The 57671-nt window shown below is 50.0% G+C and carries 53 protein-coding genes (2 of these 53 running past the window's edge); 24 read left to right on the plus strand and 29 right to left on the minus strand.

Features of this window, described 5'->3' with window-relative positions:
* The 4 genes from BLQ88_RS02975 to BLQ88_RS02990 form a co-directional block, all read left to right on the plus strand.
* Positions 1–226, plus strand: partial view of a putative colanic acid biosynthesis acetyltransferase gene (locus BLQ88_RS02975; protein ID WP_090146574.1) — the 3' portion only. The gene continues 341 nt to the left of window position 1, outside the view; only the last 226 of its 567 coding nucleotides appear in the window; its start codon lies beyond the left edge, outside the window; the stop codon is at positions 224–226.
* The gene (locus tag BLQ88_RS02980) at positions 223–966 is read left to right on the plus strand and encodes a glycosyltransferase family 2 protein (protein ID WP_090146576.1); all 744 of its coding nucleotides are present in this window, start codon (positions 223–225) and stop codon (positions 964–966) included. The genes BLQ88_RS02975 and BLQ88_RS02980 overlap by 4 nt, the downstream gene beginning before the upstream one ends.
* 150 nt (positions 967–1116) lie before the next feature.
* Entirely contained in the window at positions 1117–2307 is a 1191-nt protein-coding gene (locus BLQ88_RS02985; protein WP_090146578.1) for an MraY family glycosyltransferase, read from the plus strand.
* Positions 2308–2421: 114 nt separating this feature from the next.
* Positions 2422–4695, plus strand: a complete 2274-nt coding sequence (locus BLQ88_RS02990; protein ID WP_090146580.1) for an NADP-dependent malic enzyme — start codon at positions 2422–2424, stop codon at positions 4693–4695.
* A gap of 115 nt (positions 4696–4810) precedes the next feature.
* Here BLQ88_RS02990 and BLQ88_RS02995 read toward each other — a convergent pair whose 3' ends face one another.
* Positions 4811–6676 (minus strand): glycoside hydrolase family 2 protein, encoded by a 1866-nt coding sequence (locus BLQ88_RS02995; protein ID WP_090146582.1) that lies wholly within the window; start codon positions 6674–6676, stop codon positions 4811–4813.
* Between the two features lie 183 nt (positions 6677–6859).
* Here BLQ88_RS02995 and BLQ88_RS03000 point away from each other — a divergent pair, with 183 nt between their 5' ends.
* Positions 6860–8029 carry an isoaspartyl peptidase/L-asparaginase family protein gene (locus BLQ88_RS03000; protein WP_090146584.1) on the plus strand — a complete coding sequence of 390 codons (1170 nt, stop codon included), beginning with the start codon at positions 6860–6862 and terminating at the stop codon, positions 8027–8029.
* 91 nt (positions 8030–8120) lie between these two features.
* Positions 8121–9221, plus strand: a complete 1101-nt coding sequence (locus BLQ88_RS03005) for a T9SS type A sorting domain-containing protein (protein WP_090146586.1) — start codon at positions 8121–8123, stop codon at positions 9219–9221.
* Positions 9222–9381: 160 nt separating this feature from the next.
* On the opposite strand, the gene BLQ88_RS03010 is transcribed toward BLQ88_RS03005, so the two are convergent.
* Positions 9382–10293 (minus strand): alpha/beta fold hydrolase, encoded by a 912-nt coding sequence (locus BLQ88_RS03010; RefSeq protein ID WP_090146588.1) that lies wholly within the window; start codon positions 10291–10293, stop codon positions 9382–9384.
* Positions 10294–10488: 195 nt separating this feature from the next.
* Here BLQ88_RS03010 and epsC point away from each other — a divergent pair, with 195 nt between their 5' ends.
* On the plus strand, positions 10489–11322 hold the full coding sequence (epsC, locus tag BLQ88_RS03015; protein ID WP_090146590.1) for a serine O-acetyltransferase EpsC: 834 nt from the start codon (positions 10489–10491) through the stop codon (positions 11320–11322).
* Here epsC and BLQ88_RS03020 read toward each other — a convergent pair.
* Entirely contained in the window at positions 11315–11908 is a 594-nt protein-coding gene (locus BLQ88_RS03020) for a TetR/AcrR family transcriptional regulator (protein WP_090146601.1), read from the minus strand. The two genes, epsC and BLQ88_RS03020, sit on opposite strands and share 8 nt — an antisense overlap.
* A gap of 206 nt (positions 11909–12114) precedes the next feature.
* Positions 12115–14214 (minus strand): polyphosphate kinase 1, encoded by a 2100-nt coding sequence (gene ppk1, locus BLQ88_RS03025; RefSeq protein ID WP_090146603.1) that lies wholly within the window; start codon positions 14212–14214, stop codon positions 12115–12117.
* Positions 14215–14356: 142 nt separating this feature from the next.
* Here ppk1 and BLQ88_RS03030 point away from each other — a divergent pair, with 142 nt between their 5' ends.
* Complete coding sequence (locus BLQ88_RS03030; RefSeq protein ID WP_090146605.1) at positions 14357–15379, plus strand: aldo/keto reductase; 1023 nt, start codon at positions 14357–14359, stop codon at positions 15377–15379.
* A 72-nt stretch (positions 15380–15451) separates the two neighbouring features.
* Here BLQ88_RS03030 and pyrE read toward each other — a convergent pair whose 3' ends face one another.
* Both pyrE and BLQ88_RS03040 read right to left on the minus strand, forming a co-directional pair.
* Positions 15452–16093, minus strand: coding sequence for an orotate phosphoribosyltransferase (gene pyrE, locus BLQ88_RS03035; RefSeq protein ID WP_090146607.1), 642 nt, complete (start codon positions 16091–16093; stop codon positions 15452–15454).
* A gap of 2 nt (positions 16094–16095) precedes the next feature.
* Entirely contained in the window at positions 16096–17400 is a 1305-nt protein-coding gene (locus BLQ88_RS03040; protein WP_090146609.1) for a hemolysin family protein, read from the minus strand.
* Between the two features lie 101 nt (positions 17401–17501).
* Between BLQ88_RS03040 and BLQ88_RS03045 the strand changes: the two genes are divergently transcribed.
* On the plus strand, positions 17502–18191 hold the full coding sequence (locus BLQ88_RS03045) for an NUDIX hydrolase (protein ID WP_090146611.1): 690 nt from the start codon (positions 17502–17504) through the stop codon (positions 18189–18191).
* Positions 18192–18202: 11 nt separating this feature from the next.
* Here BLQ88_RS03045 and coaD read toward each other — a convergent pair whose 3' ends face one another.
* From coaD to BLQ88_RS03065, 4 genes are all read right to left on the minus strand, one after another.
* Complete coding sequence (gene coaD, locus BLQ88_RS03050) at positions 18203–18685, minus strand: pantetheine-phosphate adenylyltransferase (protein ID WP_090146612.1); 483 nt, start codon at positions 18683–18685, stop codon at positions 18203–18205.
* Positions 18686–18695: 10 nt separating this feature from the next.
* Positions 18696–19601, minus strand: coding sequence for a DUF3822 family protein (locus tag BLQ88_RS03055; protein ID WP_090147103.1), 906 nt, complete (start codon positions 19599–19601; stop codon positions 18696–18698).
* A 37-nt stretch (positions 19602–19638) separates the two neighbouring features.
* Positions 19639–20127 (minus strand): NUDIX domain-containing protein, encoded by a 489-nt coding sequence (locus BLQ88_RS03060; protein WP_090147104.1) that lies wholly within the window; start codon positions 20125–20127, stop codon positions 19639–19641.
* Positions 20128–20273: 146 nt separating this feature from the next.
* Entirely contained in the window at positions 20274–20696 is a 423-nt protein-coding gene (locus BLQ88_RS03065) for a CBS domain-containing protein (protein WP_090147106.1), read from the minus strand.
* A 157-nt stretch (positions 20697–20853) separates the two neighbouring features.
* On the opposite strand from BLQ88_RS03065, the gene BLQ88_RS03070 reads away from it, so the two are divergent.
* Positions 20854–22281: an ATP-dependent DNA helicase gene (locus tag BLQ88_RS03070; protein ID WP_090146614.1), complete on the plus strand. Its 1428-nt coding sequence runs from the start codon at positions 20854–20856 to the stop codon at positions 22279–22281.
* A 22-nt stretch (positions 22282–22303) separates the two neighbouring features.
* On the opposite strand, the gene BLQ88_RS03075 is transcribed toward BLQ88_RS03070, so the two are convergent.
* Positions 22304–23257, minus strand: a complete 954-nt coding sequence (locus BLQ88_RS03075; protein ID WP_090146616.1) for an L-threonylcarbamoyladenylate synthase — start codon at positions 23255–23257, stop codon at positions 22304–22306.
* 169 nt (positions 23258–23426) lie between these two features.
* Here BLQ88_RS03075 and BLQ88_RS03080 point away from each other — a divergent pair, with 169 nt between their 5' ends.
* From BLQ88_RS03080 to BLQ88_RS03090, 3 genes are all read left to right on the plus strand, one after another.
* Positions 23427–25166: a GMC family oxidoreductase gene (locus tag BLQ88_RS03080; protein WP_090146618.1), complete on the plus strand. Its 1740-nt coding sequence runs from the start codon at positions 23427–23429 to the stop codon at positions 25164–25166.
* Between the two features lie 29 nt (positions 25167–25195).
* A complete protein-coding gene (locus BLQ88_RS03085) occupies positions 25196–25831 on the plus strand; it encodes a gluconate 2-dehydrogenase subunit 3 family protein (RefSeq protein WP_090146620.1) in 636 nt (211 codons plus the stop codon).
* A 105-nt stretch (positions 25832–25936) separates the two neighbouring features.
* A complete protein-coding gene (locus BLQ88_RS03090) occupies positions 25937–26668 on the plus strand; it encodes a class I SAM-dependent methyltransferase (RefSeq protein WP_090146622.1) in 732 nt (243 codons plus the stop codon).
* 81 nt (positions 26669–26749) lie between these two features.
* Here the strand turns inward: BLQ88_RS03090 and BLQ88_RS03095 are convergent, their stop codons facing one another.
* A complete protein-coding gene (locus BLQ88_RS03095) occupies positions 26750–28363 on the minus strand; it encodes an ABC-F family ATP-binding cassette domain-containing protein (protein WP_090146624.1) in 1614 nt (537 codons plus the stop codon).
* 285 nt (positions 28364–28648) lie between these two features.
* Between BLQ88_RS03095 and BLQ88_RS03100 the strand changes: the two genes are divergently transcribed.
* Positions 28649–29392 carry a methyltransferase domain-containing protein gene (locus BLQ88_RS03100; protein ID WP_090146626.1) on the plus strand — a complete coding sequence of 248 codons (744 nt, stop codon included), beginning with the start codon at positions 28649–28651 and terminating at the stop codon, positions 29390–29392.
* Complete coding sequence (locus BLQ88_RS03105; protein WP_229212555.1) at positions 29278–30654, plus strand: glycosyltransferase; 1377 nt, start codon at positions 29278–29280, stop codon at positions 30652–30654. The genes BLQ88_RS03100 and BLQ88_RS03105 overlap by 115 nt, the downstream gene beginning before the upstream one ends.
* Positions 30655–30716: 62 nt before the next feature.
* On the opposite strand, the gene BLQ88_RS03110 is transcribed toward BLQ88_RS03105, so the two are convergent.
* From BLQ88_RS03110 to folP, 4 genes are all read right to left on the minus strand, one after another.
* Positions 30717–31991, minus strand: a complete 1275-nt coding sequence (locus BLQ88_RS03110) for a beta-propeller fold lactonase family protein (RefSeq protein WP_090146630.1) — start codon at positions 31989–31991, stop codon at positions 30717–30719.
* A 167-nt stretch (positions 31992–32158) separates the two neighbouring features.
* Positions 32159–32422, minus strand: a complete 264-nt coding sequence (gene rpsT, locus BLQ88_RS03115) for a 30S ribosomal protein S20 (protein ID WP_090146632.1) — start codon at positions 32420–32422, stop codon at positions 32159–32161.
* A 103-nt stretch (positions 32423–32525) separates the two neighbouring features.
* Positions 32526–33329 (minus strand): diadenylate cyclase CdaA, encoded by an 804-nt coding sequence (cdaA, locus tag BLQ88_RS03120; protein WP_090146634.1) that lies wholly within the window; start codon positions 33327–33329, stop codon positions 32526–32528.
* A 37-nt stretch (positions 33330–33366) separates the two neighbouring features.
* Positions 33367–34218 carry a dihydropteroate synthase gene (gene folP / locus BLQ88_RS03125; RefSeq protein ID WP_090146636.1) on the minus strand — a complete coding sequence of 284 codons (852 nt, stop codon included), beginning with the start codon at positions 34216–34218 and terminating at the stop codon, positions 33367–33369.
* Between the two features lie 84 nt (positions 34219–34302).
* On the opposite strand from folP, the gene BLQ88_RS03130 reads away from it, so the two are divergent.
* From BLQ88_RS03130 to BLQ88_RS03140, 3 genes are read left to right on the plus strand one after another with little or no spacing between them, the layout of a single operon-like run.
* On the plus strand, positions 34303–34848 hold the full coding sequence (locus BLQ88_RS03130; RefSeq protein WP_176884887.1) for a DUF1599 domain-containing protein: 546 nt from the start codon (positions 34303–34305) through the stop codon (positions 34846–34848).
* A gap of 30 nt (positions 34849–34878) precedes the next feature.
* Positions 34879–35970 (plus strand): BT_3928 family protein, encoded by a 1092-nt coding sequence (locus BLQ88_RS03135; RefSeq protein WP_090146639.1) that lies wholly within the window; start codon positions 34879–34881, stop codon positions 35968–35970.
* 22 nt (positions 35971–35992) lie between these two features.
* Positions 35993–36496: a shikimate kinase gene (locus BLQ88_RS03140; protein ID WP_090146641.1), complete on the plus strand. Its 504-nt coding sequence runs from the start codon at positions 35993–35995 to the stop codon at positions 36494–36496.
* Positions 36497–36548: 52 nt separating this feature from the next.
* Here the strand turns inward: BLQ88_RS03140 and BLQ88_RS03145 are convergent, their stop codons facing one another.
* Positions 36549–38108 carry a porin family protein gene (locus BLQ88_RS03145; protein WP_090146643.1) on the minus strand — a complete coding sequence of 520 codons (1560 nt, stop codon included), beginning with the start codon at positions 38106–38108 and terminating at the stop codon, positions 36549–36551.
* 106 nt (positions 38109–38214) lie between these two features.
* Positions 38215–39498, minus strand: coding sequence for a hypothetical protein (locus tag BLQ88_RS03150; protein WP_229212556.1), 1284 nt, complete (start codon positions 39496–39498; stop codon positions 38215–38217).
* Positions 39499–39688: 190 nt separating this feature from the next.
* On the opposite strand from BLQ88_RS03150, the gene proS reads away from it, so the two are divergent.
* The gene (proS, locus tag BLQ88_RS03155) at positions 39689–41164 is read left to right on the plus strand and encodes a proline--tRNA ligase (RefSeq protein ID WP_090146646.1); all 1476 of its coding nucleotides are present in this window, start codon (positions 39689–39691) and stop codon (positions 41162–41164) included.
* A gap of 93 nt (positions 41165–41257) precedes the next feature.
* Complete coding sequence (locus BLQ88_RS03160; RefSeq protein ID WP_090146648.1) at positions 41258–41686, plus strand: FKBP-type peptidyl-prolyl cis-trans isomerase; 429 nt, start codon at positions 41258–41260, stop codon at positions 41684–41686.
* A gap of 60 nt (positions 41687–41746) precedes the next feature.
* Here BLQ88_RS03160 and BLQ88_RS03165 read toward each other — a convergent pair whose 3' ends face one another.
* The gene (locus tag BLQ88_RS03165) at positions 41747–42376 is read right to left on the minus strand and encodes an AlbA family DNA-binding domain-containing protein (protein ID WP_090146650.1); all 630 of its coding nucleotides are present in this window, start codon (positions 42374–42376) and stop codon (positions 41747–41749) included.
* A 4-nt stretch (positions 42377–42380) separates the two neighbouring features.
* A complete protein-coding gene (dprA, locus tag BLQ88_RS03170) occupies positions 42381–43508 on the minus strand; it encodes a DNA-processing protein DprA (protein ID WP_090146652.1) in 1128 nt (375 codons plus the stop codon).
* Positions 43509–43616: 108 nt separating this feature from the next.
* Here dprA and BLQ88_RS03175 point away from each other — a divergent pair, with 108 nt between their 5' ends.
* Complete coding sequence (locus tag BLQ88_RS03175; RefSeq protein WP_090146654.1) at positions 43617–45440, plus strand: alpha-amylase family glycosyl hydrolase; 1824 nt, start codon at positions 43617–43619, stop codon at positions 45438–45440.
* Positions 45441–45798: 358 nt separating this feature from the next.
* Here the strand turns inward: BLQ88_RS03175 and lepB (BLQ88_RS03180) are convergent, their stop codons facing one another.
* The 8 genes from lepB (BLQ88_RS03180) to BLQ88_RS03215 all read right to left on the minus strand — a co-directional run bounded on the left by lepB (BLQ88_RS03180) (position 45799) and on the right by BLQ88_RS03215 (position 53178).
* On the minus strand, positions 45799–46971 hold the full coding sequence (lepB, locus tag BLQ88_RS03180; RefSeq protein WP_090146656.1) for a signal peptidase I: 1173 nt from the start codon (positions 46969–46971) through the stop codon (positions 45799–45801).
* 167 nt (positions 46972–47138) lie between these two features.
* A complete protein-coding gene (gene lepB / locus BLQ88_RS03185; RefSeq protein ID WP_090146658.1) occupies positions 47139–48275 on the minus strand; it encodes a signal peptidase I in 1137 nt (378 codons plus the stop codon).
* Positions 48276–48296: 21 nt separating this feature from the next.
* The gene (dapB, locus tag BLQ88_RS03190) at positions 48297–49010 is read right to left on the minus strand and encodes a 4-hydroxy-tetrahydrodipicolinate reductase (protein ID WP_090146659.1); all 714 of its coding nucleotides are present in this window, start codon (positions 49008–49010) and stop codon (positions 48297–48299) included.
* A gap of 34 nt (positions 49011–49044) precedes the next feature.
* A complete protein-coding gene (locus tag BLQ88_RS03195) occupies positions 49045–49737 on the minus strand; it encodes a DUF5683 domain-containing protein (protein WP_090146661.1) in 693 nt (230 codons plus the stop codon).
* 3 nt (positions 49738–49740) lie between these two features.
* Positions 49741–50652, minus strand: a complete 912-nt coding sequence (locus BLQ88_RS03200; RefSeq protein ID WP_090146663.1) for a ParB/RepB/Spo0J family partition protein — start codon at positions 50650–50652, stop codon at positions 49741–49743.
* A 21-nt stretch (positions 50653–50673) separates the two neighbouring features.
* The gene (locus BLQ88_RS03205; protein ID WP_012779825.1) at positions 50674–51462 is read right to left on the minus strand and encodes a ParA family protein; all 789 of its coding nucleotides are present in this window, start codon (positions 51460–51462) and stop codon (positions 50674–50676) included.
* 165 nt (positions 51463–51627) lie between these two features.
* Entirely contained in the window at positions 51628–52650 is a 1023-nt protein-coding gene (locus tag BLQ88_RS03210; RefSeq protein WP_090146665.1) for an SPASM domain-containing protein, read from the minus strand.
* A gap of 66 nt (positions 52651–52716) precedes the next feature.
* Complete coding sequence (locus BLQ88_RS03215; RefSeq protein ID WP_012779823.1) at positions 52717–53178, minus strand: Lrp/AsnC family transcriptional regulator; 462 nt, start codon at positions 53176–53178, stop codon at positions 52717–52719.
* A 174-nt stretch (positions 53179–53352) separates the two neighbouring features.
* Here BLQ88_RS03215 and ald point away from each other — a divergent pair, with 174 nt between their 5' ends.
* The 3 genes from ald to BLQ88_RS03230 all read left to right on the plus strand — a co-directional run bounded on the left by ald (position 53353) and on the right by BLQ88_RS03230 (position 57290).
* Entirely contained in the window at positions 53353–54465 is a 1113-nt protein-coding gene (gene ald, locus BLQ88_RS03220) for an alanine dehydrogenase (protein ID WP_090146667.1), read from the plus strand.
* Between the two features lie 446 nt (positions 54466–54911).
* Positions 54912–56699 carry a DEAD/DEAH box helicase gene (locus tag BLQ88_RS03225; RefSeq protein WP_090147107.1) on the plus strand — a complete coding sequence of 596 codons (1788 nt, stop codon included), beginning with the start codon at positions 54912–54914 and terminating at the stop codon, positions 56697–56699.
* Positions 56700–56768: 69 nt separating this feature from the next.
* Entirely contained in the window at positions 56769–57290 is a 522-nt protein-coding gene (locus BLQ88_RS03230) for a DinB family protein (protein ID WP_090146668.1), read from the plus strand.
* 33 nt (positions 57291–57323) lie between these two features.
* Here BLQ88_RS03230 and BLQ88_RS03235 read toward each other — a convergent pair whose 3' ends face one another.
* Positions 57324–57671 carry the 3' portion of a zinc dependent phospholipase C family protein gene (locus tag BLQ88_RS03235; RefSeq protein ID WP_229212557.1) on the minus strand. It continues 603 nt past the right edge of the window, so only the last 348 of its 951 coding nucleotides appear in the window; its start codon lies beyond the right edge, outside the window; its stop codon occupies positions 57324–57326.

Below are 57671 nucleotides of genomic sequence, written 5' to 3' on the forward strand. Positions count from 1 at the left end.
CGGCAACCATAATTACAGAAAAAGCACTTTTGACCTGATCGTGAAGCCCATAACGCTGGGTCCAGGCTCGTGGATCGGCGCCCAGGCAACGGTTTGTCCGGGCGTAAATGTCGGCTCTCACGCGCTGTTGACCGTTGGATCAGTCGCGACTAGCCATTTGGAAGCTTATGGAATTTATCAGGGAAATCCTGCGAAATATATCAAAACAAGAACTATAACCAGTTGAAAGTAAGCATTCTTACTGTTGTATATAACGGCGCCGCTACGATCGGCCATTGCATCGAGTCCGTTCTCGGGCAGGATTATCCTGATATCGAATACATTATCGTGGACGGAAATTCGAAGGATGGTACCCAGGAAATCGTGCGGTCATACGGTGACAAAATCGCCCGTTTTCTGAGCGAACCGGACGGCGGAATTTACGATGCCATGAACAAAGGCATACAATTGGCAACCGGTGATGTTATAGGGATATTGAATGCCGATGACTTTTACGCTTATCCATCGGTTGTCAGCGAGGTGGCCGGGGTACTGGCTTCGAGCGACTTCGATGCTTCCTACGGCGATCTTGAATATATCGATGCGAACGATGCAACGGTGGTGCGCCGGAAATGGGTCTCTGGTGCTTACAAAGTAGGCGCGTTTCTGAATGGATGGATGCCGCCACACCCTACTTTTTTTGTCAAAAAGGAGGTCTACAACACACACGGGCACTTTCGCCTCGATCTGGGAAGCGCAGCAGATTACGAACTGATGCTGCGGTTTGTACATCGTGAAAACATCAAGCTCGCTTACGTACCCAAAGTCCTCGTGAAAATGCGGGCGGGCGGCGTGAGCAACAGCACATTCAAGAACCGCGTCGCAGCGAACCGCAACGACCGGCTGGCCTGGAAAATCAACAATCTGAAACCCCGGTTTTATACTTTATGGTTAAAACCTTTAAGAAAAATAATACAATTTATCTAAGGCCGCGAAGTCAACTAAAGTACCCTAAACCACACAGTAAATATTTTGATATTCAGGCATTTGCATATTTCAATTATTGGTTTATATTTCGACATTTGATTTTGGATTTTCGAATCCGCACCGCTACGCACTTCCCAATTTGACAAGCTCATGGAACTACAACTACCTCTGCAAATTCTGACCGAAGGAAACGTCAATACGCTTGTCCATCACGACATCTATCAATGCCTTCTCTCGTTTCTGATAGGCTGCTTTCTTTCGATCATTTCAATACCCATCATCATCAACCTCTCGAACCTGTTGCATTTGACCGCAAAGCCGGGTTTCAGAAGTTCACATGAGACAGAAACCCCTACTTTGGGCGGTATTGCCATATTTGCAGCAACCTTAATAGCCTATTTCCTCTGGCCGCATTCGGAAAATATTCTCGATTCAAACCTGATCAGCCTCGCCATGACCGGCGTGATCATCCTGTTTTTCCTGGGGATTAAGGACGATATTCTTGCGGTAGACCCTACTAAAAAGCTCATTATCCAGATTTTCGCTTCGCTGATCCTCGTGGCTATGGGCAACTTCAAGGTCGATAACTTCTACGGCATCTTCGGCATTCACGGCGTTTCGGACTTCATCAGCATTCCGCTCACCGTTTTCATATTCATCGCGATCATCAATGCGATCAACCTCATCGACGGGATCGACGGTCTGGCCGGCGGTATCAGCCTCATTGCCGGGCTCGGGTTCGGGATATGGTTCATTGCCAACGATCACTTCTCGTTCGGTTGCCTTGCATTCGCTATGTCGGGTTCGCTGCTTGGTTTCCTTCGTTTTAATTTTTCCAAAACGAGTAAAATCTTCATGGGCGACACCGGTTCGCTGATCGTCGGCTACCTGCTTTCGATCTTCGCCGTTGAATTCCTCTCATTGAATGTAGGTTACCTGCACGATCCGAATGCTTATTTCAATGCACCGATCATCGTTATGGTGCTGCTGATCGTACCTATTTTCGACACCTTGCGCGTGTTCATCGTCCGCATTTTCAAAGGCGGCTCCCCATTCGTAGCCGACCGCAACCACATGCACCACATCCTGATCGACAACGGCCTGAACCACTTCTGGGCGTCGTTCACACTGTGGATGGTGACGATCTTCAATACCGCAATGTTCTTCGCATTCCACGGCGACATTACCAACACCGCATCGCTCTACATTTACATCGGAATGTTCGGTTTGTACATGGTGTTTGCCTATTTTCTCAAAAAACGCATTGTCACCGTCAAAGAGCGGAAAAAATTGGTCAAAAGCCCTTCAATGGCCGACGACGACCTCTCTACCTTCCAATAATCGATCGATTTGCTGGGCTTAAAAACCGTGATGAAATTCTCGTGAATACCTTCTGAGAATTCATTGCGGTGAACCGAATGTTTGTACCTTGCACGAAACATAGTCAACTCAGGTATGAACAAAAAGATCAGAAAAGAAGACGCGCTATACTACCATTCCAAGGGTAGGCCTGGAAAAATACAGGTTATCCCCACCAAAGAAACGAGTACCCAACGCGACCTTTCGCTAGCATATTCGCCCGGCGTGGCAGAGCCCTGTCTGGAAATCGCCGATAACGTAGAAAACGCCTATCAATACACCGCCAAAGGCAATCTGGTGGCCGTGATCAGTAACGGTACCGCCGTACTCGGCCTGGGCGATATCGGCCCGGAAGCCTCCAAGCCGGTAATGGAAGGTAAGGGACTGCTCTTCAAAATATATGCGGACATCGACGTTTTTGACATCGAACTCAATACCAAGGACGTTGATGAATTTGTAAGAACTGTCAAAATCCTCGAACCTACTTTCGGCGGCGTCAACCTTGAAGACATTAAGGCGCCCGAGTGCTTCGACATCGAAGCCAGGCTAAAAAAAGAGCTGAACATTCCCGTCATGCACGACGATCAGCACGGTACGGCCATCATCAGCGCCGCGGCCATGCTGAATGCATTGAAACTCGTCGACAAAAAGATCGAGGACATTCGCGTGGTCGTATCGGGTGCAGGCGCATCCGCGGTATCGTGTACGAAGCTGTACCTTTCATTGGGCGCGAGTCCCAAAAACATCGCGATGTTCGATACCAAAGGGCACATTCACAATGGCCGGACGGATTTGAGCGACATGAAAAAGCAGTTCGCGACCGACAAGGCTTACGAATCGCTCGAAGAAGCGATGGTAGGCGCCGACTTGTTCCTGGGCCTTTCTACCGCGGATATTGTTTCCAAAGAAATGGTGAAATCAATGGCGAAAGACCCGATTGTGCTCGCTATGGCCAACCCAAACCCGGAAATCCCCTATCCGGATGCCGTCGAAGCACGTGAAGACGTGATTATGGCTACGGGCCGCTCCGATTATCCCAACCAGGTGAACAATGTACTGGGCTTCCCGTACATATTCAGGGGTGCGCTCGACGTACGGGCGACGGAAATCAACGAAGAAATGAAGCTGGCTGCCGTGCACGCGTTAGCAGACCTCGCTACCAAGCCCGTTCCCGACATCGTGAACCTTGCCTACAACGAGACGAATATCGTTTTTGGTAAAAATTATATTATTCCAAAACCGGTAGATCCCCGCCTGCTGACAACCGTGGCACCCGCTGTGGCGAAAGCGGCCATTGAAACCGGCGTCGCACGGAAAGTAATCACCGATTGGGATGCTTACGAACAGGAGCTTTCGAGCCGCCTGGGACGGAATGAGCAGATCTCGCGCGTGATCCTCAACAAAGCGAAACAAGCGCCTAAAAAGGTGGTATTCGCCGATGCGGAAAACATCCAAGTACTTCGTGCCGCTCAGCAAGTGCGCGACGAAGGCATTGCCACGCCTATTCTTTTGGGTAACAAGGAAACCATCCAGCATTTGATCCGCGAGAGCAAGCTCGACCTTGCCGATGTATCGATTATCGATCCGCGCGTGCCGGAAAGCGATCCGATGATTGAAAAATATGCGGCCAAATTGTACGACAAACGCAAGCGTAAAGGCCTCACGCCAATCGAAGCGCGCCGTACGATGTATTTCAAAAGCTATTTCGGGTCGATGATGGTCGAAACCGGTGAGGCCGACGCATTCATTTCCGGCTTGACAAGGACTTACCCCGACACGATCCGCCCCGCGCTGCAAGTAATCGGCAAGCAGGAAGGCGTCAACAAAGTGGCGGGTATGTACATTCTGCTCACACCGAAAGGGCCGCTATTCTTCTCCGACACGACCGTCAACCTCGACCCGACCGTTGAAGACATCGTAGAGATCACCGAACTCACCGCGAAAGCCGTAGAGCGCTTCAATATTCAGCCGCGCATTGCATTGGTAACCTATGCCAACTACGGCAGCGCCAAAGGTGCCGACGCCGATAAAATGCGCGAAGCGACGGCAATCCTCAAAAAACGCAATCCGTCGATGATCGTGGAAGGCGAAATGCAGGCGCATTTGGCATTCAATACGGAGTTGTTAAAGGAAAACCACCCGTTCAGCGACCTGGTCGACGGCGGTGCGAATACATTGATTTTCCCAAATCTTTCAGCCAGTAACATTGCATACAACCTGCTGAAAGAAGCTGCGGAACTCGAAACCATCGGGCCGATCCTGCTTGGCCTCAAAAAGCCGGTACACGTGCTGCAACTCGGTAGCTCGGTGCGGGAGATTGTGAACATGGTGGCGATTGCCGTTGTGGAAGCGCAGATGAAGGGGAATTAGAGCGGCGATTGTTAAAAGACCGCCGACCACTGACCGCTGACCGCCGATTGCTTGTAAAACGAAATCGGCGGTCAGCGGTCGGTGGTCGGCGGTCAGTCTTAGCGGTAAAGCGCCGCTATTTCCCCTTCAACTTCACAAATGAAGGATCGTAAAGTTTCGAGTGGATTTGCTTCAATTTCGCCTCAGGGAATTTGATCACCTTGCGGTCATAAGTCATTAAACCGTTGGTTTCCACTTCTACGTCGGTAGTCTGCGTGTAAACAGCTGCCGAAAGGCCCTTTTTGATCAATGGTTCGAAGCGGTTGATAAACGTTTCGTAACGGTTATACAGCTCCTCCTGGTTTTTAAAGCTCTGGTAACCCCAGTTATCTTTCTGCTGCCAAACGTGCTGGTCGACCGGCAAACCTAATCCACCGAATTCACCCAAAACAATGATCTGCTTCTGGCCGAACAATTCCGGACGTGGCATTGCCGGTGCAGGATAGTTGTGCAAATCGATAATGTGCCCTACCGGCTCGAAATTGCCGCCACTGGCGCTATTCACGAGGCGCGACGGGTCGTACTGCATGGTCCAGTTAGTGATTTCCGCCGTTTTGAACTGCCCCCACGCCTCGTTGAATGGTACCCAAACGACGATAGACGGGAAGAAACGGTTGGCATCCATGATCGCCTTCCATTCTGTTTTGTAAATATTTTCGGACTCCGGCGTGCGGTTTTTGTCGCTTTCGTTGGCGGTAATGCCCGGGTGCATTCCCCAGTTGTTGCCCAGGTCGCCGCTCGGCATATCCTGCCAAACGAGCATACCAAGCTCGTCGCAATAGCGGTACCATCTCGCGGGCTCCACTTTCACGTGCTTACGGATCATGTTGAAGCCCATTTCCTTGGTTTTCAGGATATCGAACTTCAATGCCTCGTCGGTAGGCGCGGTGTAGAGGCCATCGGGCCACCAGCCCTGGTCGAGCGGGCCGTATTGAAAGAGGAATTTGTTGTTCAAAGTCATGCGCTGGATGCCGTTCTCATCCACCTGCACACCTATTTTACGCATTGCCGCGTAGCTTTTTACCTCGTCCACCGGCTTTCCGTTGCGGGTAAGGGTTACCGTCAGGTTATAGAGATTCGGCGAATCCGGTGACCAGAGTTTCGCGTCGCTGATATTCAGCGTAGCAGGCTGGTTTGCTGCCACTTCTTGTTCAGCCACTTTATTTACACCGTCCCATACAGTGATTTTCACTTTATCGGCTGCACCGGCGCCCGCTACTTCCGTATTCACGGTTAGCGTTTGTTTATCAATGTCGGCCACGGGGATAACCTTTGCAATATGGCTGGTCGCGACTGTTTCAAGCCAAACCGTCTGCCAAATGCCCGTTACCGGTGTGTACCAGATCCCATGCGGGTTTTTGATCTGCTTGCCGCGCGGTTGCGGGCCGTCGCTGCTCGGGTCCCACACTTTCACCACGATTTCCTGCTGCTTTTTCTTAACCAGCAAGTCGGTAATGTCGAAAGAGAAAGGATCGAAGCCGCCCTGGTGACTCCCGGCCGGTTTGCCGTTCACGAAAACTTCCGCTTTCCAGTCCACGGCGCCGAAATGCAGCAACACACGCTGATCTTTCAATTTGGGTGCAAAATCGATTAAGCGCTGGTACCAGAGAATGCTGTCCTTGCCCACGGTCTTACCCACGCCGGACAATGCGGATTCTACCGCGAAAGGAACGAGTATTTTACCATCAAATGCGGTTGGCTTGGCGTCACCCGCGCTGGCAGGAACGATAGCGTAATCCCACAGGCCATTGATATTCTGCCAGTTCTGGCGCACCATTTGCGGACGGGGGTATTCAGGAAGCGGGGTTGCTGCCACCACTTTCTCCGCCCATGGCGTTACGATCTTGCCTTGCACATACTTCCAGTCGACAGTTTGCTGCGCATAGGCCTGACCATACAGGCTGCCCAGGAGGACTCCCAGACTAAGCACTACTTTCTTCATCAGAGTTCGGTTTTTTGAGTAAATTTTAATTAGAACTACCAAAAGTAGCACCGGAATGCGCTCTACTGTACAAAAAACCGCAATATCTGCCCCGAAAACCCCGAACCGCCCGGGTATCAATAGCATAGCGATATCAGATTTTAGTTGCTAGATTTGGCAACATCACTCAAACATTACTATCCCATGAAAAGACTTTCCCTTACCCTGCTTGCGATGCTTACCTGCGTTTCCGCATTCGCTCAGGATTTCTCCGACAAGATCACGCTCGTCATACACGGGGGTGCAGGCACGATCACCCGGGCGAATATGAGCCCCGAAAGCGAAAAAGCATACCGCAACGCAATGAATACCGCATTGGAAAAAGGTTATGACGTGTTAAAAAAAGGAGGGACCAGCGTCCAGGCCGTAGAAGCTGCTATTCACGTGATGGAAGATTCCCCGTTGTTCAATGCGGGTAAAGGCGCCGTTTTCACCAATGAAAGTAAAAACGAACTGGACGCAGCCATTATGGAAGGCAAAACGCTGAAAGCGGGCGCAGTAGCAGGCGTTACAACAATCAAAAACCCCATTTCAGCCGCCATTGCGGTAATGGACCAGTCCGTCCACGTAATGATGGCCGGGAAAGGCGCCGAGCAATTTGCCAAAGAAAAGGGACTGGAAATCGTCGCCCCGTCTTACTTCTACACCGAAGCACGGTACAAGGCATTGGAGCGGGCTAAGGAGGCGGAAAAGGGAGAAAAGGAGGATGGAGTAAAGGGAGGAAAGGAGGATGGAGGAAAGGGAAAAAAGGGCAGTGGCCCCTTCGTCCCATCCTCCCATTCCTCCCTTTCCTCCCCTTCCTCCCCTTCCTCCCTTTCCTCCCCATCCTCCCATTCCTCCCATTCCTCCCCTTCCTCCATCAATTCCACGGAAGATTTGATTTTCACGGAGGGCAAGAAGTTTGGAACTGTCGGGTGTGTGGCTTTGGACAAATATGGCAACCTCGCGGCGGGGACTTCTACCGGCGGAATGACCAACAAGCGCTATGGCCGCATTGGCGACGCGCCGATCATCGGGGTCGGCACTTATGCCAACAATGCAACTTGCGCAGTTTCCGCTACCGGCCATGGCGAGTATTTCATTCGTTCGGTGGTAGCGCACGACATTTCCGCATTGATGGAATATAAAGGAATGTCGTTGGGCGATGCCGCGAATGAAGTGGTGATGAAAAAGCTGGTCGAGAGAGGTGGCGAAGGTGGTGTAATCGCGGTGGACCGGAACGGAAATGTGGCGATGCCATTCAATAGCGAAGGCATGTACCGCGGCTATATCAAAGCCGACGGCAAACGTGAAATATTGATTTACAAAGACTAGCAGTTTGTTTTAAAAACGCCATACAAAATCCATTGCTTTACGCGTTTTGAACATGTATAGTTTTGTAACCTCACGGCTTCTTTTCCTCTATATGAAATCAGTTTACAGCATTCTCTTACTGATCCTGCTTTCGGCGTACGCGCAAGCGTCACACCTGCGAGGCGGGGAAATCCTGGCAAGCCATGTGTCCGGGCAAACGTACAACATCAAGGTAAGGCTCTATCTTGACGTGGAAAACGGCGAGGGCGCGGTTAATGCGTTGAATTTGGTAACGGTTTGTATGGGCGACGGGGCCGTCAAAGACTTGCCCAGAACGTCGATCAGGGCAATTACCAACAAAGTATCGGTGGGAGAATTCCAGGTCAGCTACACCTTCCCTACTTCGGGCATTTACCAACTTTCGCTCGCATTGGACAATCGCACCGGACAAATACTTAACCTGCCGGATTCACAGTTTACGCCCCAATTTCTTTGGACAGTGCTCGATACGCAGCAGCAAAATTCCACGCCGGTCCTGCCAAATCTTGAATTCGAAGCCGGCGTCCGCCAGATATTTTCCGTAGATCTTAAACCCACAGTTGCCGACAACGACAGCATTACCATCCGGGTCGCGCGGCTTAGCAAGCCTTCACCGGGTACCTGCGGCGTGCGGATGCTGGATCATAGCTATTTATTCCCCAATGAAATCAGCGCTTCGGGTACATTTAAAATAGACGCGGTGCAGAAAAAACTGGTCTGGACTGCGCCTGAGGTGGTTGGTAATTACCTCTTTGCGATGGTGGTAACAGAATGGCGCGATGGTGCGAAGATTTCCGAAAGCTACCGTGAAGGAATGGTGACGGTGATCGACAGGCCCGGCGAAACGGTTGCAGTACCGCCTTACGAGTCGTCGGAGTACGGTGGCGTGATTACTTCAACGCCTGTGGTTTCTTCTTCCGAAGTCACGATGGCCATTCAGGCATACCCCGTGCCAACCGAAAGCTTCGTGACGGTAAAAGCGTACAGCAAGCAACGGGCGATCATCCGTTTGCAACTGATCGATATGAATGGTCGAGTACTGACCGAAATCGCCAGTAAAGTACCTGAAATAGCGGTACAGGAAGAATTCGACATGCGCAACCTTGCAAGCGGTATGTACCTTATCCGCGCGAGCAATGCCAAAGATTCGGTAACACAGAAAGTATTGAGATAATGCCCTTTGCTGTAATGGTACCGGGCATGAATGTCGTCCTATGGATATAGTTGTTTTAGGTGAAATCTAATTTCACGTATTACCATAGGTTAATTATTAAACAGAAAAGCGGCAGGTCCTGTGATTTGCCGCTTTCTTTTTTGCATAGCAATTGGCCCATTTATTCGCTGACCATTTCCTCTCCTTTCGGCTCCAATGCCGTGATCTTTTCCTGAAACAACCTGCTTTTAAGCAACATTTCCTTAATCATCGCCGCGTGCGAAAAAGTAATCATATGGCCTGCATTGTACAGGAAAATGTATTGTGCCCGCTTGCTTTTGATGTGTTTTTTAGCAAAATCGATATTGGCAGGATCGGCGATCCAGTCGTTACCTCCCTGGATGACTGTCGTAGGAACGCTTAGCCGTTCCCAAACCGGGAGAAGCTTCCGGAGCTCGTCGGCGTGGCTGTATTTTTCGGCGGTAGCCGCATTGAAAGCGCCCGGAAGAAACAACTGCACGAAGCTCATCCTGCCCCATTTGGAGAACCAGAAAAAGCGCTCCTTTTCGGGATCGATCACCGGGGATACCATAATGAGCTCCTTCACCTGATCCGGTGCCAGGGATGCCAGCTTTGCCGCGATCGGTGCGCCATACGAACGACCGAGCACAATGACTTTCTGGTCACTTTTGTTGAGCGAGAATACCGGGAGCAATGCATTTGCCTGCGTCTCGATCGAGGTCACATACCGCCGTTTTTTGAGCCGTGATTTACCATAACCGACCCTATCGACCGATACGATGTGGAAGTGCTTTTGCAGGTCCTCGTCGTCCATCAGGTTCATATATCCCCACAGAGAACCCGGAGCACCGTGAATGAGCAGCAGCATGGGGAGCGTGTCCGGACCCATGCTGGCGAGCGAAAGGGAAAGTGTGTCGTTCTTGATGAAAATCTCCTTCGGCTTGACTTTCTTATCGGCATAATGCCTCCGCACTTCCTTGGCTGAAATAATGTACCGCGAAAAGCAGGAGCTCAGTGAGACGGTCAAAGAAAGGAACAGGATAGCCGAACGAAGTAATTTAAAACTTAACATACGTCGTAAAGAATCTGCCTTATTTCCTAAATTCACAGGATATTTCAATATACGATTTTATCGGGAGAAAAAACTGACAATCGGCCTTTTTTGAAAAGAAAACGCCACTCTCAAAATTTTTCACTGCATTTCGTTGTTGGATATTCAAAAGCAGTGCCAGTAATGGTTTAACGGTATCGGTTAACCTCTATTTTAATGACAACCACCCAGCAAGCACTTTTCTTTGAGCGCCTTACCGCTCAGAATGAAAAATACACGTACAAACTGCCTTCACGCCAGGACGCGGGTAAATTCATTCAGAATCTGATCAATTTCCTCTTCCCGATCAGCAAGGATTGTCCCAGCTGCCCTGCCAAGGATCTGGCCATGAAATATGCCGATTTGCGTAACGATCTGAACTGCATGCTGCAACCGCTTCTGCCACAGCTCGAACGCGATACAGCGGAAATACTGGACGAAGTGTTTGCACAAATCCCCGGTATTTACGAGGCATTGCTGACCGACGCCAAATCCATTACCGACAATGACCCTGCTTCGGTGAGCATCGAAGAGGTGATTTCGGTGTACCCGGGTTTTATGGCCATTGCCACTTACCGTTTTGCGCATTCTTTTGCCAAAGCCGGTATTCCATTGCTCCCGCGTATGCTTACGGAATTTGCCCATAGCCAGACGGGCATCGATATTCACCCGAATGCGACCATCGGTCATTCGTTCTTCATCGACCACGGCACAGGCGTGGTGATCGGCGAAACGACTCATATCGGCAATAATGTGAAGTTGTACCAGGGTGTAACCCTCGGCGCGACGCACGTTTCGAAGTCGCTCGCCTCGCACAAGCGGCACCCGACGATTGAAGATAATGTGGTGGTGTATGCCAATGCGACTATCCTGGGAGGAGAAACCGTGATCGGCCACGACTCGATCATTGGCGGAAATGCCTGGCTAACGAAAAGCGTACCTCCATATTCCCTGGTTTATCACCAAAGCAAAATAGAGATACGCCAACATTCTTCGCCTTCCGTTACATAATGCTCCGGATAAATCTCCGGATGCCTTCCATATACACAGGCTCGGCCTGCGGGAATGCGTAACGTGGCTGGGTGGTCATGGTAATGCTGATAAACCCGAAGGTAAGGCACCACCATTCATAGTAAGTCTTAGTAACCAGATCTCCCGATTTCGGGCGGAGGCCTGCGATCATTTCCCATACCGGGTTATCCTTGATGCTCATCGCATTGCCATAAGCCTTTTTCGAATCGCAGTACGCGCCTTCGAGATTGAACATCACCTGGAATACCTCGGGGTTTTCGACCGCGAAATGCCAGATCGTCTGCGCGACTTCCACAAGTTGCTTCTGCGGATTGCTGAAATGCCCTTTTATCTTCACAAACTCCGTCTGCAAATAGTCGAAGCCTTCCATACGGATAGCTTCCAGGAGTTTGTCCTTACTTTCAAAATATTCATAGAGAATAGGCGGGCTGTATTCAATTACATCAGCGATCTTGCGAATCGAAACAGCCGTCCACCCGTCCTCACGGGCTATGTCCTTGGCTGTCTTAACGATGTCTGAGCGTACCTGTATTCTAAGCCGCTCTCTTCGCTCTACTATTCCCATGCTTAAAAGTGTCTTTTAGGATTGATTCAGAAATGATGTGATTCAAATATAAGCATATACCCCTTACACTTCAAGGCCACGCAAGCGGTGACTACGAAAAAAGTCCTTCAAAAATTCTTTACATTTTCTACAAACGCCGTCCATTAAATCAGACAGCCGATTCAGAAATTTAATGCTGATAAAATTTTTTTAAGCGGCCGGAAAGCTTATATTTCTGAACGTCGGGAGAGCCCATTCCGCTCAATTTTCTCCACTAACCGGTAGTTCGCCTCCTGCGCGCGCACCTTCCCGCGCGAGTCGTCGGAGATGCGTAAGTTGTTCTGATAGAGATCCAGCCGTACCGATTTCTGGTTGTCGTTCACATAATTCCGCAGCACAGTCCGCATCTGGTTTTTCAGCGTTTCGTCCAGTACCGGAAAGCAAATGTCGATCCGCCGATGGAGGTTACGGTGGGTCCAGTCACAGGATGTAAGGTAAATCTCGTCGTTACCGCGGTTACCGAAATGGAATATCCGGGTGTTCTCGACGTACCGGTCGACATGCCGGCTCACGACCACATTGTCGCTGATCGACGGCAATCCCGAGATCAGCCCGCAGCTCTCGCTCACGATCACATGCACGGGCACGCCCGCCTGACCTGCCTGGTAAAGCTTGTCGATCAGGATATGGTCCTGTAACTGGTTGATTTTAATGGTAATGAAAGATTTGAGCCCCGCGTTGCAGTTGGCAATCTCTCGGTCCATCAAATCGAGCAGGCGCTTTTGCAGGTTAAACTGCGTAACCTGTAATGTATTGAATGGAAGGTACTTATATTTCTTCGGCTCGTCTTGTGTGGACAGGTAACCGAACAGCAGTTCCAGCTCGTTGGTCAGCTCGCGGTGCGAGGTAAGCAATGCGTGATCCACGATTTCCCTGCTGGTGAGCCTGTAAAAACCGCCGGTACCGAGGAATGCATAACGCTCCCACCCTTTGTGAACCTTTCGTTTTACCAAAGCCATTTTCGCGTGCACTTTCAGGCCCGGTACGCTGAGTAATATCTTCACCCCGGCATCACGCATCTTTTTCGACCATTGCAGGTTCTCCTGAATATCGAGTTTAGTATTCAGTTCCACATAAGTCGTGACACGTTTGCCGTTTTTGGAAGCACTGATTAAAGAATTCAGTATAAATGAATTAGGACTTATTTTGTACAAAGAAACATGGATCTCGCGCACGTGCGGGTCCACCGCGGCTTCATTGAAGAACCGGACGATTGGTTCGTAAGATTGATAGGGCAAATGCAGCATCTGATCGCCCTGCTGAATGGCCTCGAAGACCGATTTCGTTTCGTCGAATTCGGGGTTCTGGACCGGCCGTTGATAGGGATAGTCGAGGCGCCGCGATATTACCGGAAATTTGGCCAGGTCCTGCATAAACAGGTAATCGCCCCGTTCGTGGAAGTCATTCATCGGGATCGACACCTTACCTACCAGATATTCGCGCACATACAGCGGCATCCCCGATTCATAAAAGTACTGCGACGGCTGCACGAAATTCCGCTTTTCAAGCTGTTTCAGAATGCGTTGCGCGACTTGCATCGGGTATTCGTCCTCGATGGCTAGCTCCGTTTCGCGCTCGACCCGCAATGCATAGCTTTCCAATACATTGTAGCCGGGAAAAAGCAGCGGCAGATTCTCGCGGATCACATCTTCCAGAAATGCGACATGGCGCTTACCTTCCCATTCAGGCAGTTCCAAAAAGCGGCTGTAAGGCTCGGAAGGCACATTTACCGATGCGTACCAATCTTCCTCGGCATCTTCCTTATGCTGCATCCTGACGATCAGGTACAATTGTTTGGATTCAAATGCAGGGGTTTTCAGCGTGCGGCGGCTATCCAGGAACACCGGCTGTAAATATCTGAACAGTTTATCCAGGAAAAAGCGCCTCACGAATGCCGCGTGCTCAGGTACAAATGCCTCCCGGTAATACAAATGCACGCCCTGTTCGAGCAAGGCGGGCAGAATGCCGGATATCAGAATGTCGTTGAACTCGCGGAGCTGGTTCTCAACCGTTTCGTAAACGTGTTCGAGGAGCGACTCCGGGAAAATGTTCAGTTTGGATCGGATGTCGTTGCTTACCTCCCCCATCGCAAGCAGGTTCGGGATACGCACCCGGTAGAACTCCTTGGTTTGGTAGGCGTAGATACCCAAAAACCGTAAACGCTCCCTTACCGGTACCGTTTCGTCTTTTGCTTCCAGCAGCAACCTGTAATTGTTCGAAAGCCAGCTAAGATTGGTATCAAAGTAAGGAAAGGCAACGTCGATCATTGAGTGTGGTGTAAAAGATTCAAAATTTGGTACAATATAAATACATTTGGCGGGTAAGGATATAACTTTGCGGTACAAAAAACAACGTTGGCAGGTAAGTTTCCGAAGCTATATCTACATTTAAAATTATCATTAAATCACTATGCGTTATCAATTATTAGGCCGCTCGGGTTTACGGGTATCGGAAGTTTGCCTGGGAGCCATGACCTTCGGAAAAGACTGGGGATGGGGAGCGGATAAGCACGAGAGCTTCAAGATTTTCGAAGCCTTCGCCAACGCAGGCGGCAACTTCATCGACACCGCGAACCGGTACACCGAGGGCACTTCGGAAAAATACGTCGGCGAATTCATCGAAACCGACCGCGACCATTTTGTGCTCGCAACCAAGTTTACGCTCAAAGACCGTAACGACGACCTGAATTTCGCGGGTAACCACCGTAAAAACATGATGCGCTCGGTAACATCGAGCCTCAAACGCCTCAATACCGAGTACATCGACCTCCTCTGGGTGCATATGTGGGACAACACCACGCCTGCCGAAGAAGTCATGCGCGGACTGGACGACCTGGTGACCCGCGGACTGGTGCATTACATTGGCATTTCCGATACGCCCGCCTGGATCGTTTCGCAAGCCAATACCATCGCCGATTTCCGTGGCTGGAATGCATTTGCCGCCATTCAGTTCGAGTACTCGCTCCTGCAACGCACACCCGAGCGCGACCTGCTACCGATGGCCAAAGCCCTCGACCTGGCCGTAACCCCCTGGGGAGCCATTGGCGGAGGCGCATTGACGGGCAAGTACCTCCGTGGTGAAACCGGCCGCGTGCCCGACCATAGCACCCGCAGAAGCGACCACAGCAGCCTGATTGCGCAAACCGTAGTGGACGTAGCCGCGGAACTCGGCGTAACGCCGGCGCAAGTGGCGATCAACTGGACGCGCCACCGCGACCAGGTAATGATCCCGATCGTCGGCGCATCGAAAGAAAGTCAATTGATAGATTCCCTCGGCTGCCTCGATTTCCGTCTACCGGAAGAAGCGCTCCAAAAACTGCACGAGGTAAGTAAAATAGAACTAGGCTTCCCCCATGAATTCCTGAAATCCGACGGGGTGAAGGAAGAGGCGTTTGGGGGGTTGTATGAGAGTTTGGATAATCATAGGGGGTAGATGCCGTCGGCGGTCGGTGGTCGGCGGTCAGAATATTTGACCACCGACAGCCGACCGCGGACGGCCGAATGCTTATTTTCCCCAGCTCTCCGGTGCCACGCGCCATGCGGCGAGGCTCTCTACCTGTTCGGCGCTGACGTAGTTGTGCTCTAATGCGACGTCGATCAATGCATTGTAATTGCTGATCGTATCGAGCTGGACGTTTTTAGCTTTGAAATTATCGGCGGCTACCTGGAAGCCGTAGGTAAATATGGCTACCATTCCGGCTACTTCTATTCCAGCTTCGCGGAGGGCGTCTACTGTTTTGAGGGAGCTTCCGCCGGTTGAGATCAGGTCTTCGATAATCACTACCGACTGGCCTTTTTCCAGTCTGCCTTCGATCTGGTTACCCATGCCATGCTTTTTGGGCTCGGGGCGTACGTAGGCGAAAGGCAATTCGAGCACGTCGGCTACCAATGCACCCTGCGCAATACCACCCGTGGCTACGCCTACGATCGCTTGCGCATCCGGGTACTTTTCGCGGATCAGCTCGGCCAGCGCCTTTTTGATGAAGGTGCGGGTATCGGGGTACGACAATGCCACGCGGTTGTCACAATAAATCGGTGAAAACCAGCCAGAGCTCCATTGGAACGGCTTTGCGGGACTGAGCTTGATGGCCTGCGCTTCCAGAAGCAGCTCGGCGATTCGTTTTGTTATATCCAGATCGTTCGACATTATTAATCTTCGGATTCCTCCTGTTTATTATAATTGGTTACTAAAAGCTTGTCTATCCGGCTGCGGTCCATGTCGATCACCTCGAACTCGAAATGTCTCCAATTGAATTTCTCGCCGGTTTGCGGAATGTTTTCCAGGACATGCAGCACAAAACCACCGAGCGTATTGAAGCCTACCAGCTCCCGGCGCTCGCTATCCTGGATATTGATATTGAAATACTGAATAAAATCGTCGAATGGCAACTGCGCATCGATGAGGTAACTACCATCCTCGCGCTTCACGATTTCTGACGCCTCTTCGATATCCTCGGAAATGTCGCCCACCAATGCATCCATAATGTCGTGCATCGTCACCACACCTAATGTACCGCCGTATTCGTCGACGATAATGCCGTAATACACACGTTGCTCCTTGAATTTTTCGAGCGCCTGGTAAGCCCGGTTGCTTTCCGGCAGATAAACCGGATCGCGCATAATGGCCGTCAAATGTGCCATTTGTATTTCCAGATCGGTCGCGATCAGGTCTTTTACATAAATCAGGCCCACAACGTCGTCGACATTGCCCCGGCAGACGGGGTAAATGGAATGCCGTGCGTCCAGGATTTTGGCCTTGTTTTCTTCCACCGAATCTTCCAGGTCGAGCCACACGATTTCCTGGCGGTTGGTCATGAGCGAGGTTACCTTGCGATCACCGAGCTGGAACACATTATGCACGATTTCCTGCTCTATTTCTTCAAAAACACCGCCGGAAGTACCTTCCTGGATGAGGCTTTTGATCTCCTCCTCGGTAACTGCGTTTTCAGATTGCTTAATATTTAAAACCCTGATTATCAAATCACTTGAAATACCTAGCAATGCGATAAACGGGGCGGTTGCTTTCGAGAGCAGGTTCATTGGCGTGGCCATTACCTTTGAAATGGCTTCCGGATTGGACATACCAATGCGTTTCGGCACCAGCTCGCCAAGCACGAGCGACAAATACGTGATCACTACGAGCACCGAACCCACTGCGAGCGAATGCGCGTAAGGTGCCAGCTCGGGTACGCGGGAAATTATTTGCTCAAAATCGGCAGTGATATTGTCGCCACTGTACATACCGGTCAGCAAACCGATGAGCGTAATGCCGATCTGAACGGTGGAAAGAAATTTTGTAGGGGAATTCGCCAGGTTTAATGCTGCCTTCGCGCTCGAATCGCCATTCTTGGCTGCGGCCTCCAGGCGCGATTTTCGGGAGGAAACCAGTGCTATCTCTGACATGGAAAAAAGGCCATTGAGCAGCACCAGAAGTAGAATTATGAGGAGTTCCAAGAACTGTTTAGTTGTTACAAATACAAATTTATCAATAATAATCTCTGCCTAAACTAAACTCTTTACTTAATTTTGCGATCCATTCACGTACCCATTCCAAAATGACCATTTTTTTCGACGACCGTCCAGTCAGAATTGTACGGACCAATCAGTTGTCTGCCGCCGAAACATCGCGTTTTGAGCATATCGTAGATCTGCGGCTGGAAAAATTGCAGAGAAGCATGCTGACGGGCCACGTCCTGTTCCTGAATTCCACGACCACGAGCGCCATCCAGGTGATCCAGATGCTCGAAAAGGAATTCCCCAAGGACATGCTTTCGATCACGATGGCTACGCGCGAGAAGTCGGAGGTGGAGGACAAAATCAAGGCACAATACAAGGTGATCAAAGCCGCCGGCGGCGTAGTGGTGAAAGGTGGCAAATGGCTCTTCATGTACCGCCGCAAAATGTGGGATTTACCAAAAGGAAAGCTCGACAAAGGCGAAAACTCAAAAGTGGCCGCTACCCGCGAAATCGAGGAAGAAACTGGCGTAAAAGCGCTGATCCGCGACAAAATCTGCACCACCTGGCATACCTACACGCTGAATAACAGCCGCATTCTGAAACGCACCAAATGGTACCTTTTCGATTGCCTCGACGATTCACAAATGAGCCCGCAAGCCGAAGAACAGATCGAAAAACTGGACTGGTACGAGCCCTCGGATGTGAAACCCCTGCTAATACAGTCGTACAGCTCGATCCGCTACGTGGTCGACAGCCTGAATAAGATACATAACCTGAAAGAATCCTGAAAAACGGCCGTCTAGTGATCCTGGGCGGCCTTTTTCAGTTCAGATAATGAATAGGGAAGAAAATTGTCCACGGCCTGTCCATAGCGGTGCAGGTCGCGGATAATGCTCGAACTGATCGGTGCCAAAGCCGGCGAAGTGATCAGGAAAACGGTCTCTATTTCTTCGTACAAATATCTGTTAACCTGCGAGATACCATTTTCGTATTCAAAATCGGTGGTGTTCCGCAAGCCCCTCAGCAAAAACCTCGCGCCAAGTTCACGGGCAGTATGGGCCGTCAGGTCGTCGTAGGTAACCACCTTCACATTCGGCTCGGAAGAGAAAGTCTTCTCGATCATCTCCTTCATCACTTCCAGCGGGAAATAGCGCTTTTTGGTGGCGTTGTTACCGATCCCGATCACCACCTGATCGAACAGCCTGAGCCCGCGCAGGACAATGTCCTCATGCCCCCTGGTGAACGGATCGAAAGATCCCGGAAATAGTGCTATACGAGTCATAGGAGGAATATTAGGAGGAAATGAGATAAGTATTGAACAATCCGAAATACCGGTGACCAGGCACTTCGGCGCATTGCGGGCTGTATTTCAGCGTCGTAGGCCGGGTACCCATGTGTAAGTTCGGGAAAAACCGCGAAAGCTCCTGGTACGAATCCGACGTCGGCGCGATTTCTCCGTAGCAAAGCACCTTGATTTCCTCGGGTAAAATATTCAACTGGCTCAATGTGAACAGGATAATGTAAGCAAGCTCCTGAACCTGGGCATATTTGAAACGATTGCAAAGCAACAGCTGCTGGCTCTCGCTCACGACCAATGTGAAGTGGTCTTTTTCAAAATACAGGGACATCATCCGCATTTCCTGATGCTCCACATGGTTCACCAGCGAACCGATCGCCAATGCGCTCGTGAGGTGGTAGAATGTGACCGTGGAAGCGCTGAAATGATTCACGACCCAATCGTACCAAAGCTCCTGAACACTGAAAACGTTCTGCGCGTGTACGAGCGGAAGGTCGTGCCAAAGCACTTTCTCGTGCTTCGAAACCGGGTTACCCAAGGCAAAAGAAAGGTATTCATAAGCCGATTCCGGCTTGAAAAGCACATTCGGTACCAATGTGAATGCATGCGAATTGACCGTCACGCATACATTGTTCCAGTTATTCGACGACCACGACAAATGCCCGCTGAAAATCCGTTTTAGCCGTTCGAAAATTTCGGCCGGTGTGAGTGCATTCTCAAAGAAATAATCTTCCAGCCAGATGCATTCCATGTTTTCGTCCCTCACGATGCAAAAGCGGATACGCCGCTCGTCGAGCTCGATACAGAGCGTACAAAGCGGAATGCTGGCCGCATCGAAGGAATTGTCTCCTACCAACAGCGTCGGAATAACTTCAATTAACTGGTTTTCAGAATTTGCCACGTCGTCGGGGTGGTGTTGTTTAATGTTTATGCCGGCGTCAGCTTCCGGAAATATACTTGTTGAGTTCAAAAATCCCAGCCAGGGAAGCGACTTTGTTCAAAATCCGGTGCTTATGCGCGGGTAAAATCGCCTGGATTTCTTCCCAGGACAAAAACCGGACATCGCGGATGACCTGCCCGTCGGCGGCCAGTTCGGGATCGAAACCGGAAGCGAGCTGGCCGGTGAAGGATTCGATTTCAAAAAACAGCTCCACCGCATGCAGCGGATCGGCAATATGCTCATTTACAAACAATAGCTCTCCCACGATCACTTCCAGGCCGGTTTCCTCGCGGAACTCGCGGGCCAAAGCGTGCTCGGCCGTTTCTCCGAAATACACGCCACCGCCCGGAGGCGACCAGAACGCATCGTCGGCATAAAGGGAGTGATTGACCAGCAACAGGCGGTCCTCATGCACGCAAACGCCGCACACACGTACCCGCACGGAGCCGCCGTAAATAGATCCTATGTCTGCATTTAATGTCGCCAAAACCTGTTTTTTTTGAACGGGCAAAGATAACCATCCCCCCAGAATAGGCAAGACATAATTATGCCAGCCCACATCCGGCGGCGCGATTGCGGGTCACGAAAACCCGTCGCGTAGACGTGTTCATTCGTAGAAAAAAAGGGCGTCGCTCAGGAGTAAGGGCTTCCGGAAATGTAGCTTTCGAGCGTATTGATATGCTCCTTCTGCTCATGAATGATCGCGGAAACGATGTCGTTGATCGAGATAATGCCGACCAGCTGTCCGTCGCGGTTCACAGGCAGGTGGCGGATATGCTTGTCCGACATGATCTGCATACATTCCTCGATTTTCGCGTCCGTTTCCACCGTAATTACCCTGCTGGTCATTACGTCGCGGATCAGCGTGTCTCTCGATGCGCGTCCCTGCAATATCACTTTACGCGCATAGTCGCGCTCGGAGAAGATACCGATCAATTCATTATCTTCAAGTACCAAAACTGCCCCAATGTTCTTCTCGGCCATGAGTTCCAGAGCCTCAAACACTGTGTTGTCCTGCGTAACCGACCAAATCGCATTGACAGGCTTGTTGCCCATTACATGTTGTACCAGCATAGATGTTTAGGTTTGGGGATTTTCAGATAAGGGAGTCTAATATATGGATTTGACCTATTAAAATCCAATAAAATCTGTGTATTATTTTGTTAAAAAATCCGGTTTTTGATAATCGGAATCGATGCGTTAGATTCGTTCCATGGACACCGACAAACTTTTGCCTTCCCATTTGTTACGCAGGCAATTCCCGTTCCGGCCTACCGAAGGCCAGCTTCGTTTTTTCGAAAAAACCAATGATTTTCTGATTGAAGAAAAGGGACTGGAACGTTACAGAGACTGTTTTTTGCTCAAAGGTTATGCCGGAACCGGTAAAACGACGATCATCAGCACGCTCATCAAAGTGTTGAAAAACTTCGGCTATAAATCGGTGCTCCTCGCCCCTACCGGACGGGCTGCGAAGGTCATGTCGGGTTATTCGGAAAAAATCGCGCTTACGATCCACAAGAAGATTTACAAACAGACCGCCGACGCCTTTTCGGGCACATTATCCTTTCAGCGGCAAAAGAATTACCACGATAATACATTGTTTATCGTCGATGAAGCATCCATGATCACCGACGATGCCGATTTCGGCAGCCGCAGCCTGCTCGCCGACCTCGTTGAATTTGTATTTGAAAACCCGGGCAACAAGCTCATGCTCGTAGGCGATACCGCGCAGCTCCCGCCCGTGGGCAAGGACCTCAGTCCCGCATTGGACGGCGATTACCTTGAAAGGACATTCTATATGTCTGTTTTTCAGGAGGAATTAAAGGAGGTAATGCGGCAGGACGAGCAATCGGGCATTCTCTTCAATGCGACCCAGCTGCGCAACCAGCTTAGTGCGGAGGCCGCGGATATTCACATTACCACCCGCTCCTACCGGGATGTGTTCAAAATGACGGGCGAAAAGCTGGAAGAAGGCCTTCGGTATGCCTATGATAAATATGGTACCGAAAACTCCATTATCCTGACGCGTTCGAACAAAGCAGCCGTTCAATACAACCAATACATTCGCCGGGTCATTAACTTTTCGGAGGAAGAGCTCGACGCAGGCGACCGGTTGATGGTCGTGCGGAACAACTACAACATTCTCGACGAAGATTCCCCTGCCGGGTTCATTGCCAACGGTGATTTTGTGGAATTGCTGAAAATCCGCAAAACACAGGAAATGCATGGCTTCCGCTTCGCCGATGTAACGTTACGGCTGACAGATTACGACAAGCAACCCGAATTCGATGCGAAGATTTTCCTCGACACTTTGCATTCACCTTCGGCCTCGATGTCGGCGGAAGACAATAAGAAGCTGTACGAGAGCGTGCAGCAGGATTATTTTTATATCAAATCCAAAAAGGACCGTGTGGAAGCATTGCGGAAAGATCCGTATCTGAATGCATTGCAGGTCAAATTTGCCTACGCGCTCACGTGTCACAAGGCGCAAGGCGGGCAATGGAGCGCGGTGTTCATTGACCAGGGTTATTTACCTGAGGAACAGATCAATACCGAATTCATCCGGTGGCTGTACACGGCCATTACCCGCGCTACCGACGAAGTTTTCCTGATGAATTTTCACCCGCAGTTTTTCAAATAATGCATTTGGGATACTAATGCATTCAGGCAGGTACCGAAGCGCGTTGGAGTCGATCATTGATAGCTAAGCCTAACCCGCTGGCCGGTACCAGTTCCGCTTTAATCTCGGAAACAGGTAACCCGTCGAGCTCGCGCAGGTACGCGAAAAGGTTATGCGCCGCTTCCTTCAAATCGCGGTTCGGGCTGAGCAGGCGCTGGTATTTCCGATCGGCGCCTTCCAGATACCGGTCGAACATCAGATACCCCGTTTCAGCATCCCCCGGCACGATTTCATCTCTCCTATATAAATGTAAAGGCTTCCGCGGCGCGTAATGGCTTTTAAGCATTCCCGGCGCCTTCGGGTCGGACGTTGAATGCGGCATAAGCACCACCGGGCCGATCAGCGATTCAATTTCATTGATATCCAGCCCACCCAGCCGGTACACGATCGTCTCATCGTTTTCAAAACCCAATATCGTCGACTCGATTCCTACCTCGCATTCGCCACCGTCCAGAATGTAGGGAATGCGGTCGCCGAGCTGTTGGTCCACGTGCTCCGGTTTGGTAGGGCTAATGTAGCCGAAAGGATTCGCGCTTGGTGCAGCAAGCGGAAAGGTCAGCTGCGCAAGCAGTTCCAGCGTGAGCGGGTGGTTGGGAATCCGTACGGCAACCGTATCGAGCCCCGAGGTTACCAGATCCGGCACAATGTCCTTTTTGGGAAGCAGCAGGGTAAGCGGCCCTGGCCAGAAGCGGCTCGCCAGCACCCGCGCTTTTTCGGGGATGTCGGACACGTAAATAGCCGCTTTTTCGATGGAATCAGTATGGATAATGAGCGGATCGAATGCAGGGCGGTTCTTTGCTTCGAAAATAGAGAGTACCGCTTTTTCGTTCAATGCATCGCCTGCGAGGCCGTAAACGGTTTCGGTAGGAATGGCCACCAATTCGCCTTTTATCAGAAATTCTTTTGCGACATCAAGGTCGCTGCCGGTAACTGCCAAAATATTATTCTGTTTTTAAAACACAAAAATACGGCGGCGCGGAAGAAATCCGAGTATATGCATTTAGATTGTTTTTAAATAACCCCAAATCAAGAAAAGTTGGCGCTCCGTTACCTGATACCTTTTTATATTTATTGGTTAAATAGTACTATCTAAACAACCCTTTACTATGTTTCAAATCAAAGAACAGCCTGCTGTGTTCGACGTCGCCATCATCGGCTCGGGCGCGGGAGGTGGAATGGCAGCTTATCAACTTGCCAAAGCGGGTGCCAAGGTGGCTCTTTTGGAAGCAGGTGGATATTTCGACCCTGCTGATCCAAAATACATTACACAGCTGAAATGGCCTTATGAATCGCCACGCCGCGGCGCGGGCAATCATCGCCCTTTCGGTGATTTCGATGCGGCCTGGGGTGGATGGGAAATCGAGGGAGAGCCCTATACACACAAGAACGGAACACAATTCGACTGGTTCAGATCACGTATGCTCGGTGGCCGTACCAACCACTGGGGGCGCATTTCCCTTCGTTTCGGACCAAAAGACTTTAAAAGGAAGAGTATCGACGGCCTCGGCGACGACTGGCCGATCAGCTACGACGACGTGAAGCCTTATTATGATCAGGTCGATAAACTGATCGGTGTTTTCGGGACTGTTGAAGGCCTCGATAACGAACCGGACGGTATCTTCCTTCCCCCGCCGAAGCCGCGTTTGCACGAGCTTTTCCTGAAACAGGCGGGTAAAAAAGCGAACATTCCGGTGATCCCTTCCCGTTTGTCGATCCTTACCAAGCCTATCAACGACCAGCGCGGCGTTTGTTTCTATTGCAGCCAGTGCTCGCGGGCGTGCCAGGCGTATGCGGATTTCTCGTCATCGTCGGTGTTGTGTATTCCTGCGATCAAGACCGGTAACGTAACCCTGATCAACAATGCGATGTGCCGCGAGGTGCTTACCGATCCTTCAACAGGACTGGCCACTGGCGTATCGTACATCGACCGTGAAAAACTGACAGAGCATACTATTAAGGCAAAAGTTGTGGTTCTGGCGGCCTCGGCGGCGGAATCTTCCCGTTTGCTGTTGAACTCGAAATCTGCCCGTCACCCGAACGGTCTGGCGAATTCCAGCGGTGTGGTAGGCCGTTACCTGCACGATTCAACCGGTGCTTCGCGTGGCGCATTCCTGCCTCACCTCATGGACCGCAAGCGTTACAACGAGGACGGCGTAGGCGGTATGCACGTGTACACCCCATGGTGGCTCGACAACAAGAAACTCGACTTCCCACGCGGCTACCACATCGAGTACGGCGGCGGTATGGGCATGCCTGCTTACGGTTTCGGTTCAGGAATCGAGAATTTGAATGGTAAATATCCTACCAAAGCAGGTGTTACCAAAGAAGCAGGCGGCTACGGCGCGTCTTTGAAAGAAGATTACCGTCGTTTCTACGGAGCCAATATCGGCATGGCCGGTCGCGGTGAGGCGGTGCCTGATTATAACAACTACTGCGAAATCGACCCGAATGTGGTGGATAAATTCGGTATCCCAGTATTGCGCTTCCATTACAAATGGTCTGATTACGAGATCAAACAGGCGAAGCACATGCACGACACTTTCGAGGAAATGATCCATGCCTTGGGCGGCGTCGCGAACGGTACCAAACCCGGCGCGGATACCAACTACGGTCTGGCAGCTCCGGGACGTATTATCCACGAAGTAGGAACCGTGCGTATGGGTGACGATCCGAAAACTTCCGCATTGAACAAGTTCTCGCAGGCGCACGAGGTGAAAAACGTGTTCGTGGTAGATGGCGGCTCGTTCGTATCACAGGCCGACAAAAACCCGACCTGGACGATCCTCGCACTCTCTATGCGTGCTTCCGAGTACATTATCAATCAGGTTAAACAGAAAAATATCTAACATTTGAACCCTGTTCAAATCATAAGCATATGAAACGCAGAGATTCATTAAAGTCATTGACGCTGAGCTCGCTGGGGATCGCCGCATTGAGCCCTCAGGTGGCATTAGCCGAGCAGCGGGAGCTCGAAATGCAAACCCCGCCGGAAACCCCGCTTAAAATTCCGGGCGGAAGAACGAAAGAAGAAGCAATCCGCGACGCCAAACTGGCCAAAGAAAAATTCCTGACCGCGCCGGAACTGGCGACGATCAAGGTTTTGGTTGACATTATCATCCCCGCCGACGCTACTTCGGCCAGCGCATCGCAAGCAGGTGTGGTGGAATTTATCGACTTCATCGTGAAGGATATGCCGCAGCATCAAACGCCTTTGCGCGGCGGTCTGAGATGGATCGAAAGGGAATCGCTCAACCGTTTCGGCAAAGGATTTACATTGGCTACCAAAGCGCAGCAGATCCAGATCGTAGACGATATCGCTTACCCACAAAAAGCGAAACCTATTCACAGCCAAGGTGTTGCATTCTTCAATCTGATGCGCAACCTGACGGCATCCGGCTTTTATACTTCCAAAATCGGCATCGCTGATTTGGGTTATAAAGGAAACACGCCCAATGTATGGGAAGGCGTTCCGGAGGATGTTTTGAAACAGTATGGTTTGAGCTACGATTAAGCTTTAAGCTTGTCGAAAACTGATAAATGTTACGAGTAACCGGTGCGCCATTGATGTCAATGGCGCACTTTTATTATCTTTGGCCCAAAATACGTATCCGGCTGCATGCAATTATCCGACAACATAAAAGATTCATATTCAAGCCAATATGATGAAAAATCTGTAAATTGGCGTAATACCGGCGCTCGTTACAAAGCGCTTAATATTGTAGAACTTTCCAAATCGATCCAGTTCAAAAACGTGTTGGAAGTAGGTGCCGGCGAAGGAAGTATCCTGAACTGGCTGTCGCAATGGAATTTTTGTCCGGATTTAAATTGTGTCGAGATTTCCGAGAGCGGGATCGAACTGATCAAGTCGAAAAATATCAGGAATCTCAACGATGTGGTGTTATTCGACGGATACAAAATACCCTATCCCGACAATCATTTCGACCTGGTCATTTGCTCGCACGTTTTGGAGCATGTGGAGCATGAGAGGATATTGTTGCGGGAGATCAAGCGCGTGTCAAAGTACCAGATTTTTGAGGTACCTATTGATTTTTCATTCTATGTGGACAGGAAGTTAACGCATTTTCTTTCCTACGGCCATATCAATATTTACACGCCGGCATTATTCCGGTTTCTGTTGAAGTCTGAGAATTTCGAGGTAAAGCAAGACATTAATCACCTCTATCACGACGAGGTGCTGAAACTTTCGTATGGCGACAGAAAAGCACCCTACTACATTACGAAGATCAAGCACGCAATTCTGGAAATGGTACCATATTTGCGCGGTATCAAGCCCAGCTCTTACGCAGTACTAACTCAGAAGAACGAAAAGCAGCTTTCTATTTTCTAGCTGTGACTGTTTCTTTGTATAAGCAAAAAGCCCAGTTTCGAATGAAACTGGGCTTTTTGCTTATACAACCGCGGAGCGGGATTAATACAACTTCTGACGCTGCTGCTTCACCGTCTCGTCGGTCAGGAACTCGTCGTAAGTCATGAGCTTGTCGAGGATTCCTTTTGGTCCGATTTCGATAATGCGGTTCGCGACAGTTTCCACGAACTGGTGGTCATGGGAGTAGAACAGCAGGCAGCCTGTGAAGTCGATCAGACCGTTGTTCAATGCGGTGATCGATTCAAGGTCAAGGTGGTTGGTGGGGTCGTCGAGTACCAATGCATTCGCGCCCGAGAGCATCGTACGCGAGAGCATACAACGCACCTTTTCACCTCCTGAAAGTACTTTTGCCTTTTTCAAAGACTCTTCACCGGAGAAAAGCATCCGGCCCAGGAAGCCGCGGATAAAGCTTTCGTCTTTTTCCTCGGAATACTGACGTAGCCAGTCTACCAGGTTCAAATCCACATCAAAGAACTGTCCCGGATCTTTTGGGAAATACGATTTGGTGATCGTAACGCCCCAGGTAAATTCGCCCTTATCCGCTTTATCAACTTCGCTGATTATATCGAACAATGAGCTGATAGCCATGACATTGCGGCTTACAAATGCAATTTTATCGCCTTTATTGACAGTAAAATTGATGTTATCAAACAGTTTTGTTCCATCCTCGGCGGTTTTGGAAAGACCTTCCACACGCAAAAGCTGGTCACCCACTTCCCGTTCCGATTTGAATGCGATGTAAGGATATTTACGAGACGAAGGCTTAATATCATCGACCGTTAGTTTCTCCAAAAGCTTCGCACGCGAAGTAGCCTGCTTGGATTTCGAAGCATTCGCACTGAAACGGCGGATAAAATCTTCCAATTCCTTACGCTTCTCATCCGCCTTCTTGTTAGCATCCTGGCGCTGCTTCAATGCAAGCTGGCTCGACTGGTACCAGAACGAGTAGTTACCCGAGAACAGCTGTACTTTGCTGAAATCGATATCCACGACGTGCGTACAAACCTCATCGAGGAAGTGACGGTCGTGGGAAACTACGATTACTGTATTCTTGAAATCGGCGAGAAAGTTTTCGAGCCAAAGTACCGTTTCAACGTCAAGGTTGTTGGTAGGCTCATCGAGCAGGAGTACATCGGGGTTACCGAAAAGCGCTTGTGCAAGCAGGACGCGTACCTTGTCGTTCGCATTCAAATCACCCATCTGGGAATGGTGCAGGTCTTCGCCGAGGCCCAGGCCGCTCAAAAGCTGCGCAGCTTCGGTTTCGGCCTCCCAGCCATTCAAATCAGCGAATTCCGCTTCCAGGTCAGCGGCCTTTTCGCCGTCCGCGTCGGTGAAATCTTCTTTGGCGTAAATGGCTTCACGCTCTTTCATTACTTTATAAAGCCGTTCGTGGCCGAGGATCACCGTGTCCATAACAGTGTATGCATCAAACTCGAACTGGTCTTGTTTCAGGAATGTCATACGCTCGCCCGGATTCATGCTCACATTACCGGTCTGCGGCTCGATTTCGCCTGAAAGAATCTTCAAAAATGTGGATTTCCCGGCTCCGTTAGCGCCAATCACGCCATAGCAGTTACCTGGAACAAACTTTATATTTACTTCGTCGAACAATACCCTTTTACCGTATCGCAGCGATACGTTCTGAACCGTAATCATCTGTAAATTGATTATTTATGAATGAGACCGCAAAATTACAAAAATCGGTCTGATTTAGCATCCTTGCAAGATCTAATTGCAAACAAAACTCTCGCCCCGGACCGGATTTACACTTCCGGTCATACCATTTTCGACGCTCCTACTGACTAATGCCGGAACATGACCGGCGGAAGCCTAAATGCTTCCAAATACCGGCGGCTAACTCGTGATCACCCTACATACAACGGAGTTGTTGGACTCAAAAAGGCGCTTCTACCTTAGGGTTTCAACAATTGCGCGCTGCTTATGAACAGTCTCACTAACCGGGAATTTTGGTTGGACTATTGGAAAAGCAAACCCAACATAATTTTCCGAATTCCGGATAACCATCCATTTCTTCCATTGCTAAGGGAACTGACAGAAAAGTCCGGCCTTCGATCTTCTCTCGAAATCGGCGGTTTCCCTGGATACTACTCCATATGGTTAAAAAGAGAAATGGGTGTCGAGGCGACATTGCTTGACTATGTAATCGACCAAAACACGATCAATAAGTTACTGAATATTAATAGCCTTAATACCGGCGACATCACCACCGTCGAAGACGATCTTTTTAATTACAATCCGGAAAGGAAGTTTGATCTGGTGATGTCCAACGGTTTGATCGAACATTTCGAAGACACCAGGGCGATCATTCAAAAGCACGCTTCATTTCTTGCTCCCGGCGGGCATATTCTCATTACGCTTCCAAATTTCCGCGGCTTAAATGGCTGGTTTCAAAAGAAATTCGATCATGCCAATTTCGAAAAGCACTTTATCGAGTGCATGGATATCTATTATCTCAGAAAGATCTGCAAGGAAATTGGTTTAAAAAACATCGAAGTATGCTACTCGGGCCGGTTTATGCTTTGGCTTGAAAACGAACAAATGCTGAGTTTATGGATCCGTTTGTTCCGCAAATCTACTTGGATTGTATTAAAGGCTCTTACCAAAATTCTCCCCTTCGAGAGCAAAGCTCTTTCTCCATTCATTGTCATCACTGCACACTTATGAAGGTCGTGTTTATCAATACAAGCGACAGCAGCGGCGGCGCCGCTATTGCCTGCTTACGCTTACAAAAAGCACTGGAAAAACATTTGGGCATTCAGGGCACCATCCTGGTTCAGGAAAAGAAGATGCAAAACCCCGCGGTAATATCACTTTCACCCACACCTTTGAAAAAGAAACTGGCATGGCTAAGGTTTGTTGCAGAAAGGCTTCTTTTCCTGCCCTATGAAAAATCAAAGGACATTCGCTTTCTCTTCAACCGTGGTATGGTCGGCATCGACATCAGTTCTCATCCAGCCGTTCAGAATGCCGACATCATACATCTGCACTGGATTACCTTTGGCTTTCTTTCCACCCACTCTTTGAAAAAACTGTTTGCACTGGGGAAACCTATCGTTTGGACATTCCATGATATGTGGCCGTTTACGGGCGGCTGTCACCATAGCGGAGATTGCGACCATTACCGGCAGCAATGCGGAAACTGCAAATTCGTAAAGAAACCAGGTATCAATGACATTTCTAAAATGAACTGGCTGGCAAAACGAGCGGCTTACGGTTTGCTCTTTTCAGTAGGTTGCAGCAATTGGATTGCCCGTAAGGCTTCGGAAAGCAGCTTAATGGCCGGTTGTTATATTGATTCCATTCCCAATCCGATCGACATAAACATATTCACTCCGTTACCCAAATGCCAGGCAAAACTGCAACTCAATATCCCGATCGATAAACATTACATATTGTTCGCGTCCATGCGGATCAATGCTTTGAAGAAAGGATTTTCCTATTTTGAAGAAGCGCTGCATATTTTCAAATCCAGCAACAAACGAGCGTTCGATAATATCGAAATCATTGTTTTCGGCTCCGGTGACTATCAAGTTTTGAACCATCTGCCATTTCCGGTGCACAACCTCGGCCACCTAGTAAGCGAATCACAGATTAATGCAGCTTACAGCGCCGCGTCGGTTTTTGTAACTCCCTCGTTGGAAGAGAATTTGCCTAATACAATTATGGAATCATTAGCATGTGGAACACCTGTCGTCGGTTTCAAAGTAGGCGGGATACCGGAAATGATTGAACATAAAGTGAATGGTTATTTGTCGGACTACGCTTGCCCGGAATCGCTCGCGGAGGGGATCAGCTGGATCTTGAAAAATAACAGTGATGGACAACTGTCGCATCACGCAAGGCAAAAAGTATTGGAATGTTACTCAGAAGAGGTAGTCGCCGCAAAATATGGTAGTATCTATAATCATATTCTCGCAAAGAGATAATGCAAACAAAACAGGCCGGTAATGAACCGGCCTGCGTATGAAAATCGTGTATTCCGAATGGATCAGGGGATCACACGCAATGTGTGTGCGCCTTTGGCTACGCTCACTTTCGCGCCCTGCTTTTTCAATGACGGGGTATCGCCCTTGGCCACCGACCAGAATTCCACGCCGCCGTTGCCGCTGCCATATTCGAGGTATTCGAACACCGACACCGCCAGGTTGGAACCATCTTTGTCGAAAGCTACACTTTGCGGATAAATGCCATCAAATGGATAATCGGCTACTTTGGTCAATGCACCGGTAGCAGCAACTTTGTATAAGGTAAGCGACGCGCCCGTGCCTGCGCCTGCTTCCGCCCATGGAGAGCCGCTTTTGCCCGCATTGGCGGTCACAAGTAAAGTGCCATCAGGGCTCAATGCGAACGAACCGGTATTCAAACCTGCGGCTGTCTGTCCTGCAACCTTGTGCTCAACCGCACCATCCATGGAGAAATCCACTACGAAAACTTCGCCTTCACCGGCACCTTTGCCTTGCGGACCTTTGGCGTCGAGGACGAGGTAATGCTTGCCGTCGGCCGTGAATCTTCCGAAAGAAGGATCAGCACCTACTTTCACCGGCTTTCCTACCATCTCCACGTTTTTCAGCTTTCCGGCTTCGCGGATCACTTTGTACAACCCTACCTCATTTGAATTGTCGAGGGTAAATGCAATGAAGTCACCCGACGGGTGCCATGAAATATCTACGATGCGGTTGGTCGTATCCAATCCAGCGGGTAGGTTCAGAAAACGTGCGGGTTTACCGTCCGGGCCCGCTTCGATAAACACGAGCTCTTTGCCGGTGTCATTTGTTGCAAGGATCAATTCGTTTTTGTTGACGTCGATAGAAGTCGGTTTTTTGCCAACCGGGAAGCCGAACTTGGCTTTCGGTGCCGCCAGATTACTAATGTCTACCACAAACAGCTTCTCCCCTGCCGGAAATTCCTTCGAAATGTCTTTGTACTCCCCAACACCGTCTTCCGGCCTGATCCTGTTTTCGAGCACGAATGCGAGTGTTCCGGTCGGTGAAACGGCCAATGTTTTGGAATATCCCAGCGCGGAATTGGAAACCAGTGCGCTCCCGAGGCCTTTGCTCCCTCTTTCTACCGGGATTTTAATGGTGGTAAGTTGGTCCTTCGATGTGTTGTCTCTTAATAGCTTCCCATCCACCAATGCGGAAGCTGCCAAATCGGAATCGGACACTACAACCAGACCGCGGGCATTGAATGTAATGGGTGATTGGGCTATCGCAGGGATGCTTCCCAACGCAGCCAAACCAGCAAATAATGCAACTTTTTTCATAGAAAAGATTTTAGTTTTGGGTGGTTCGAACAATTGAGCTTACATCAAAAAGAACCTTGCAGGGGCATTTATACCCGTGCAAGGTTCTTTTCAGAACTCGCAATATACGATAAAAAGAAAAACCCCGGCAAGCATTTGCCGGGGTTTCGGGTCACAGGAAGTAAAAATTACGCTGCAACAGCAAGTCCGTTGACGAATTTCGCCAGTTTAGACTTCTGGTTAGAAGCTTTCTTCTTGTGGATGATATTTTTCTTTGCCAAACGATCCAACATTGAAGATACAGTTTTGTACACGTCAATAGCTACTGCCTTATCAGTCGTTTCACGCAATTTCTTGATGTATGAACGGGTAGTCTTGTGCTGGTAACGATTACGCAAACGCTTGGTTTCGTTGGCGCGGATTCTTTTTAAAGCTGATTTATGATTTGCCATTTGTAATGAATATTTTTCTATTTCTCATTTCGGTCTGCAAAAATAGAAATTGCTTCCCAAAACGCCAAATTTCCTTTCAAAATATATTTAAATTAAAATAAAGCTACTTGGGCATGCGCTGAACGTCCGAGGCCAGGTACTCCTCGATCCGCGATTCCAGCTCATTATAGGGAATGTTACCATGCAGCTCACCCTCGACAGCCAGTGAAATTTTACCTGTTTGCTCTGAAATAACAATCACGATCGCGTCCGTAGCCTCGCTCATGCCCATCGCGGCACGGTGGCGGAAGCCCAGCGATGAAGGTACATCTACGCCGTCGGCAACCGGAAGCACGCAACGCGCCGCTTTCAGCACGCCGTCCACGATGATCACCGCGCCGTCGTGCAGCTCGCTATACTGGTTGAAAAGCGACACGAGCAATGGTTTGGAAACCCTCGCATCGAGCATTTCGCCGGTTTCGACATACTTACCCAAATCATCCCGCTTGTTCAGCACAATCAACGCGCCGGTGAAATTGGCAGCAATGGTTTTACTGGCATCGATCACCTCTTTCAGGTTTTTTACCTTGAAATCCATCATCGAATTACCAATGATCTTTTTGAGGAAACCATTATTGGTATAAATCGTCGATTTACCGATAATGAGCAGAAAGCGGCGGATTTCCTGCTGGAAAATCACGATCAAGGCCACCGCACCGACGCCCATAAAGTATTGCAGAATGGCCGTCAGCAAGCCCAGACCCAGCCCTTTGACCACCAGATAAAAGACGTAAACGAACAGATACCCCAGAAAAACCCTGCTTGCAATACTTCCCCGAACAAGAGTATATACCTGATAAAGAAGAATGGACACTAAAAAAACATCCAGGATATCAGCCCAATTGATGTTCAGAAAACCCACACGCATACGAAAGGTGATATTTTACAGCGACTAAATTACTATTTTAATTTGGATAGTTACCCGCGGCCATCCACAGTTTTACCGCTTCAACGGCAGGTTTCACGTCATGCACACGCAGGATCGAAGCGCCGCGCTCCAATGCAAGTGTGTTGAGCACCGTCGTGCCATTTAACGCTTCCTCGGGCGAAATATGCAAGGTTTTATAGATGGTCGTCTTGCGCGAAATGCCCACCAGCACCGGGTAACCGAGCAGTTTGAATTGCTCCAACTCCCGCATCAGTTCGAAATTCTGCGCAATGGTTTTCGCAAATCCGAAACCCGGATCGATGATCAGGTCCGCAACGCCCATACTTTGAAGGACCATCGCCTTTTCCCGCAAATCCCGGAGAATGTCCGGCACGAGGCGTTCGTAGTCCGTCAGCCCATTCATCGTTTGCGGCGTCCCGCGCATGTGCATTAATATGTACGGTACGCGCAGGCGGGCAACGGTTTCGAACATCGCGTCGTCGAGGTTTCCGCCGGCGATATCATTTATAATATGTGCACCTCTTCGAATGCCCCTTCCAGCTACTTCGGCCCGAAAGGTATCAACAGAAATGATGAGCTCGGGAAAATACTTAGCTAATGGCTCCACCGCGGATTCGATGCGATCGCCCTCCTCCTCCGCACTCACCTCACGTGCGCCCGGCCGGGTGGAATAGCCACCGATATCGATCATCCCCGCCCCTTCCGAAAGCATCTGACCGGCCTTGTCGACGATCTCCTGCACAGCATTGACCCGGCTTCCGGAGTAAAACGAGTCGGGTGTAATATTCATAATGCCCATCACCAGGGGCGTCGACAGATCGAGCAGCCTGCCCCGGATATTGAGCGTTTTTTTACTAACTTGCAACATAAATTCTTTTCAAAAACAGGCAAAGGAATGAATATCAAAGCATTCTCTTCCTACCGTCTGGAAGTCTCTAACTCATTTGAAACAGTGAAATCCACAGAATCGGAATATCAGGAAATCATTCAGTATTGCCAAGATCTTTTTACAAAAAAAAACAAGGACTACGGAACATCCTGGCGTATCCTGCGGCTACCTTCCATTACCGATCAGATCTTTATCAAAGCCCAGCGCATCCGCACCATTCAGGACAAAGGCGTGCAGAAGGTGAATGAGGACGTGTCTTCCGAATTCATCGGAATCATTAACTACTGCGTAATGGCGCTCATCCAGATCGGGGCGGCTGAGCAAAACCAGACCATCGACGATTCTGCATTAACAATTGTTTACAATCAGCAGGTGAACGAAGTGAAGGAATTGTTGTTTAATAAAAACCATGACTACGGTGAAGCATGGCGCGAAATGCGTGTGAGCTCCATGACCGATATCATTCTCATGAAACTGCTAAGGATCAAACAAATCGAAGACAATCAAGGACTTACACTCGTTTCTGAGGGAGTTAAAGCCGGGTACCAGGATATTATCAACTATTCGGTATTCTGCCTGATCAAATCGAATGCCTTGCAGACCAATTAAAAGCCACTTCAAACCGCCGTCCAGTTTGCAATGAAAATCTTTGCCCAGATCTCACGAGTTGTAGTAGGATTACTCTTCATTTTCTCCGGAATCATCAAGCTGAACGACCCCATCGGGACGCAGTACAAGCTGGAAGAATACTTCGAGGTTTTCGCGACCGACCTTCCCGCAATGCATGATTTCTTCATGGCACTCGTGCCGCTGGCGCTGTATTTCTCGGTTTTCCTTTGCACGGCGGAAGTCGTTTTGGGCATTGCATTGCTCGTGGCCTACAAGCCGAAAACCATTTCCTGGCTTCTCCTGGCGATTATCGTCTTTTTCACGTTCCTCACATTCTATTCGGCCTATTTCAACAAAGTGACCGATTGCGGCTGCTTCGGGGCCGCGATTAAGCTCACGCCGTGGACGTCGTTTGGCAAGGACATATTTCTATTGATACTGATTTTGGTGATCGTATACTATCGAAAGAAGTTCAAGTCCTACCCTACCGGCATCATTGTCGTGATCTCTACACTCGTCTCGTTGGGCGTTGCCGTTTACGCATTGCGTCACCTGCCGATCGTCGATATGCTGCCTTACCGCGTAGGCGCCAGCATTCCCGCGCAGATGAAACCTTCGGAGCCGCTGCGTTACCAGTATATTTTTGAAAAAGACGGCAAAACGCTTGAATACGAGCAATATCCGAGTGATACTACGCTGAAATTCAAGGAAATGGTGGTGTTGAATGAAGACGCGAAGCCGAAAATTACCGACTACAAAGTCTGGAATGATGCGGGCGATTTCACGGAAGGCACCTTCCAGGGCAAGAAGCTTTTCCTGATCATTAAGAGCCTTACCGACATTAACACCGCCGCATTGCCGGATATTAATAAGCTGATCAATGCAGTGAAAGGCAAAGGCGTAGAGCCGGTTATCCTTACGTCCGGTAACAGCGCCGATATCGAGAACTTCCTGTCGCAGCACCAGCTTACCGCACCTTATTATTATGTAGATGCGACGGTTTTGAAAACCATTTTGCGTTCCAATCCCGGCCTGTGGCTTTTGAAAGATGGTATTGTGAAAGGCAAATGGCATTACAACGACACACCTACCGCCGACGAGGTGGTGGAGCTTGCCAAATGATGTGACCGACACCTGATATTGAATGAAGAATATAATACTCGTCGGAATGATGTCTTCCGGCAAAACGACGCTGGGTAAAAAGCTCGCGCGTGCATTGAATTACCAGTTTGTAGACCTCGATAAACTGATCGAGAAAGATCAGGGAATGGAGATTTCAGTCATCTTCGCGCAAAAGGGAGAAACTTATTTCCGGGAAGTCGAAAGCCGGATTCTGAAAGAAACTGCTGCTCAAAAAGGCATTGTACTGGCCTCAGGAGGCGGAACGCCGTGTTTCTTTGATAATATGGAAGTAATTAAAGAAATGGGCGTCAGCATTTTCCTCGACGTTCCGGCCGAGGATCTCGCCAGAAGAATTGAAAACCACGGGAAAGACGACCGGCCGATCCTTTCAGGCGCAACTTCACTCGTCGACACGCTGCAACAGCGGATTACCGACCGGCTGCAATACTACTCACAAGCTGATTTTACATTGAAGGGCGAAATAGACGTCAGCCACTTACTGGAACTGATTACTCCTTTGCTTTAAAGTAAAAAACCTGCTCATCGCAGGTTTTTTAGCTATATGATCTACTAGCTTATCAAAAAGATACACCGCCTGTCAGCATCACGTTGATCGGCCGGTTTGTAATCTCGACGGACGCGTAATTTTTGGGATCTTTGAGGTAATAAGGTGTGTAAGCAGATTTATAGGTCATGAATGTACCTGTCAAATCCACAAAAAAGCGGTCTTTTCGTACGCCTATGCCCGCTGAGAACAGCAACTTGCTGCGATCGATACCATCGGATTGATCCAGGTAGGGATCTGAAATGTACGCCCCGCCGAGCCTTGCACGGAAGATATTCGCCCGGATTTCGCCGCCGAGGCGGAAGTTGGCGGTATTCCGGAATGTGTCTTTGATTTCAGCCTTTGTATTGTTCTTGAAATCCTTATTACCTGCATCGTCCAGGAAGCTTGTGTTAGCCCTCATGCCGGCGTAGCCATTGTACTCGATAGTAGCCGTCAGAAATCCTTTATTTTGGAAAAACACCGTCGCACCGACATTACCGCGCATTGGACCTATCAAAGTGTATTCAAAATCGTTGGGAGCAATGGGTAGCGAAGTGTATGGCGGAGTAATGAGGTTACCGTCCGCATCTTTGACTTTCCCACCGACGAAACCGGCCGCAACACTTTGGCTGTATGTCTCTTTAATCGCACTGATAGTCGGGCTGATCAGCGTTCCACCAATCTGGAACATGGGGTTGAACTTGTAAATGGCGCCCAGCGATGCGTTGAATCCGTTGCCGCGAACCGTAAAATCCTCAAACTGATCGATAAAAGTCAAAGACGGGCTGTTAATGTAGTCATCGCTGAACCGGGAAGAGTAATCATATTTGATCCTGCTGAACCCGATATTTCCCCCCAAATAAAACTTATCATTCAGGTTACCCGCGTAGGCGAATGTCCATTGAGATGTAGCCCCTTTGGAAGTAAAATCTCCTGACTGGTCCACAACGCTTTGCCCGTCGATCGCGTTGAACGGAGGGCCCGATGTGGTCGTAGGGTTGATCAGGTACATCTGGTAATAGGCTACTGGTAATGAGGAAGCTATCGGATTGCCCGCGGCGTTGTTTGTCAGGCCTTTTTCCAATTCGTCGATACTATAAGGAGGACTTGCATTGTTGGTACTCTCCAACACATTATCGATGTAAGCGCTGTTGTTGTTGCGCCCTCCATAAATGTACCCGTTTTGAAATGATTGCTGACGTGAAAAGGAAACACCGAATGACGACCGCTTCCATTTGCGCTGAAATCCCGGCTGACTGGCAAAGACGACGGAGGCCTGCGGGATGTTGAACAGGCTGCTGTTTTGCTTATCGGTGTTGCCCAGGTAACTCGCTGATGTTCCGGCGATGGTCACTGCCGGGCTTATCGTAAACTCCGAGCGGTTGTAAAACCCTAACCCTGCCGGGTTGCCGAAAATGGAACTGGCGTCACCGCCGATGGCTGCATGGTTTCCGCCAAGTGCCTGGAAGCGTGCGGTTCCCGTCTGATTGATTTCTGAATACCGAAAGGCATCGGTAGCATATTGAGCGAACGTCGCTGATGAAGTGAGTAGCGAAAATAATAGCGCTATTCCTGAGTATGGTTTAGACATGGCAATTGTTGCTTTATTTCAACACAATTTAAACGAAAACCCTGCAAAATTATGACATTTTGCAGGGTTTTCGACGTGACTATCTCTTTGCAAGGACAGTCGTAGATTATCTTGGACCTCTTGAAGAACGGCTTGAACTTCCGCCGCCACCGCCCCCACCACCAGATGGTGCGCTGTAACTTCTTGAAGGAGCGCTGTATGACGGCTGGCTGTAAGTCCGCGTCGGAGCGCTGTAAGATTCGCTTCTTTGGTTCGAATAGCTTCTGCTAGGCGTACTGTAATCCGACTGGCTTCTCGACGGCACACTGTATGAAGGTGCGCTGTAAGAAGAGGAGCCTCTCGAAGAACGTGGAGATGAATAGCTCGCACCGTTGGTGTTTCCGCCTTCCGAAGAATAGTTGCTCGAATTGGCAGAACGCGGACGTGAGTAATATACATTGCCACCATCGATGCTGCGTGAGCCGTATGATTCACCGCCGGTTCTTCCGCCGCCGTTCGCAACAGCATTACCACGGCCCGAACGGCTCGTTCTTGGCGAAGAATACGTGTCACCGGAAATTACCCGGTTGCCGTCGCGGCTTCCTCTCGTTGCAGCTTCGGAGCGTGAGCGGGACGAGTTTACGAAATTGGAATTGTAACGATCGCCGCCGCGGCTTCTGCTGGCATCTACCACACGTGGGCCGTAAGTTCTCGAAATACCTCTTTCAGGGTTGTTGATCACGATCACCGGACGGCTGTAAGCCCATGGTGAATATCCGTAACCACCGTAGAAGCCGTCGTAATAGCCTCCGTAACCTCCACCCCAGCCATACATGCTGTTGTAACCCCAAGGGCTGTAACCGAACGGATCATAGCCGTAGCCCATCATTCCGCCGTAACCCAGCATGCTTCCGTAACCCCATGGCGAATAGCCAAATGGCGAGTATCCGAAACCAGATCCGAATCCGAACCCAAATGAAGGACGCATCCTCATACCGCCGTAACCAAAGTTCAGCGATAAACCTGCGTAGCTACCCGGCCAGAATGAGCCTAAACCGCCATAGTAGCGATTGTTGTTAAAGCTGGCAGAATTATAGCCATCGACAAAGCCGGCATTATAGCCTACGTCTGACGATACCTGACGGTTTACAGTTCTTGACGAAAGATAGTTTTCGTCGTAGTAGTCTGCTGTGCCGTTTTCGGAATAGTTGCCTGTATAGGCGTAGTCCGGATTATCCGAACGGGAGACTTCCTGATCACCTCCGCGGTCTGTCAGCACGAGGCCTCCGCCGGAGCTTCCCCCGTAGAGATCGTCATATCCGTCGCCCGAGCGCGATGTATACTGGTTCGAAGTACACCCCCAAGCTCCCAACAGCACCAGCAAAGACAAATATTTTGCTTTATTGAACATACTCATGGCTTTTGAAGGATTAAAAGTTTGTTGCTAATATAGTTAAAAAACCTGTTCTCTGTACGAAGTAAACGTCCGTAACTATACATTAATTCCAAAGTTAACATAAAAAACTATCTTTGCAACTCCCTTGAAAAACAGGCCTGGATTAACGTAATACTCCATTTATATTCCAAAATAATACAAAGTAATGAGTAAAGGCTTACCAACACGCAGTGAAAACTACTCCGAGTGGTACAATGAACTAGTGAAACGCGCCGACCTGGCCGAAAACTCGCCGGTAAGAGGCTGTATGGTGATCAAGCCGTACGGGTACTCTATCTGGGAAAAAATGCAGCGCGCGCTGGATGACATGTTTAAGGAAACAGGCCATACCAATGCCTACTTCCCGCTTTTCATCCCAAAATCGTACCTGAGCAAGGAGGCCTCACACGTAGAAGGATTTGCCAAGGAATGTGCCGTGGTGACGCATTACCGCCTCAAAAACGACCCGAATGGTAAAGGTGTGGTGGTAGACCCGGACGCGAAACTGGAAGAGGAACTGATCGTCCGCCCTACTTCGGAAACGGTGATTTGGAGTACTTACAAGAACTGGATCCAGTCGTACCGCGACCTGCCGTTGCTCATCAACCAATGGGCGAACGTCGTGCGCTGGGAAATGCGTACACGTCTGTTCCTGCGCACGGCCGAATTCCTGTGGCAGGAAGGCCACACCGCGCACGCAACCGCACAGGAAGCGATTGCCGAAACGAAGCAAATGCTGGAAGTATATGCGCAGTTTGCCGAGGAATGGATGGCCGTGCCGGTTATCAAAGGGGTAAAAACAGCGAACGAACGTTTCGCGGGCGCCGAAGATACCTACTGCATCGAAGCGATGATGCAGGACGGAAAAGCATTGCAGGCAGGTACTTCCCATTTCCTGGGCCAGAACTTCGCGAATGCATTCGATGTGAAGTTCCAGGATAAGGAAGGCAAGCTGGATTACGTTTGGGGAACCTCATGGGGTGTAAGTACGCGTCTGATGGGCGCGCTCATTATGGCCCATTCGGATGATGCGGGACTCGTTTTACCTCCGAAACTCGCGCCTATCCAGGTGGTGATCGTGCCGATTTACCGGAATGAAGAGCAACTTGCTCAAATCTCCGAGAAAGTAGGCGAAATCACGAAAGACCTGAAAAAACTCGGCATCAGCGTCAAATACGACAGCAGCGACAATACGAAACCTGGTTTCAAATTTGCTGAGTATGAATTGAAAGGCGTTCCGGTTCGGTTGGCAATGGGAGGCCGCGACCTTGAAAACGGCACCGTGGAAGTTGCACGCCGCGACACCAAAACCAAAGAAACGGTTTCAATCGAAGGCATTGCAACATACATTCAGAACCTGCTGGAAGACATTCAGGAATCGATTTATAAAAAGGCGTTGACGTTCAGAGAAGAGAATACCTACAAGGTAGATTCATTCGAAGAATTCAACAATATCCTCGATACCAAAGGCGGGTTTGTCCTAGCGCATTGGGACGGCACTTCCGAGACCGAGGAAAAGATCAAGGAGGAAACCAAGGCGACCATCCGGTGCATTCCTTTGAACCAGGAAGCAGAGGAGGGCGTTTGCATTTACTCGGGCAAGCCGTCGAAAGGACGCGTGGTATTTGCCCGGGCATACTAATTTACATTTTCACGCATTCGTGAGAGTTTCCGCGGAAAGCGTTTCCCGGAAAGCCTTTCCGAATGCTTTTTTCAACCACATAAATATAAAACTATGAGTCAGGCAAAGGCTGGTGACAAAGTACTGGTACATTATAAAGGTACCTTGCCGGATGGACAACTTTTTGATTCCTCCGAAGGACGTGAGCCTTTAAGCTTCACTCTGGGAAGCGGACAGGTGATCAAAGGATTTGACGATGGCGTGACCGGCATGACGATCGGCGACAAAAAAACGATCAGTATCCCTAATGCCGAAGCATACGGCCCGGTTAATGATGACATGATCGTCCGTTTCGACCGTGCGCAAATCCCTGCCGATATTCCTCTCGAAATAGGCGGTACATTGAATATGCACCAGGACGGCGGCCAGGTGATCCCGGTTGTCGTTAGAGAAGTAACTGAAACTTACGTGGTACTCGACGCCAACCATCCGTTGGCAGGTCAGGACCTTATTTTTGAACTGGAATTAGTAGGTATCAACTAATTTTCACTCAAATGTTACTTGCGGCCGGCAACCGGAACACCGGGAATGCCGGCCGCATTTTTATTCCGTCCATTTGAGGCTGAAACTTTCGGGCTTTCCTTTGGATAGTTTCAGTAAAATCTGCCGCGCCGCAAGATCCTGCAACATTCGCTCGGCCCGTTTTTCGGAGATATTGATGATTTTGGAAAAAACTTTGGCCGTGACTGAATCGGTTTCTTTGAGATACGTAACCAATGTTTTGACGTGCCGCGTAGCCAGTAACTTTTCCGTCTCGCTATCGGCTCCATTGTAGAGCAGCAGCCTGGGGATAGGCATACTTTTGTCCTTCACACGAATGTAAATAATGCGCTCACCCTTTTCATTCAGCGCATGATGCGGCTTGTCTTCACTTTCACTGACGGTCACCCATAAAACTTTTTTGCCGTCAAGATTTAATGTTTTAATCTGAACCACCAATACCGGTTCGATCAGTTTCACCAATGCCTTTTCGAGCTTTTGTAATTCCCGCAGCTCCGATTGTACACCCATAATGGCACCATGATCAGCCACGCCGATCAGCAGATTGCCGCCCGAGGTGTTGGCAAAGGACACAATGGTTTTGGCAATTTTGAAAGGACTATCCACTGTCCTTTTGAACTCGGTAGTAAGCCCCTCCCCTTCCTTCACTAACTGAATGATACTTTTATCCATGCATTTAAATCAACCCGTATTTCTTGCCCGGCATCGACCGGACCATTCCCTGGAATTCGAGGTTAAGCAGCAATGTAGCCAGCCGGTTCAAATGAATGCCCGATTGCCAGGCCAGCTCGTCGATCTGCATCGCGCCCTGCTGCTTTAACAGCGAAAGTACCTGGCCTTCGTCCTGCGTGAAGCCTTCGAACGTCATCGCCGAATGATCCCCCGAAGTAACCGGCGCAACTTCCGGCATTCCTTCACCCCAACCCAGCGCCGCAGCCATATCAGCCACCGAAGTAAAAATTGCTGCTTTGTTATCGCGGATCAGGAAATTGCATCCTTCCGAATGCGGCTCGTTGATCGCCCCAGGCACGGCAAAGACGTCCCTATGGTAATTCTGCGCGAATTCTACGGTGATCAGGCTTCCGCCGGTCCGCCCCGATTCCACTACAATAGTAACATCACTAAGCCCCGCAATAATTCGGTTGCGCGCGGGAAATCTCATAAAATCCGGCTTGGTGCCCAATGCGTTTTCAGTCACGATACCGCCGTTGTCCTGCATTTCAAACGCCGTGCGCTGGTGAACAGCCGGATAGATCACGTCCAAGCCGCTGGCCATCACTCCTAACGTCGCCAGATTGTTGCGCAGGCAATGCCGGTGTGCAGTGATATCCACACCATACGCCAGCCCGCTCACCACAAGCGGTTGGTAAGGCACCAGGTCACGGATGATATTTTCGGTCACCGCTTTCCCGTATTCGCTGATTTTCCGTGTCCCGACGATCCCGACCGTACGTGGCCAGTTGAAGTCGGTATTGCCTTTGGCATACAATGCAATGGGCGCGTCGTAAAGCGGCCGGAGTCGCGCCGGGTAGTCGGGTTCGTTGAAGAAAAGAAGCTGTGTCCCGGTTTTGCGGCATTGTGCAAGCTCTCTTTCAGCCAGTTCCAAGGTGTTTTTGCCTAGAACCGCTTTCACGATCTTGTCGCCGATACCGGGGATTTTAATGAGCCTTTTATAATCGGCCTCGAAAACCTGGGTGGCACCGCCGCAGTAGCTGATGAGCTGGCGGATGGTCACAGCCCCGATGCCGGGCGTGTGCATAAGCGCGAGGATGCAGATTTTCTCTGCGTCGGAGGATGGATACATAGTATAGTGTGTTGGTTGAGATTTGCAACTGCCGACGCCTGGCATGCATTTTGCGAGTATACGTCAGCAGTTGATTTTCAAAAATAAACAATAATCTGAAAACCATATATGGAAAACCTCGAAACCGAAGTAGCCGAAACCGAGCAGCATTTTGAAGGCATGGGCGCCACCTGCCATCCCGAAGGGGTTTACTATCGCGTATGGGCGCCGCACGCCGAAAGTGTTTCGGTCATAGGAAGTTTCAACGACTGGGATGCCTCCGCCAATCCGCTGCAACCGGAAGAAAATGGCATGTGGGGCGCGCTGGTCGAAAATTCAAAAGAAGGGGACGAATATAAATATGTCCTGAAAACACCCGCCGGAGAACTGCACCGCAACGACCCTTATGCACTAAAAATGACCAATTCAGCCGGCAATTGCGTGGTCTACAACCACGAGTCTTTCGACTGGCAGGATGTAACTTTTCAAATGCCGAGCTGGCATGAACTGGTGGTCTACGAGCTGCATGTAGGCACTTTCCATGTTAAAGAACAAGGGCAGGTCGGAACGTTCTATACGGCTATCGAGCGGATTCCCTATTTAAAAGATATGGGTTTCAATGCAGTGGAACTAATGCCCTGCTCTGAATTCCCGGGTTCAAGGTCATGGGGCTATAACCCTGCTAACCCGTTTGCTATAGAGTCTGACTACGGTGGTCCGGACGGTTTGAAAGCATTCGTAAAAGCCGCGCACGAAGCGGGCATTGCCGTAATTCTCGACGTGGTATATAACCACTTCGGTCCGTCGGACCTCGACCTCTGGCAATTCGATGGCTGGCAGGAAAATGATGGCGGCGGCATTTATTTCTACAACGACTGGCGCTCGGAAACGCCCTGGGGCAACACCCGCCCCGACTACGGCCGGGGCGAGGTACGCCAGTACATTCACGATAATGCATTGATGTGGCTTAAAGATTACCGGATCGACGGCCTCAGAATGGATATGGTACCCTACATCCGCAATGTGAAAGCCAACGGCAACCCCGGCGACGACATTCCCGAGGGCATTTCGCTCATGCAATGGATCAACAAGGACATCCGCGACAGCTGTGTCAATTGCATTACCATCGCCGAGGATATGCACTCGCTCGATTTTATCACCAACTCGGTCGAAAACGGCGGCCTGGGCTACGGATCGCAATGGGATGCGGAGTTTGTGCATTCCGTGCGCGATGCGATCATTACCGCCAACGACGAGGACCGCAATATGGATAGCGTGGTGGCCGCAATCACGAATCGCTACAATACTGATTCCTTCCAGCGCATTATTTACACCGAATCGCATGACGAAGTCGCCAACGGCCAGGCACGTGTGGCCGAGGAAATCGCGGATGGCGATGTCAATAACTGGTATTCCAAAAAACGCGCCGCGTTGGGCGTAGCATTGGTGCTAACCTCTCCGGGCATTCCGATGATATTCCAGGGACAGCCATTGCTGGAAGACAAATGGTTCTCGGACAGCGATCCGATCGACTGGTCGAGGCTCGAAAAATTCAGCGGCTTTGCCGCATTGCACCGTGATATGATCCACATCCGCCGCAACTGGTTTGGCGTCACCAAAGGTTTGCAAGGGCAAAACGTCAGCATTATCAGGCAGGATAATGAGAAAAAAGTGATCGTCATGCACCGTTGGGACGAAGGCGGACCGAAAGACAGCGTCGTGGTAGTATTCAATTTCTCCACAGAAACCTTCTCTGATTACAAAGTAGGCTTCCCCCGCCCCGGCAAATGGCATCTGCGCCTCAATACCGACAACGAATACTACGACCAGGATTTCTCACACCTGGGCGTATTCGACATCGACACTATGGAAGGTGAAATAGACGAATGCGGCCAGTTCGGCTCGTTACAAATCCCGCCGTACTCAGCTTTGATATTCTCGCAGGAGGAGTGATTTTAAAGGGAGGCAAGGGAGGATGGAGGAAAGGGAGGAAGGCGGAAAGGAAAGGCTGGTGCGGATAATAACAACAGGAGGCCCCGACGGGGCCTTTTGTCATATATTCTCGTGTGTTTCTATAAACAGGTAATGCCTCCGGCATCGGGCGCCATGCCTGAATATCAGGATGCTCAATTTCGAAGTGCCGCGGAGCGGCTTCCTGTTTATAGAAAATAAGTAGATCGAAAACATCGCGAGACCCCAGCGGGGTCCCCTATTTCCGTGCTGATTTTCTACAAACCTCAATTCTTTCTTTCAGTTTTTTTCTTCCTCCCCTTCCTCCATCCTCCCTTTCCTCCTTTTCTCCTTCCCTCCTTTAAATCATTCTAAAAACACGATCCCAGCGGATTTTTTTGAGGAAACTGGTCGGGTTGGGATCGATGGACATCCATACGAAAACGGCCTTTCCAACAATGTGGTCCTTCGGCACGAAGCCCCAATACCGTGAATCAGCGGAATCGTGGCGGTTGTCGCCCATCATGAAATAGTAGTCTTGCTTGAATGTGTAGTTAGTAAGCTGCTTACCGCCGATGGTGATCTTGTTCTTTTCTACCACTACATTTTCATTCCCATCGAAATTGCGGATAATGTCGCCGTAAAGGGCAATGTTGACTTCGGTCAATGGAACAGTCATTCCGGCTTTCGGCACGGTAATGGGCCCGTAGTTATCCTTGTTCCAATCTGCCGCATCACTTGCCGGAAAAAGGAAGGGTTCTTTCAAGCCTTTTTCCATCCATACCGGCTGCACCCGCTTCACGAAATCATAGGTTTTCAACTTCTCCGCCAATGCATCGGTGGTTTTCACTACATAGCCCGCCTCGTCATTAGCGGCAATGCTATCGCCGAAGGTTTCGGTAAACTGCGCATAATCTACAATGCCGTTCTTGTGGAAGACATTCTCTTCATTCACAGCCGTTTTTACCGATACGAAATATTCGTTCTGCATACGCACAGGCGCCGCCTGCACCTGCCCGTTCACATACACCTGCCCGAGGCGCACTTCCAGCTTGTCGCCCGGAATGCCTACGCACCGCTTGATGTAGTTGGAACGAAGATCGGTAGGGTGCGGATGCAGGTCGGGCAGCACATTACTGTATTTCTGATACATATCCGGATGCTCCACGGGCAGATAAAACACGACGACATCCCCATTTTTGACATCAGTAAAACCCGGCAGGCGGTATTGCGGCAGCTTAATCCAGTCGAGATAGGAAGGAATGCTGGTGCCCCAGATCGTCTGATGCGTGAGCGGCACCTGCAATGGCGTCACGGGCGTGGTAGTACCATAATGCAGCCTGCTCACAAACAGGTAATCACCCACGAGCAGGCTGTTCTCCATCGAAGGCGTTGGAATCACAAATGCACTAAAAAACAGCCAGCGGATCAATGTAGCCGCAACTACGGCGAAGACTATCGAGTCGAACCACTCGCGGAATGGGGTTTTCGTCTTCCGGGCTTTCGTTTCGGGTTTGGGGAGTGTTGTGAGCATGGGAAAGATGTTTTTGACCGGCGGTCAGTGGTCGGCCGTCGGCGGTCACTACACGCAATATACCACCAATCAACATAACACCCCAATCATTATATATTATTAATTTACATATAACACAAAAAAGGAGGAACCTTGCGATTCCTCCCATATCTCCAATCTTGCTAAGCTTAGTTAATCACCCTGAAAATGCGGCTCCAACGGATTTTGTTGAAGAAGCTGGTCGGGTTCGGGTCGATGGACATCCATACGAATACTGCTTTGCCCACGATGTGGTCCATCGGTACAAAGCCCCAATAGCGGGAATCGGCCGAGTTATGGCGGTTATCACCCATCATAAAGTAGTAATCCTGCTTGAATGTGTAGCTGGTAATGGCCTTACCGCCCACTTTCACCGACTTTTCATCGATCACCACATCCTCATTGTCCTCATAGTTTTTGATCACGGGGCCATAGGTTGCGATATTTTCAGGCGTCAGCTGCACGGTCATACCTTCTTTCGGAACGGTAATCGGACCATAATTGTCACGGTTCCATTTGAAGAGCGACGAGTTCGGGTAGAGCATCGGCTCACTGATATCCTTTGGTGATTTCACTAGTGTAATGCTTTTTACAAAATCATAAGTTTTAAGCTTAGCTGCGATTTCCGTGGTCGTGAAAACCAGGTAGCCCATTTGCTCGTTACCCCTGATCGTATCGTTATCGCCTTCCGTATAGGTATTGAATTCAGAAACACCGTTTTCGCGGAACACCTTTTCTTCATTCACCGCCGTGGTGGTCGCTACGAAGTACTCGTTCTCCATACGGGCGGGGTTTTCCATCGCCTGGCCGTTCGTGTACACCTGCAAGTCGCGCACTTCGACCTTGTCGCCAGGGAGACCCACGCAACGTTTGATATAATTGGTTTTCAAATCAACCGGATGCTGCAATTCGGGAGGGTAGTTGAATACCACCACGTCGCCTCGTTTCACTTCGCTGAAACCCGGCAGGCGGTATTGCGGCAACTGGATAAGGCTGGTATAGGATGGAATGTTCGTTCCCCAGATCGTCTGGTGCGTGAGCGGCACCTGCAATGGCGTTTTCGGTGTGCGGGTACCGTAATGCAGCTTGCTTACGAAAAGAAAATCGCCCACGAGCAGGCTGTTCTCCATCGAAGGCGTTGGAATGGTAAATGCTTCAAAAAACAGCCAGCGGATCAGCGTTGCGGCTACTACCGCGAACAAAATGGAGTCGAACCACTCCCTTGCCGGTGACTTCTTCTTTTTGGATTCAACTGAACTCGAAGTCAACTCTCTATTAACAGCCATGCGATGATTGATTAGAATACTTTAAATTTTGAGGAGGTCGTTCATCCCGAACACCCCGAATTTGCCCGGAAGCCATTCCGCAGCTACCACAGCGCCCAATGCGAAGCCCTGACGGTTGTGGGCGGTATGGGAAATTTCGATGGTATCCACTTCCGATTCGTAGCGGACAATGTGGGTACCAGGCACCTCACCGCGGCGCTCGGCCAGGATTTGCAGGTAACCTTCCTCGTTTTCAGGGGCCAGCTTCCAGCCGTCGACGTTCCCCATTTCCTCGATAATACCCTCCGCAAGCGTAATGGCTGTGCCGCTGGGCGCATCGAGTTTGTGAATGTGGTGTACCTCGGTCATCGAGCTCTGGTACTCGTGCCCGTTCATCAGGCGCGCGAGCATGCGGTTGAGGCGGAAGAACAGGTTCACGCCAATGCTGTAATTGGATGCGTAGAAAAATGATCCCGACTGAGCCTTGCAGAGCGCTTCCACTTCGGCACGGTGATCGAGCCAGCCGGTGGTACCGCACACGATCGGCCAGCCTTTTTTGAGGCAATAAATGATATTTTCAAATGCGGATTCCGGTGAGCTGAACTCGATCGCCACATCTACGTCGGCAGTTTGCAGCTTGTCCATATCCGCACGGTTTTGCACATCAATTTTCCCCACGATCGAATGCCCGCGGTCCACGGCAATCTGTTCGATCGTCTTCCCCATCTTCCCGTACCCCAGTAATAGTATTCTCATTAATCTGTTATTTGAAAATCAGTACTCTTTTAAATCATTTAAAATTGAAAACCATCCGCACGCCCGGCGTTGGTTCGCGCATCATCGGCTGGTTCAGCTTGGGGCTTACGTTCAAAGTAAGGTCGTCCGACAGGTCGAAAGTCTTCAAATGCGCCGCCACATTGGCCTCGATGATCGACAGCGTGTAAATCAGGCCCGTTACGATAATGGCAAAGCCACGGTTCCGGCGCCAGTAGTTCTTCTGACGAACCGCCTGGCTATGTGTGATATCCCGGTACTCACTACTCGTGTTTAGCAGGTTTCTTACCCGCACCCTGACCGTGTCGTCGTCCGCCAGATCCGGGTTTCGCTGGCCGTATTTCGGATCATTCTTGTCCAGAATATAAAACCGCTCATACGCACCCAGAAAATCACGATATTTAATCGTATTCAGATAATAGGTATAAAGCCCTCCTCCAAATGCCAGGTACACGATCGGCGCCTTCCAGTAATCGCGGTTATAAAGCTGTCCCGCACCCGGTATGAACGCCAGTCGCGTGGCCGTTTTGGGCACCGGCATCCACTTCTTTTTAACGTTTTTTAACGTGTCGGCCTGGGCCAATGCCGCGCTGTCGAGTACAATGGTCGTCGATTTTCCGGTTTTCAGACTATCCTTTTTATCCTCCGTCTGTGCTGCAATCCGACCCGATACCAGCAAAATCAACCCTAACAATACCCAGTTTTTCAACGTTTACTTGAATTTCAGTGTTTCTAAAATCTTTTTCAGTTCGTCCTGAGAGCCAAAAGGGATCTTGATTTCGCCCTTATGCTGCTCGTTGGCTTTCACGGACACCTTCGCCCCGAAGTAGGACGAAAGCTGGAACTGTAACGACTTTATTTCCTGATTAATTGTCGGCTGTTTTTTCGACTCGATGGGGATATTGCTAATCATTCCGAGCTTCCGAACCTCGTCCTCGACCTTCCTCACCGACCATCCTTCTTCGATGATCTGGTTAAAAATTTTGAGCTGGCTCTGGTCGCTGTTGATCGTGATCAATGCCCGGGCGTGGCCCATGCTGATCTTGTCGTCGCGCAACGACGCCTGGATCACCGGCGGCAGTTTGAGCAAGCGGATATAGTTGTTGACGGTCGTGCGGTTCTTGCCCACACGTGCGCCGAGTTCTTCCTGTTTGAGGCTGCATTCGAGGATCAGCCGCTGGTAGCTCAATGCAATCTCGATCGCATTAAGGTTTTCGCGTTGAATGTTCTCGATAAGCGCCATTTCCAGCATTTGCTGGTCGTTGGCCGTGCGGATGTATGCGGGAATGGTCGTCATGCCGAGCGAGCGCGATGCCTGCAAACGGCGCTCTCCGGAAATCAGCTGGTAGGTGTCTTCCGAAAGCTGCCGCACGGTAATGGGCTGGATAATACCCTGCACGCGAATGGAATCCGCGAGTTCATCCAGTGATTCCTGGTCGAACTTCGTCCGCGGCTGATAAGGGTTCGCCTCGATCTGGCTCACATCGATTTCATTCATCGAACCGATGACCTCCGAGCCGCGTGTGCTTGCCCTGGGCGTGCTGATTTTCTCGGAGTCTTGCAGAAGAGCGCCTAATCCTCTTCCCAGTCCGGTCATTTTTTTCGTCTTGCTGCTGTTCTCCATTGCCTGTTCGTACTATCGTGGTCAGTTCACCCTGTCGGAAGAGAGCAAACCGTTTTTACTGAGAATCTCTCTTGCAAGGTTCAGATAGCTGACGGCCCCTTTGCTGTCCGAATCCTGCGCCATGACAGGGATCCCGAAGCTCGGCGCCTCACTGATACGTACGTTACGAGGTATGATGGTGTTGAAAACAAGAGATTCGAAGTGGTTGGTAACCTCGGTCACCACCTGGTTGGACAGACGCAGGCGGAGGTCATACATCGTGAGCAGGATGCCCTCGATGATCAGGTTGGTATTCAGCCTTGACTGAATGATCGTGATGGTATTCAGCAACTTACCCAATCCTTCCAATGCAAAATACTCGCATTGTACCGGAATGATCACCGAGTCGGCGGCGGTAAGGCTGTTGATTGTGATAAGGCCTAATGAAGGGGAACAGTCGATAATGATGAAGTCGTAGTCGTCGCGCACTTCCGCGATCGCGTCCTTCATCCTGTGCTCCCGGTTTTTAAGATTGATCATCTCGATCTCCGCCCCTACCAGGTCGATATGCGACGGCAACAGGTTCAGGTTCGGGAAATCGGTTTGCAAGATAATTTCAGAAGTTTTCGCCTGCTCCACCATGCATTCGTAAATGCTGTTCTCCATCTCCTGCGGATTAAATCCAAGCCCCGACGTCGAATTAGCCTGCGGATCAGCGTCGATGATGAGTGTGCGGAATTCTAGCGCGGCCAAACTGGCCGCAAGGTTAATAGCAGTGGTGGTTTTCCCTACGCCTCCCTTTTGGTTTGCAATTGCAATTACTTTGCCCATGTATTCATTTGAGTTACCAATGTCAAATTTCTATTATTCGGGGCAATCTACCAAGAAATGTTCCACGGAGTTTTCAAGAAAACACCAAACTAGTTGACTATGAGATTTTTAAATGATATTATTATTTAATTAAAAATAAATTGAAGGAAAAATAGGCAAAATGTTTCACGCCCACACCTGCGTGCCCTCCGTACAGTTCTTGCACATCTCTATCTCTGAACGAGATCGGATAAGTGAAGCGCGGAAATCGCGGTACTTCTTCCCTTTCCAGAGCTGGCGGAATGTCGAAGTTTTCATGTCGCCCAGCTTGTACTCGGCATCTTTATCGAAACAGCAGGGCACCACGGCACCGTCCCAGGTGATCACGCACGAGTGCCACATTTTCCAGCAATGGTCTACGAATTTGTTTTTGATAGAATACTTTCCATCGGCCTGAACTTCGTACCGGGAGTATTTTTGAATAGTAGGGATCAGATCGGAGCCTTCTTCATAGTCGTAGATCTGCGCGGTTTTCAAGCCTACTTCATCCACGCCCATTTCTTCGGCCAGCTTTTTCACGTCTTCGATCTGGTGCTCATTCGGCTTCACCACGAGGAACTGGAAAATCACATGCGGCGTCGCGGATTTGAGCTCCTTCTTCCATTTAATGATATTGCGCGTTCCTTCGAGCACTTTTTCAAGGTTACCACCGACGCGGTATTGCTGGTACACATCCTGCGTGGTGCCGTCGATGGAGATAATCAGGCGGTCCAGTCCCGATTCCACGGTTTTACGCGCCTTCTCGTCGGTGAGGTAATGCGCATTGGTGGAAGTGGCGGTGTAAATACCCTTACTACTGGCATATTTAACCAGTTCGAAAAACTTGGGATGCAAATAGGGCTCGCCCTGGAAGTAGAAAATGAGGTATAATAAGGTATCGCCGAGTTCGTCGATGGTCCTTTTGTACAATTTTTCTTCCATCATACCCGTCGGCCGTGTGAACGAGCGCAGGCCGCTGGGGCATTCGGGGCAGCGGAGGTTACAGGAAGTAGTCGGTTCGAAAGAAATCGCGATCGGCATTCCCCAATGCACCGGGTTACCCGTCATTTTGGAATAAAAATAGCTTCCCAATATCTGCATTGCATTCCAGGCGCGCTTCGGCGTCACTTTCGACATCAGGTTCAGGCCATCCTTAAAGTTCTTGTTCATATGCTGGACATTCAGCGATCAGCGCGCGCGTACCGGCCTGATGATCAGTTTAAATAGCGTTGAAAATTACAATACAGCGATTCCGGTGGTGTACTTGATTTCGGAAATTACGAAATAACTGCTGATGTGTAACACGCTCGACAGGGCAGAAAGTTTATGCTGGTAAAACTGATTGTACGCCTCACCATCTTCTACGACCACTTTGAGCATGTAATCGAAGTTGCCTGAAACGACCGAGCATTCCAGTACCTCAGGCATTTGCACAATGGCCTGGTTGAAGTCCTCAAAGCTCTCCTTCCGCTGCTTGTCTAATGTTACATTACAATACACGACCAGACTTTTCCCCAGTTTCCGGCGATTCAGCAAGCATACATATTTATCGATAAACCCCTCTTTTTCAAGCTTTCGTATGCGCTCATGCACCGGCGTGACCGACAGATTGATCTTGCTCGCGATCTCCTTGATCGTCATCTGGGCATTATTTTGTAGTAAATCCAGAATCTTGCGGTCGGTCTGGTCTGGCTGCATAAAGTATTTTTTGTGGCTGTGTACAAGCTGTGAGCGTTACCGGCAGAAATTTTTCTTACATAAGGGATCAAAAATAGTTTTCTTTTCTGTCTTTGACAGACATTATAGTATGTTTTTCTGCCAAAAATTAATTTTGAACTCATTAATCTAAACTATAAAAACACTTACATACCGATGATCATTGGTGTCCCCAAAGAAATCAAGAACAACGAGAACCGGGTAGCTTTAACGCCCGCAGGAGTCACAGAGCTACGTAAGCACGGACACACAGTGTACGTGCAGGCGGAGGCAGGCAAAGGCAGCGGTTTTACCGACGACCAATACACACAAGCCGGAGCAAGCATTCTCCCCACCATCGAAGAAGTTTACGGCATTGCCGAAATGATCATAAAAGTTAAGGAGCCAATTGCAAGTGAATACCCACTAATTAAAGAAAACCAGCTCCTCTTCACCTACTTTCACTTCGCGTCCTCCGAGCCCCTCACCCACGCGATGATCGAGCGCAAAGCCGTTTGCCTCGCGTACGAAACCGTCGAAAAGACAGACAGAAGCCTTCCGTTACTCGTTCCGATGAGCGAGGTAGCAGGCCGTATGGCGATCCAGGAAGGTGCCAAATACCTCGAAAAACCGATGGGTGGCTTTGGCATTTTGCTCGGCGGCGTGGCGGGAGTGAAACCGGCGAACGTGCTGGTACTCGGCGGCGGGATCGTAGGAACGCAGTCGGCGAAAATGGCGGCAGGACTGGGAGCGAATGTAACGATTATGGATATCAGCCTTCCACGGCTGCGTTATCTGGAAGACATTATGCCGGCGAATGTAGACACGGTAATGTCCAACGAATACAACATCCGCGAGCTCATCCAGGGCGCGAACCTGATCATCGGCGGTGTGCTGATCCCGGGCGCGAAAGCCCCGTCGCTCATTACCCGCGACATGCTGAAACTGATGAAGCCGGGAACGGTAATGGTGGACGTGGCGATCGACCAGGGCGGCTGTTTCGAAACTTCCAAAGCAACCACACACGAAGATCCGATCTACGAAGTGGACGGCGTCGTACATTATTGTGTAGCAAACATGCCCGGCGCGGTGCCTTACACCTCCACGCTCGCATTGACCAATGCTACGCTCCCCTACGCATTGCAACTGGCCAACCAGGGCTGGAAACAGGCTTGCTCCGCCAACGAGGAGCTGCGCAAGGGATTAAATGTCGTTCACGGAAAAGTAGTATTTAAAGGTGTAGCCGAAGCATGGCATTTGCCTTATACGGACGTCAAAGAATTATTCTGAATCAGCAAACCTGACTAGATAAACCCGGCCATTTTTAATGTGCCGGGTTTTTGTTTTCTAAAAATATTACAATTACTTTCTAAAAAGCATTGCGATTGTCGAATATTGTTCTTACTTTTGCGTCACAATTTGAAGGAACATCCGTTCGCTTCTCTGCTCATAAACGGTCTAGTACATTTTAGATCACCTGCCAGCCTCAAAATTTGTCCCGGCTGGACCTACCGTTCACACGCAGAGCCCCACGGATGGTTAGTGGTGGGCTTTGTGGCAATCCCTTTCAATTTTTTTACGAAATAAACCGGAATGCCGGTGATGTGGTCCAATTTCAATTGGAACAAATGCATGTGTTGGGCTTGTCCCGCAGGATCATTGTGCTGTTTTCAGCCTTCGTCACTCTCAAACCGGAGCATCCGTTCAATTCAAGAATTAATACTAAAAGCAATAGAATGACTACTGAAACTTTTCAAACTTTCGAAGAGCTTGGACTCAACGAAAACATCCTGAAAGCCTTGCAAGAAATGGGTTTTGAAAAACCCTCCCCGATACAGGCACAGGGAATCCCCGCAGTTATGCAGGGTTCTGACGTAATTGGTCAGGCCCAGACCGGTACCGGTAAAACTGCTGCATTCGGAATTCCCGTGCTGGAAAGAATTGATACATCCAGTAATGCAGTACAAGCACTGATCCTTTGCCCTACCCGCGAACTCGCGGTGCAGGTATCCGAAGAACTAGGCCGTTTGGCCAAATATTTGCGCGGCGTGCGCATCGAAGCCATCTACGGTGGCGACTCGATCGACCGTCAGATCCGCTCCCTCAAAAAAGGAGTACATATAGTAGTAGGAACTCCGGGCCGCGTTATGGACCACATGGAGCGCCGCACCCTGAAATTCGACGAAGTACGCATGATGGTACTCGACGAGGCCGACGAAATGCTCGATATGGGCTTCCGTGAGGACATCGAGAGCATCCTGGCCGATATGCCGGAAGATCGCCAGACGATCCTTTTCTCGGCAACGATGTCGAAGCCGATCATGTCGATCACCAAACGCTTCCTCAACGATCCTACATTAATTAAGGTAGTTCGTAACGAGCTGACCAACCAGAATATCGAGCAGGTTTATTTTGAAGTAAAACCACAGGCGAAAGTCGAGGTAATGACCCGTCTGATCGATATGCACCACATTAAGTCCCTGCTGGTTTTCTGTAATACCAAACGCAAAGTGGACGAGATCGTGGAAGACCTGCAATTGCGCGGTTATGCTTCGGAAGGTATCCACGGTGACTTGCGCCAGCAACAACGCAGCAATGTGATGAGCAAATTCAAGGCTGGTGTAACTACTATCCTTGTTGCGACAGACGTTGCGGCACGCGGTATAGACGTTAGCGGCCTGGATGGCGTGATCAACTACGACATTCCGATGGACGAAGAATATTACGTACACCGTATCGGCCGTACGGGCCGCGCGGGAATGTCCGGTAAGGCATTCTCACTGGTTGCCCGTGACGAAAAATACCGTCTGAAATCCATTGAAGGTTATACCAAAGTAAAAATCGAAAAAGGCGTTATTCCTTCTTTCGAAGATATCGTGGGCGTTCGTAAAGCACGTTTTGTAGAGAACATTTCAGCCTCTATCAAAGAAAGCGGTGACGAAGAACTGTACAACGACGTACTTGAAATGCTGCATCACAGCGGCTTCTCTACCGAGCAGATCGTAGGTGCGATGGCTAAGCAGATCATGGGCGTTCAGAAAAATGAATACTCGGATGGCAACCTCGCGTGGGAAGAGCGTCGCAGCGACCGTCGCGAAGGCGGTAACGACCGTTTCGGACGTGGCGATCGTCGTGAAGGCGGCCGTTTCGAAAGAGGTGGAGACCGTCGCGAAGGTGGCCGTTTCGGTGACCGTGGCGGTGATCGCGGTGGCGACCGTTATGCACCACGCGGCGAGCGCGGTGACCGTGGAGGTGATCGTGGCGAACGCCGTCAATCGGCTCCCGAGGCTGGTATGACCCGTTTGTTCCTGAGCCTTGGCCGTAAGGACCACATTATGCCGAAAGACATTGTGGGCGCTATCGCAGGCGAAGCCAACATTCCGGGCAAAACCATCGGTGCGATCGACATTTATGACAAATTCACGTTCGTAGACGTACCTGAGCGCGATGCGCGTGCGGTATTGCGTGCGATGGATGGCAACACCATCAAAGGCAAGCCGGTGCAGATCGACATTGCAAAATAAATTCTGACAACAATTGATTAGTGCGAAAAGGGACTTGTAAAAAGGTCCCTTTTTCGTTTATTTTCAGCCATGCAAAACGAACAACTCGAAGTATGGCTCCGCGGGCCGCTTCCCGGGATACCCGATCTGCTCCAACCTGTCGCACATGCATTATTACAGGCGCGGGAAGAGCTGGGCATTTTCAGCAATACATTTCCTACCAAACTGCTTTGGGAAAAACCGGCAAATGTGGCGTCGGTCGGCTTCCATTTGCAGCACCTCGCGGGCGTGCTCGACCGCCTGTACACGTATGCGCGTGAGGAATCGCTCAGCGAAAGTCAGATGGCCTACCTTAAAAGCGAGGGTAAGGAGCCATTTGAAGATTGCACTTACAATCACCTGCTCGGTCAGTTCAGCGAGCAGCTGGAAATTGCATTGCAGCAGCTCCGCGAGACAAACCCGGATACATTGACCGAAATCCGCTACGTAGGCCGCGCTATGGTACCTTCGACGCATTTAGGCTTACTTTTCCACGCCGCCGAGCATACGCAACGGCATGTAGGGCAGCTACTCGTGACCGCCAAAGTGCTGATTGAAAATAACAAGGGCTGACTATCGAACGGTAATCCGCGTAACCATCCGGGATTAGTCATCGGATTCCGGCCTGACTTTCAAAAGCCGCTGTAACCAGCTTTGCTGTTCGGCGGCTTCTGTTTTTTCCTCCGTAACTTCCGGCCCCGCATTTACCAGCTGTTCCAAATCGGGCTGACCGGCATTCACCCAGCAGGTATACCAGATATCTCCCACCATTTGTACCGAAGCCCGCATTCGCCGCTCGACCTGCCCGGCAAGCGCACGATGGTATTTGTCGGAAAACTCGCGCGAATGCATGCGGGTAAGCACATTGTTCCGAAGTTCGAAACTGTACTTTTTATCGGCCTTGAAAGTTTCTGTGAGCTGTTTTTCAAAAAGCAGTACTGAATCCATTGCCGC

This window comes from Dyadobacter soli (assembly GCF_900101885.1).
Lineage (GTDB): Bacteria > Bacteroidota > Bacteroidia > Cytophagales > Spirosomataceae > Dyadobacter > Dyadobacter soli.

Coding starts and splice junctions, on each gene's coding strand:
- BLQ88_RS03000 (WP_090146584.1), top strand. CDS start 6,860: ATGAAAAGACTTTCCCTTACCCTGCTTGCGATGCTTACCTGCGTTTCC.
- BLQ88_RS03135 (WP_090146639.1), top strand. CDS start 34,879: ATGAAAATCTTTGCCCAGATCTCACGAGTTGTAGTAGGATTACTCTTC.
- BLQ88_RS03145 (WP_090146643.1), bottom strand. CDS start 38,108: ATGTCTAAACCATACTCAGGAATAGCGCTATTATTTTCGCTACTCACT.
- BLQ88_RS03230 (WP_090146668.1), top strand. CDS start 56,769: ATGCAAAACGAACAACTCGAAGTATGGCTCCGCGGGCCGCTTCCCGGG.
- cdaA (WP_090146634.1), bottom strand. CDS start 33,329: ATGCGTGTGGGTTTTCTGAACATCAATTGGGCTGATATCCTGGATGTT.
- BLQ88_RS03045 (WP_090146611.1), top strand. CDS start 17,502: ATGACCATTTTTTTCGACGACCGTCCAGTCAGAATTGTACGGACCAAT.
- BLQ88_RS03225 (WP_090147107.1), top strand. CDS start 54,912: ATGACTACTGAAACTTTTCAAACTTTCGAAGAGCTTGGACTCAACGAA.
- BLQ88_RS03010 (WP_090146588.1), bottom strand. CDS start 10,293: ATGTTAAGTTTTAAATTACTTCGTTCGGCTATCCTGTTCCTTTCTTTG.
- BLQ88_RS03215 (WP_012779823.1), bottom strand. CDS start 53,178: ATGCAGCCAGACCAGACCGACCGCAAGATTCTGGATTTACTACAAAAT.
- dapB (WP_090146659.1), bottom strand. CDS start 49,010: ATGAGAATACTATTACTGGGGTACGGGAAGATGGGGAAGACGATCGAA.
- BLQ88_RS03165 (WP_090146650.1), bottom strand. CDS start 42,376: ATGGATAAAAGTATCATTCAGTTAGTGAAGGAAGGGGAGGGGCTTACT.
- BLQ88_RS03090 (WP_090146622.1), top strand. CDS start 25,937: ATGCAATTATCCGACAACATAAAAGATTCATATTCAAGCCAATATGAT.
- BLQ88_RS03175 (WP_090146654.1), top strand. CDS start 43,617: ATGGAAAACCTCGAAACCGAAGTAGCCGAAACCGAGCAGCATTTTGAA.
- BLQ88_RS03105 (WP_229212555.1), top strand. CDS start 29,278: ATGGATCCGTTTGTTCCGCAAATCTACTTGGATTGTATTAAAGGCTCT.
- BLQ88_RS03030 (WP_090146605.1), top strand. CDS start 14,357: ATGCGTTATCAATTATTAGGCCGCTCGGGTTTACGGGTATCGGAAGTT.
- BLQ88_RS03160 (WP_090146648.1), top strand. CDS start 41,258: ATGAGTCAGGCAAAGGCTGGTGACAAAGTACTGGTACATTATAAAGGT.
- BLQ88_RS03110 (WP_090146630.1), bottom strand. CDS start 31,991: ATGAAAAAAGTTGCATTATTTGCTGGTTTGGCTGCGTTGGGAAGCATC.
- BLQ88_RS03205 (WP_012779825.1), bottom strand. CDS start 51,462: ATGGGCAAAGTAATTGCAATTGCAAACCAAAAGGGAGGCGTAGGGAAA.
- lepB (WP_090146656.1), bottom strand. CDS start 46,971: ATGCTCACAACACTCCCCAAACCCGAAACGAAAGCCCGGAAGACGAAA.
- dprA (WP_090146652.1), bottom strand. CDS start 43,508: ATGTATCCATCCTCCGACGCAGAGAAAATCTGCATCCTCGCGCTTATG.
- ald (WP_090146667.1), top strand. CDS start 53,353: ATGATCATTGGTGTCCCCAAAGAAATCAAGAACAACGAGAACCGGGTA.
- ppk1 (WP_090146603.1), bottom strand. CDS start 14,214: ATGATCGACGTTGCCTTTCCTTACTTTGATACCAATCTTAGCTGGCTT.
- BLQ88_RS03020 (WP_090146601.1), bottom strand. CDS start 11,908: ATGGGAATAGTAGAGCGAAGAGAGCGGCTTAGAATACAGGTACGCTCA.
- BLQ88_RS02995 (WP_090146582.1), bottom strand. CDS start 6,676: ATGAAGAAAGTAGTGCTTAGTCTGGGAGTCCTCCTGGGCAGCCTGTAT.
- BLQ88_RS03065 (WP_090147106.1), bottom strand. CDS start 20,696: ATGGGCAACAAGCCTGTCAATGCGATTTGGTCGGTTACGCAGGACAAC.
- pyrE (WP_090146607.1), bottom strand. CDS start 16,093: ATGTCGAACGATCTGGATATAACAAAACGAATCGCCGAGCTGCTTCTG.
- BLQ88_RS03085 (WP_090146620.1), top strand. CDS start 25,196: ATGAAACGCAGAGATTCATTAAAGTCATTGACGCTGAGCTCGCTGGGG.
- BLQ88_RS03070 (WP_090146614.1), top strand. CDS start 20,854: ATGGACACCGACAAACTTTTGCCTTCCCATTTGTTACGCAGGCAATTC.
- BLQ88_RS02985 (WP_090146578.1), top strand. CDS start 1,117: ATGGAACTACAACTACCTCTGCAAATTCTGACCGAAGGAAACGTCAAT.
- BLQ88_RS03140 (WP_090146641.1), top strand. CDS start 35,993: ATGAAGAATATAATACTCGTCGGAATGATGTCTTCCGGCAAAACGACG.
- lepB (WP_090146658.1), bottom strand. CDS start 48,275: ATGGCTGTTAATAGAGAGTTGACTTCGAGTTCAGTTGAATCCAAAAAG.
- proS (WP_090146646.1), top strand. CDS start 39,689: ATGAGTAAAGGCTTACCAACACGCAGTGAAAACTACTCCGAGTGGTAC.
- BLQ88_RS03100 (WP_090146626.1), top strand. CDS start 28,649: ATGAACAGTCTCACTAACCGGGAATTTTGGTTGGACTATTGGAAAAGC.
- BLQ88_RS03210 (WP_090146665.1), bottom strand. CDS start 52,650: ATGAACAAGAACTTTAAGGATGGCCTGAACCTGATGTCGAAAGTGACG.
- folP (WP_090146636.1), bottom strand. CDS start 34,218: ATGTTGCAAGTTAGTAAAAAAACGCTCAATATCCGGGGCAGGCTGCTC.
- BLQ88_RS03200 (WP_090146663.1), bottom strand. CDS start 50,652: ATGGAGAACAGCAGCAAGACGAAAAAAATGACCGGACTGGGAAGAGGA.
- BLQ88_RS02990 (WP_090146580.1), top strand. CDS start 2,422: ATGAACAAAAAGATCAGAAAAGAAGACGCGCTATACTACCATTCCAAG.
- BLQ88_RS03095 (WP_090146624.1), bottom strand. CDS start 28,363: ATGATTACGGTTCAGAACGTATCGCTGCGATACGGTAAAAGGGTATTG.
- BLQ88_RS03005 (WP_090146586.1), top strand. CDS start 8,121: ATGAAATCAGTTTACAGCATTCTCTTACTGATCCTGCTTTCGGCGTAC.
- rpsT (WP_090146632.1), bottom strand. CDS start 32,422: ATGGCAAATCATAAATCAGCTTTAAAAAGAATCCGCGCCAACGAAACC.
- BLQ88_RS03150 (WP_229212556.1), bottom strand. CDS start 39,498: ATGTTCAATAAAGCAAAATATTTGTCTTTGCTGGTGCTGTTGGGAGCT.
- epsC (WP_090146590.1), top strand. CDS start 10,489: ATGACAACCACCCAGCAAGCACTTTTCTTTGAGCGCCTTACCGCTCAG.
- coaD (WP_090146612.1), bottom strand. CDS start 18,685: ATGACTCGTATAGCACTATTTCCGGGATCTTTCGATCCGTTCACCAGG.
- BLQ88_RS03080 (WP_090146618.1), top strand. CDS start 23,427: ATGTTTCAAATCAAAGAACAGCCTGCTGTGTTCGACGTCGCCATCATC.